General features: G+C 64.2%; 56 protein-coding genes and 2 riboswitches (1 of these 58 only partly in view). Of the genes, 32 read left to right on the forward strand and 24 right to left on the reverse strand.

Annotation, left to right across the window (positions count from 1 at the left end):
- Window positions 1-46: 46 nt before the first annotated feature.
- From VLA65_RS17910 to VLA65_RS17930, 5 genes are all read right to left on the reverse strand, one after another.
- The gene (locus VLA65_RS17910) at window positions 47-706 is read right to left on the reverse strand and encodes a nucleotide exchange factor GrpE (RefSeq protein WP_306963090.1); all 660 of its coding nucleotides are present in this window, start codon (window positions 704-706) and stop codon (window positions 47-49) included.
- 2 nt (window positions 707-708) lie between these two features.
- A complete protein-coding gene (gene dnaK, locus VLA65_RS17915; protein ID WP_306963091.1) occupies window positions 709-2,571 on the reverse strand; it encodes a molecular chaperone DnaK in 1,863 nt (620 codons plus the stop codon).
- Between the two features lie 141 nt (window positions 2,572-2,712).
- Entirely contained in the window at window positions 2,713-3,594 is an 882-nt protein-coding gene (locus tag VLA65_RS17920; RefSeq protein WP_332603286.1) for a DUF817 domain-containing protein, read from the reverse strand.
- 6 nt (window positions 3,595-3,600) lie between these two features.
- A complete protein-coding gene (locus tag VLA65_RS17925; protein WP_332603287.1) occupies window positions 3,601-4,392 on the reverse strand; it encodes an oxygenase MpaB family protein in 792 nt (263 codons plus the stop codon).
- A gap of 21 nt (window positions 4,393-4,413) precedes the next feature.
- Window positions 4,414-5,139, reverse strand: coding sequence for a TetR/AcrR family transcriptional regulator (locus tag VLA65_RS17930; RefSeq protein WP_332603288.1), 726 nt, complete (start codon window positions 5,137-5,139; stop codon window positions 4,414-4,416).
- 156 nt (window positions 5,140-5,295) lie between these two features.
- Between VLA65_RS17930 and VLA65_RS17935 the strand changes: the two genes are divergently transcribed.
- Window positions 5,296-6,231: an NAD-dependent epimerase/dehydratase family protein gene (locus VLA65_RS17935; protein ID WP_332603333.1), complete on the forward strand. Its 936-nt coding sequence runs from the start codon at window positions 5,296-5,298 to the stop codon at window positions 6,229-6,231.
- On the opposite strand, the gene VLA65_RS17940 is transcribed toward VLA65_RS17935, so the two are convergent.
- Window positions 6,207-8,435, reverse strand: coding sequence for an MMPL family transporter (locus VLA65_RS17940; protein ID WP_442880330.1), 2,229 nt, complete (start codon window positions 8,433-8,435; stop codon window positions 6,207-6,209). The two genes, VLA65_RS17935 and VLA65_RS17940, sit on opposite strands and share 25 nt — an antisense overlap.
- Before the next feature lie 102 nt (window positions 8,436-8,537).
- Between VLA65_RS17940 and VLA65_RS17945 the strand changes: the two genes are divergently transcribed.
- The 10 genes from VLA65_RS17945 to VLA65_RS17990 all read left to right on the forward strand — a co-directional run bounded on the left by VLA65_RS17945 (window position 8,538) and on the right by VLA65_RS17990 (window position 15,536).
- Window positions 8,538-9,017: a MarR family winged helix-turn-helix transcriptional regulator gene (locus tag VLA65_RS17945; protein ID WP_332603289.1), complete on the forward strand. Its 480-nt coding sequence runs from the start codon at window positions 8,538-8,540 to the stop codon at window positions 9,015-9,017.
- A gap of 105 nt (window positions 9,018-9,122) precedes the next feature.
- A complete protein-coding gene (locus VLA65_RS17950; protein WP_306963100.1) occupies window positions 9,123-9,785 on the forward strand; it encodes a hypothetical protein in 663 nt (220 codons plus the stop codon).
- A gap of 25 nt (window positions 9,786-9,810) precedes the next feature.
- Window positions 9,811-11,037, forward strand: a complete 1,227-nt coding sequence (locus VLA65_RS17955) for a pyridoxal phosphate-dependent aminotransferase (RefSeq protein WP_332603290.1) — start codon at window positions 9,811-9,813, stop codon at window positions 11,035-11,037.
- A gap of 51 nt (window positions 11,038-11,088) precedes the next feature.
- Window positions 11,089-11,904 carry a methyltransferase domain-containing protein gene (locus VLA65_RS17960; RefSeq protein ID WP_306963105.1) on the forward strand — a complete coding sequence of 272 codons (816 nt, stop codon included), beginning with the start codon at window positions 11,089-11,091 and terminating at the stop codon, window positions 11,902-11,904.
- 123 nt (window positions 11,905-12,027) lie between these two features.
- Window positions 12,028-12,387, forward strand: coding sequence for a YciI family protein (locus VLA65_RS17965; protein ID WP_078107398.1), 360 nt, complete (start codon window positions 12,028-12,030; stop codon window positions 12,385-12,387).
- A 3-nt stretch (window positions 12,388-12,390) separates the two neighbouring features.
- Entirely contained in the window at window positions 12,391-13,644 is a 1,254-nt protein-coding gene (locus VLA65_RS17970; RefSeq protein WP_332603291.1) for an RNA polymerase sigma factor, read from the forward strand.
- A 48-nt stretch (window positions 13,645-13,692) separates the two neighbouring features.
- Window positions 13,693-14,154, forward strand: coding sequence for a hypothetical protein (locus tag VLA65_RS17975; RefSeq protein WP_059389869.1), 462 nt, complete (start codon window positions 13,693-13,695; stop codon window positions 14,152-14,154).
- A gap of 82 nt (window positions 14,155-14,236) precedes the next feature.
- Window positions 14,237-14,488 (forward strand): type II toxin-antitoxin system Phd/YefM family antitoxin, encoded by a 252-nt coding sequence (locus VLA65_RS17980; RefSeq protein WP_059389870.1) that lies wholly within the window; start codon window positions 14,237-14,239, stop codon window positions 14,486-14,488.
- The gene (locus tag VLA65_RS17985) at window positions 14,449-14,847 is read left to right on the forward strand and encodes a type II toxin-antitoxin system VapC family toxin (RefSeq protein ID WP_059389868.1); all 399 of its coding nucleotides are present in this window, start codon (window positions 14,449-14,451) and stop codon (window positions 14,845-14,847) included. The genes VLA65_RS17980 and VLA65_RS17985 overlap by 40 nt, the downstream gene beginning before the upstream one ends.
- A 65-nt stretch (window positions 14,848-14,912) precedes the next feature.
- Complete coding sequence (locus VLA65_RS17990) at window positions 14,913-15,536, forward strand: LysE family transporter (RefSeq protein ID WP_332603292.1); 624 nt, start codon at window positions 14,913-14,915, stop codon at window positions 15,534-15,536.
- Window positions 15,537-16,230: 694 nt separating this feature from the next.
- Here the strand turns inward: VLA65_RS17990 and VLA65_RS17995 are convergent.
- On the reverse strand, window positions 16,231-17,241 hold the full coding sequence (locus VLA65_RS17995; protein WP_306963241.1) for a LacI family DNA-binding transcriptional regulator: 1,011 nt from the start codon (window positions 17,239-17,241) through the stop codon (window positions 16,231-16,233).
- 223 nt (window positions 17,242-17,464) lie between these two features.
- On the opposite strand from VLA65_RS17995, the gene uriH reads away from it, so the two are divergent.
- From uriH to pabB, 5 genes are all read left to right on the forward strand, one after another.
- Complete coding sequence (uriH, locus tag VLA65_RS18000; protein ID WP_332603293.1) at window positions 17,465-18,496, forward strand: uridine-preferring nucleoside hydrolase UriH; 1,032 nt, start codon at window positions 17,465-17,467, stop codon at window positions 18,494-18,496.
- Entirely contained in the window at window positions 18,497-19,924 is a 1,428-nt protein-coding gene (gene uriT / locus VLA65_RS18005; protein ID WP_059389865.1) for a uridine transporter UriT, read from the forward strand.
- Window positions 19,921-20,865 carry a ribokinase gene (locus tag VLA65_RS18010; protein WP_284991260.1) on the forward strand — a complete coding sequence of 315 codons (945 nt, stop codon included), beginning with the start codon at window positions 19,921-19,923 and terminating at the stop codon, window positions 20,863-20,865. Before uriT ends, VLA65_RS18010 begins: the two co-directional genes overlap by 4 nt.
- 93 nt (window positions 20,866-20,958) lie before the next feature.
- Complete coding sequence (locus VLA65_RS18015; RefSeq protein ID WP_059389864.1) at window positions 20,959-21,519, forward strand: low molecular weight protein-tyrosine-phosphatase; 561 nt, start codon at window positions 20,959-20,961, stop codon at window positions 21,517-21,519.
- On the forward strand, window positions 21,516-23,612 hold the full coding sequence (gene pabB, locus VLA65_RS18020) for an aminodeoxychorismate synthase component I (protein WP_332603294.1): 2,097 nt from the start codon (window positions 21,516-21,518) through the stop codon (window positions 23,610-23,612). Before VLA65_RS18015 ends, pabB begins: the two co-directional genes overlap by 4 nt.
- A gap of 3 nt (window positions 23,613-23,615) precedes the next feature.
- On the opposite strand, the gene VLA65_RS18025 is transcribed toward pabB, so the two are convergent.
- On the reverse strand, window positions 23,616-25,196 hold the full coding sequence (locus tag VLA65_RS18025; protein ID WP_332603295.1) for an NCS1 family nucleobase:cation symporter-1: 1,581 nt from the start codon (window positions 25,194-25,196) through the stop codon (window positions 23,616-23,618).
- Between the two features lie 137 nt (window positions 25,197-25,333).
- Here VLA65_RS18025 and VLA65_RS18030 point away from each other — a divergent pair, with 137 nt between their 5' ends.
- Both VLA65_RS18030 and VLA65_RS18035 read left to right on the forward strand, forming a co-directional pair.
- A complete protein-coding gene (locus VLA65_RS18030; RefSeq protein ID WP_332603296.1) occupies window positions 25,334-25,798 on the forward strand; it encodes a phage tail protein in 465 nt (154 codons plus the stop codon).
- Window positions 25,799-25,869: 71 nt separating this feature from the next.
- Window positions 25,870-26,583 carry a hypothetical protein gene (locus VLA65_RS18035; protein WP_284991256.1) on the forward strand — a complete coding sequence of 238 codons (714 nt, stop codon included), beginning with the start codon at window positions 25,870-25,872 and terminating at the stop codon, window positions 26,581-26,583.
- A gap of 21 nt (window positions 26,584-26,604) precedes the next feature.
- On the opposite strand, the gene VLA65_RS18040 is transcribed toward VLA65_RS18035, so the two are convergent.
- Entirely contained in the window at window positions 26,605-27,702 is a 1,098-nt protein-coding gene (locus tag VLA65_RS18040; RefSeq protein WP_307054900.1) for an FAD-dependent oxidoreductase, read from the reverse strand.
- A 112-nt stretch (window positions 27,703-27,814) separates the two neighbouring features.
- Here VLA65_RS18040 and VLA65_RS18045 point away from each other — a divergent pair, with 112 nt between their 5' ends.
- On the forward strand, window positions 27,815-28,261 hold the full coding sequence (locus tag VLA65_RS18045; protein WP_284991254.1) for a MarR family winged helix-turn-helix transcriptional regulator: 447 nt from the start codon (window positions 27,815-27,817) through the stop codon (window positions 28,259-28,261).
- A 4-nt stretch (window positions 28,262-28,265) separates the two neighbouring features.
- Here the strand turns inward: VLA65_RS18045 and cls are convergent, their stop codons facing one another.
- Window positions 28,266-29,738: a cardiolipin synthase gene (cls, locus tag VLA65_RS18050; protein ID WP_284991253.1), complete on the reverse strand. Its 1,473-nt coding sequence runs from the start codon at window positions 29,736-29,738 to the stop codon at window positions 28,266-28,268.
- Window positions 29,739-29,847: 109 nt separating this feature from the next.
- Between cls and VLA65_RS18055 the strand changes: the two genes are divergently transcribed.
- Complete coding sequence (locus tag VLA65_RS18055) at window positions 29,848-30,789, forward strand: aminodeoxychorismate lyase (RefSeq protein ID WP_284991252.1); 942 nt, start codon at window positions 29,848-29,850, stop codon at window positions 30,787-30,789.
- 83 nt (window positions 30,790-30,872) lie between these two features.
- Here VLA65_RS18055 and VLA65_RS18060 read toward each other — a convergent pair whose 3' ends face one another.
- Window positions 30,873-31,358: a DinB family protein gene (locus VLA65_RS18060; protein WP_306963127.1), complete on the reverse strand. Its 486-nt coding sequence runs from the start codon at window positions 31,356-31,358 to the stop codon at window positions 30,873-30,875.
- An 82-nt stretch (window positions 31,359-31,440) separates the two neighbouring features.
- Here VLA65_RS18060 and VLA65_RS18065 point away from each other — a divergent pair, with 82 nt between their 5' ends.
- The 5 genes from VLA65_RS18065 (at window position 31,441) to VLA65_RS18085 (ending at window position 36,195) form a co-directional block, all read left to right on the forward strand.
- Window positions 31,441-32,637 (forward strand): SLC13 family permease, encoded by a 1,197-nt coding sequence (locus VLA65_RS18065; RefSeq protein WP_332603297.1) that lies wholly within the window; start codon window positions 31,441-31,443, stop codon window positions 32,635-32,637.
- A 108-nt stretch (window positions 32,638-32,745) separates the two neighbouring features.
- Window positions 32,746-33,339 (forward strand): PRC-barrel domain-containing protein, encoded by a 594-nt coding sequence (locus VLA65_RS18070; RefSeq protein WP_332603298.1) that lies wholly within the window; start codon window positions 32,746-32,748, stop codon window positions 33,337-33,339.
- 185 nt (window positions 33,340-33,524) lie between these two features.
- Complete coding sequence (locus tag VLA65_RS18075; RefSeq protein WP_332603299.1) at window positions 33,525-35,273, forward strand: GMC oxidoreductase; 1,749 nt, start codon at window positions 33,525-33,527, stop codon at window positions 35,271-35,273.
- On the forward strand, window positions 35,270-35,671 hold the full coding sequence (locus tag VLA65_RS18080) for a PAS domain-containing protein (protein ID WP_284991157.1): 402 nt from the start codon (window positions 35,270-35,272) through the stop codon (window positions 35,669-35,671). The genes VLA65_RS18075 and VLA65_RS18080 overlap by 4 nt, the downstream gene beginning before the upstream one ends.
- Window positions 35,668-36,195 (forward strand): cupin domain-containing protein, encoded by a 528-nt coding sequence (locus VLA65_RS18085; protein ID WP_059389855.1) that lies wholly within the window; start codon window positions 35,668-35,670, stop codon window positions 36,193-36,195. The genes VLA65_RS18080 and VLA65_RS18085 overlap by 4 nt, the downstream gene beginning before the upstream one ends.
- A 275-nt stretch (window positions 36,196-36,470) precedes the next feature.
- Here VLA65_RS18085 and VLA65_RS18090 read toward each other — a convergent pair whose 3' ends face one another.
- A complete protein-coding gene (locus VLA65_RS18090; protein WP_332603300.1) occupies window positions 36,471-37,502 on the reverse strand; it encodes an ornithine cyclodeaminase in 1,032 nt (343 codons plus the stop codon).
- A gap of 159 nt (window positions 37,503-37,661) precedes the next feature.
- Complete coding sequence (locus tag VLA65_RS18095) at window positions 37,662-38,093, reverse strand: Lrp/AsnC family transcriptional regulator (protein WP_059389854.1); 432 nt, start codon at window positions 38,091-38,093, stop codon at window positions 37,662-37,664.
- Window positions 38,094-38,148: 55 nt separating this feature from the next.
- Here VLA65_RS18095 and VLA65_RS18100 point away from each other — a divergent pair, with 55 nt between their 5' ends.
- From VLA65_RS18100 to VLA65_RS18115, 4 genes are all read left to right on the forward strand, one after another.
- On the forward strand, window positions 38,149-38,508 hold the full coding sequence (locus VLA65_RS18100) for a hypothetical protein (protein WP_284991154.1): 360 nt from the start codon (window positions 38,149-38,151) through the stop codon (window positions 38,506-38,508).
- A 71-nt stretch (window positions 38,509-38,579) separates the two neighbouring features.
- Window positions 38,580-38,692: riboswitch (SAM riboswitch) on the forward strand.
- A 10-nt stretch (window positions 38,693-38,702) separates the two neighbouring features.
- Window positions 38,703-38,960 carry a DUF1737 domain-containing protein gene (locus tag VLA65_RS18105; protein WP_028267606.1) on the forward strand — a complete coding sequence of 86 codons (258 nt, stop codon included), beginning with the start codon at window positions 38,703-38,705 and terminating at the stop codon, window positions 38,958-38,960.
- Window positions 38,957-39,367 carry a rhodanese-like domain-containing protein gene (locus VLA65_RS18110; RefSeq protein WP_059389851.1) on the forward strand — a complete coding sequence of 137 codons (411 nt, stop codon included), beginning with the start codon at window positions 38,957-38,959 and terminating at the stop codon, window positions 39,365-39,367. Before VLA65_RS18105 ends, VLA65_RS18110 begins: the two co-directional genes overlap by 4 nt.
- The gene (locus tag VLA65_RS18115) at window positions 39,368-40,576 is read left to right on the forward strand and encodes an O-succinylhomoserine sulfhydrylase (protein WP_059389850.1); all 1,209 of its coding nucleotides are present in this window, start codon (window positions 39,368-39,370) and stop codon (window positions 40,574-40,576) included.
- Here VLA65_RS18115 and VLA65_RS18120 read toward each other — a convergent pair.
- Window positions 40,573-41,841 (reverse strand): glutamate--cysteine ligase 2, encoded by a 1,269-nt coding sequence (locus VLA65_RS18120; RefSeq protein WP_284991153.1) that lies wholly within the window; start codon window positions 41,839-41,841, stop codon window positions 40,573-40,575. The genes VLA65_RS18115 and VLA65_RS18120 overlap by 4 nt on opposite strands.
- A 223-nt stretch (window positions 41,842-42,064) precedes the next feature.
- Here VLA65_RS18120 and VLA65_RS18125 point away from each other — a divergent pair, with 223 nt between their 5' ends.
- Complete coding sequence (locus tag VLA65_RS18125; protein WP_332603301.1) at window positions 42,065-42,889, forward strand: endonuclease domain-containing protein; 825 nt, start codon at window positions 42,065-42,067, stop codon at window positions 42,887-42,889.
- Window positions 42,890-43,039: 150 nt separating this feature from the next.
- Here VLA65_RS18125 and VLA65_RS18130 read toward each other — a convergent pair whose 3' ends face one another.
- The 4 genes from VLA65_RS18130 to VLA65_RS18145 form a co-directional block, all read right to left on the reverse strand.
- Window positions 43,040-44,563 (reverse strand): UDP-N-acetylglucosamine 1-carboxyvinyltransferase, encoded by a 1,524-nt coding sequence (locus VLA65_RS18130; protein WP_059389848.1) that lies wholly within the window; start codon window positions 44,561-44,563, stop codon window positions 43,040-43,042.
- Between the two features lie 209 nt (window positions 44,564-44,772).
- Window positions 44,773-45,579: an energy-coupling factor transporter transmembrane component T family protein gene (locus VLA65_RS18135; RefSeq protein ID WP_332603302.1), complete on the reverse strand. Its 807-nt coding sequence runs from the start codon at window positions 45,577-45,579 to the stop codon at window positions 44,773-44,775.
- A complete protein-coding gene (locus VLA65_RS18140) occupies window positions 45,576-47,204 on the reverse strand; it encodes an ABC transporter ATP-binding protein (protein ID WP_332603303.1) in 1,629 nt (542 codons plus the stop codon). Before VLA65_RS18140 ends, VLA65_RS18135 begins: the two co-directional genes overlap by 4 nt.
- On the reverse strand, window positions 47,204-47,833 hold the full coding sequence (locus VLA65_RS18145) for an ECF transporter S component (protein WP_236813309.1): 630 nt from the start codon (window positions 47,831-47,833) through the stop codon (window positions 47,204-47,206). The genes VLA65_RS18140 and VLA65_RS18145 overlap by 1 nt, the downstream gene beginning before the upstream one ends.
- Before the next feature lie 74 nt (window positions 47,834-47,907).
- Window positions 47,908-48,044, reverse strand: a riboswitch (TPP riboswitch).
- Between the two features lie 216 nt (window positions 48,045-48,260).
- Between VLA65_RS18145 and VLA65_RS18150 the strand changes: the two genes are divergently transcribed.
- Together VLA65_RS18150 and VLA65_RS18155 are read left to right on the forward strand one after the other, a co-directional pair.
- Window positions 48,261-48,989, forward strand: a complete 729-nt coding sequence (locus VLA65_RS18150) for an NUDIX hydrolase (protein ID WP_284991148.1) — start codon at window positions 48,261-48,263, stop codon at window positions 48,987-48,989.
- Window positions 48,990-49,040: 51 nt separating this feature from the next.
- The gene (locus tag VLA65_RS18155) at window positions 49,041-49,301 is read left to right on the forward strand and encodes a DUF4235 domain-containing protein (protein ID WP_059389844.1); all 261 of its coding nucleotides are present in this window, start codon (window positions 49,041-49,043) and stop codon (window positions 49,299-49,301) included.
- Here the strand turns inward: VLA65_RS18155 and mnhG are convergent.
- The 6 genes in view from mnhG to VLA65_RS18185 are tightly spaced (each overlapping or abutting the next) and all read right to left on the reverse strand, a layout consistent with a single transcriptional unit that may run on beyond the window.
- Complete coding sequence (mnhG, locus tag VLA65_RS18160) at window positions 49,298-49,765, reverse strand: monovalent cation/H(+) antiporter subunit G (RefSeq protein WP_332603304.1); 468 nt, start codon at window positions 49,763-49,765, stop codon at window positions 49,298-49,300. The two genes, VLA65_RS18155 and mnhG, sit on opposite strands and share 4 nt — an antisense overlap.
- The gene (locus tag VLA65_RS18165) at window positions 49,755-50,033 is read right to left on the reverse strand and encodes a monovalent cation/H+ antiporter complex subunit F (protein ID WP_059389843.1); all 279 of its coding nucleotides are present in this window, start codon (window positions 50,031-50,033) and stop codon (window positions 49,755-49,757) included. Before VLA65_RS18165 ends, mnhG begins: the two co-directional genes overlap by 11 nt.
- Window positions 50,030-50,596: a Na+/H+ antiporter subunit E gene (locus VLA65_RS18170; RefSeq protein ID WP_332603305.1), complete on the reverse strand. Its 567-nt coding sequence runs from the start codon at window positions 50,594-50,596 to the stop codon at window positions 50,030-50,032. Before VLA65_RS18170 ends, VLA65_RS18165 begins: the two co-directional genes overlap by 4 nt.
- The gene (locus tag VLA65_RS18175) at window positions 50,593-52,182 is read right to left on the reverse strand and encodes a Na+/H+ antiporter subunit D (protein ID WP_307054880.1); all 1,590 of its coding nucleotides are present in this window, start codon (window positions 52,180-52,182) and stop codon (window positions 50,593-50,595) included. The genes VLA65_RS18170 and VLA65_RS18175 overlap by 4 nt, the downstream gene beginning before the upstream one ends.
- Window positions 52,179-52,634: a Na(+)/H(+) antiporter subunit C gene (locus VLA65_RS18180; protein ID WP_059389840.1), complete on the reverse strand. Its 456-nt coding sequence runs from the start codon at window positions 52,632-52,634 to the stop codon at window positions 52,179-52,181. Before VLA65_RS18180 ends, VLA65_RS18175 begins: the two co-directional genes overlap by 4 nt.
- Window positions 52,631-55,539: the 3' portion of a Na+/H+ antiporter subunit A gene (locus tag VLA65_RS18185; RefSeq protein ID WP_332603306.1), read on the reverse strand. Its footprint extends 208 nt past the window's final position; the window shows 2,909 of its 3,117 coding nt (coding positions 209-3,117); the start codon falls outside the window, past its right edge; it ends in the stop codon at window positions 52,631-52,633. The genes VLA65_RS18180 and VLA65_RS18185 overlap by 4 nt, the downstream gene beginning before the upstream one ends.

The raw sequence follows: 55,539 nt of genomic DNA on the forward strand, positions 1-55,539 counted from the left end.
GCGGGGCCCCCTCATCCGCGAAGGCGCGGTGAGGCGGTAACTCCGTCTAAGCCGGCACAGCCACGATCACTTGGGCCGCGCGCAGCACTCGGCCGCCGGAGCGGTAGCCGGAGCGCAGCACTTGGCTGACGGTGTCAACTTCGATGTCCTCGCCCGGCTGCTGGATGAGTGCTTCGTGGATCGTGGGGTCGAATTCGACTCCGGTTTCCGCGATGCGCTCCAGGCCGTACGTCTTCAGCGCGTTCTCCAGCTTGGCGGCGATCGCGGCGAACGGGCCGTCCACGAGGTCGCCGTGCTGGCGGGCGGCGTCGACGTCGTCGAGCACCGGCAGCAGGGCGTTCAGGACGCCGATGACGGCCATTTCCCCTGCGACGGCGCGGTCGCGTTCGACGCGCTTGCGGTAGTTGACGTACTCGGCCTGCAGGCGCAAGAGGTCGTTGCGGAGTTCCGCGGCCTCTGCTTCCGCAGCGGCGCCGGGGGCTACCGACTCTTCAGCCGGAACCTCCATGCCGTTGAGGATTTCCTCAGCCTGGGACAGGGCGTCGCCCTCGGCAGCGGCGTTGGATTCAGCTGCCGATCCTTGGGTGTGGCGGGCGGCCCCGGTCTCCGGGTCAACCTTGCGGTTGTCCCGAATGACCGGCTTGTGCTGCTCGTTGCCCTCGTTGTTGGAAGGTGAGTGCTCTGCGTCGTTGCCGTGGTGAGGCATGCTTACTTCTTTTCGTCTTCGTCGATGATCTCGGCGTCGACGATGTCCTCGTCTGCCTTGGCGCCGGCGTGGGCGCCTTCAGCACCTGCGGCGCTGCTTGCGCCATCCGGGGAACCGGCCTGCGAGTAGATCGCTTCGCCCAGCTTCGACTGCGAGTGCTGCAGCTTCTCGAAAGCAGTCTTCACTGCTGCGTCGTCGGTGCCTTCGAGGGCCTTCTTGAGGGCGTCGACGTCGGCCTTGACCTCGGTCTTGACCTCTTCCGGCAGCTTCTCGTCGTTTTCGGCGATGAGCTTGTCTACGGAGTAGGCGAGCTGCTCGGCAGTGTTGCGGGTGTCGGTAGCTTCGCGGCGGGCCTTGTCCTCGGCTGCGTGTTCCTCGGCTTCACGGACCATGCGGTCGATGTCTTCCTTGGAGAGCGCGGTACCGCCGGTGATGGTCATCGACTGCTCCTTGCCGGTGCCCTTGTCCTTGGCGGAGACGTGGACGATGCCGTTGGCGTCGATGTCGAAGGTGACCTCGACCTGGGGGACGCCGCGCGGTGCCGGAGCGATGCCGGTCAGTTCGAACGTGCCCAGCGGCTTGTTGTCGCGGGTGAATTCACGCTCGCCCTGGAAGACCTGGATGGCCACGGACGGCTGGTTGTCGTCCGCGGTGGTGAAGGTCTCGGAACGCTTGGTGGGGATGGCCGTGTTGCGCTCGATCAGGTGCGTCATGACGCCGCCCTTGGTTTCGATACCGAGGGAGAGCGGGGTGACGTCGATCAGGAGGACGTCCTTGCGCTCGCCCTTCAGCACACCGGCCTGGAGGGCTGCGCCAACGGCAACAACTTCGTCCGGGTTGACGCCCTTGTTGGGCTCCTTGCCACCGGCGAGTTCCTTGACGAGGTCGTAGACGGCAGGCATACGGGTGGAACCGCCCACGAGCACGATGTGGTCGATTTCGGAGAGCTTGATGCCGGTCTCGGCGATGACGTCGTGGAACGGCTTCTTGGTGCGCTCGAGCAGGTCCTTGGTGAGGTCCTGGAACTTGGCGCGGGTCAGCTGCTCGTCCAGGTGGACCGGGCCGTCGGGGGTGACGGACAGGTACTGGAGGGAGACGTTGGTGCTGGTGGAGGAAGAGAGTTCCTTCTTGGCCTGCTCCGAAGCCTCGCGCAGACGCTGGAGGGCGATCTTGTCCTTGGAAAGGTCGATGCCCTTGATCTTGAGCTGGTTCAGCAGGTAGTCAACAACGCGCTGGTCCCAGTCGTCGCCACCGAGGCGGTTGTCACCGGCCGTGGCGCGGACCTGGATGGTGGAGAAGCCGTCTTCGTCCTTGCCGACTTCCAGCAGGGAGACGTCGAACGTTCCGCCGCCGAGGTCGAAGACCAGGATGAGTTCGTCTTCCTTGCCCTTGTCCAGGCCGTAGGCAAGTGCAGCGGCGGTGGGCTCGTTGACAATGCGGAGGACGTTCATGCCGGCGATTTCGCCGGCTTCCTTGGTGGCCTGGCGCTCGGCGTCGTTGAAGTAGGCCGGGACGGTGATGACAGCGTCGGTGACCTTTTCGCCGAGGTAGCTCTCGGCGTCGTTCTTCAGCTTCATGAGGATACGCGCGGAGATTTCCTGCGGCGTGTACTTCTTGTCGTCGATGGCGACGGACCAATCGGTGCCCATGTGGCGCTTCACGGAAGCGATGGTGCGGTCGATGTTGTTGACGGCCTGGCGCTTGGCGATTTCGCCAACCAGGACTTCGCCGGACTTGGAGAATGCAACGACCGACGGCGTGGTGCGGCCACCTTCGGCGTTGGCGATGACGGTGGGCTCGCCACCTTCGAGAACAGAGACGACGGAGTTAGTGGTTCCGAGGTCGATACCTACAGCGCGTGACATATGTTGCTTCCTTTCAATGAAACCGGGTTGAGCGTTCTGCACTCAACTGTACTCAGGCCTCATTCAATGTCAATCCAAAGTTGAGTCGAGTACGCTCAACTCTGCTCACCGGAAGCCAAAAGACCGCGGAAACTCGGGGATTTACGCGCGATTTCGCCGTGGGAGAACGCGTGCAGCGTCAGGCGGCATCGGCTTGTACACCCACGCCACCAGCACCACGGAGATGATCATCAGGAGGAACCACGAGACAAGCTTGTCCGGGGACACCAAGTGCCAGCCGTCCAGTTGGCTCGGATACAACCAGGCGTGCGACCAGGTGGCGATGTTCTCGGCAATCCAGATAAAGAGCGCCACCAGCAGGAACGAGACGACCAGCGGCATCCGGAATCGACGCCGGAACACCCGAAAGTGCATGACGCACCGGCCATAGATCACGACGACGGCGGCCAGCAGGACCCAGCGCGCATCAACGATGAAGTGGTGCGAAAAGAAGTTCACATAGATGGCCGCAGCCAGGACCGCAGTGATCCAACGCCGCGGATACCGGGCGAAGCGCAGATCGAAAACCCGGTAAACGCGCACCATGTACGAGCCGACCGCCGCGTACATGAAGCCGCTGAAGAGCGGAACGGCGCCGACCCGGAGGACACCTTCGGCTTCATAAGACCACGAGCCGACGTCGGTCTTGAACAACTCCATGGCCGTTCCCACCAAGTGGAAGAGCACGATCACCCTGAGCTCGCGCAAGGTTTCCAGCCTCGTGGCCACCATGAGGATTTGGATCACGACGGCGGCGATCGTCAGGAAATCGTTCCGCGCGAGGCCGGTGTTGGCCGGATACCAGAGGTGAGCTGCGAAAATGACGGCAAGGAGCGAGGCGCCGAAGACGCACGCCCACGCCTGTTTGAGGCCGAAGACCGTGAACTCAGTGAGCCTGGATCGCAGCCCTTGGGCCGGGGCACTTCCCAGGAAGCGGCTCGCGCTCCCGTCGATAAGTTCCTCTACCGCGGTGAGCTCACGCATGGGCGCCTACTCGCCAGGGCCCGGCTCGCCCGGTACGAGCCGGCCAAGATAGTAGTTTTTCGGCCAATGCCTGATTTTTTCCGGCAGCCTTGGATAAGCCGCCGCCAAGAGCCAAATGGTGCCATCGAAGCTGCGTCGATGGCGGGCCTTCCACGGAAGTCCGAATCCCACGCGAAGATGCTCCGGCAGCAGGCCCGCGGTCAGCAGCCGGACCAACGGCATGCTCAAGCGCATCAAGAACGGCCCGCTCACGGGGTGCAGGAGTTCGTGTGCCACCCTCAAAGCGGCTGCATCCGGCTCGAGGTTCCGTATGGATTCGTCCCAATAGCGCGCGAAGGCCGGGCGGTCGGCAGGCCAGAGCTCGGCGGGCAGCTGCAACGCTGTCCCGATCCGCGCATACTCGCGGTAGATACGATCGGCCGTGTCGTCATCGAGGGCTCCATGGACCTTTTCGTAAACGGTGACGGCGGTGTCGTAGAGGGTCGCAACCACCCAGAGCTGGGATTGCGCGTCGAAGGCGTTGTACCCCGCGGTGGAATCGTCCGCGGCCCGGCGAACCGGAGCGTGGGCACGATTCACGGCCCGGCGCACGGCGGCCAGTTGCTCTTCCGTGCCATAGACCACGGCGTAGACGTACGTCATGGTGGCACGCAGCCGGTCCAGCGGCCGTTCGGCGAAATTGCTGTGCTCGGCGACGCCGTGACCGACCGCGGGATTGGCAATCTGCATCAGGATGGCGCGGCCTGCCCCGGCGAGCAAGACGCCCTCCGCACCGATGTCAGCAAGTCCACGGGCCATGCAGTTACTGTACCTTCGCGACTACAGCCCCACGACCCCCCGCAGCACCTCGAGCTGGTGCTCAAACAGCTCGTCGCGCGCGGCAAAGGTGTCGGCGCCGTATTGGCCGAACACCTCGAAGCTGACCGCCCCAAAGACCGACGTCCACACCAGCACGCCCCTCGCCAACGCAGGTTCTGGAACGGCCACGCCCAGTTCGGCCCGGATAGCCGCGAGGTCCGCGGCAAGGGCGGGAGGAACGACGACGGCGGGCGCCACTTCGGCGGCCAAGGCGCCTGCGCGGTAGGCGGCGTCGAAGATCCCCACCATCCGGTAGATCACCCGCGTTCCGGGTTCCGTGGTGCGCTCTGCGGGCGCTTGGTATCCGGGAACCGGACTGCCGAACAGGAGGGCATACCGTGCCGGCTCGCGCAGTGCCCACTGGCGAACGGCCCGCCCGAGCGCCAGGAACCTGCCGCGGTAGTCGTCCTCCGGGAGGGCGTCGACGGCGGTGTCCACTTCGTCGCCCAACTCGCCGTAAGCGTCAATCAGCAGGAGGGTCAGGAGTTCGTCGCGGCTCTCCACATAGCGGTACACGGCAGAGGACACCACGCCGAGATCGCGTGCGACCGCCCTCAGGGACAATCCCGCAGCGCCGTGCAAGGCAAGGTGCCGGCGACCCAGTCGGATGATGTCCGCCACGGTTTGGGCCCGGGCCCGCTCGCGGGGCGTCGAGTGCTTGGCCGCTGTGGCGGAAGGGAGGTCCATGCATCCAGCATGCCACAAAGGAGAGCGCTGACAACAAATGTGAGCAGTGCTCTTGACAGGCAATTCGAATGGGTCCATCCTGAATTCAGAGAGCACTGCTCTCGAAATAGAGCTTCACCCGAGAAATGGATCCCCAACCAGAGAGTGAGCAACACCATGTACGTCGTCACAGGAGCAGGCCCCGTCGGATGGACCATTGCCGAGCAACTCGCGGACCGCGGAGAACAGGTGCGCGTCCTGACCCGCTCAGGCAGCGGCCCGGACCACCCGCTGGTCGAAAAGCTCCGGGTGGACGTCTCGGATCCGGCCAAGTTGGCCGACGCCTTCGATGGCGCCACGGCCGTCCTCCACTGCATCCACGGTTCTGCCTACCGGGCCAAAGCCTGGGCGGCCGAGCTTCCTGGAGCAGAGCAAGTGGTGATGGACGCCGCGGGGGCAGCGGGCGCCGTCGTCGTCTTCCCTGAGAGCCTCTACTCCTACAGCGAGCCGGACAAGACCATCACCGAAAGCAGCCCGCGCGAGGCGACCGGCGGGAAGCGCGGGATCCGCTCTGCCCTGCTGAAGGCCCGCCAAGCCCACCCGGCGAATACCGTAAGCGTGGTGGCGGGCGATTTCTTCGGGCCGCGGGCCCGCATGGCGCATGCCGGCGAGCGCATGGTGCCCCTGGTCCTCAAGGGCAAGACGGTCCAGGTTCTCGGAAGCGCCGGGCAGCCGCACTCTTTCACCTACGTCCCGGATCTTGCCGCAGCCATGATCGCCGCAGCGCAAAAGCCCGAACTCTGGAACTCGGTACTGCACGCCCCCACGGGTCCGGCAATGACGATGCGGGAAATCGCCGCAAACTTCGCACGCTCGGCCGGCGTTCCCGAAGTGAAGCTGAGTGTGGTTCCGGGCTGGCTGCTCCGGACCCTGGGCCTGTTTTCCACCGACATGCGGGAGCTGGCCGAAATGCTGTACCAGTTCGAGCGGCCGTTCGTCATGGACTCCACAGCAAGCCAGGCCAAGCTCGGTCTGGAACCGACGCCGCTTGCGGACGCGATGGCGACGACCGTGGCCTGGTGGCGGGATCAGGAAGCCGTGGCCGCCCACTGACCCGCTTTCGACGCCGGATCGCGGGCCAAGCGGCCCGGCCACCAGATGCGCCGGCCAATGTCGTAAGCCAAGGCAGGGACCAACAGCGAGCGCACGATCGTGGTGTCGAGCAGCACCCCGAACGCCACGATAAAGGAGATCTGCGCAAGGAAGAGGATCGGAATAACCCCAAGCGCGGCAAAGGTTGCGGCAAGAACCACTCCGGCCGAGGTAATCACCCCGCCGGTGGCGCACAGCCCCTTCAAGATACCGGCCCGGGTTCCGTTGAGCGTCGACTCTTCCCGGACGCGGGTCATGAGGAAGATGTTGTAGTCAACGCCGAGGGCCACGAGGAAGACAAAACCGAAGAGCGGAACCGAGGCATCCGCTCCAGGGAATCCAAACACGTGGTTGAACACCCAGGCCGAGACGCCCAACGCGGCCGCATAGGACAGCACCACAGTCCCGATCAGCAATAGCGGCGCCAGGACGGAGCGCAGCAGTGCCATGAGCACCAACAGGATGACGGCCAAAACGATCGGGATGATGCGCCACAAATCAGATTGCGCGCTCGCGTTGGTGTCCGCGGCTGTGGCTGTGGTTCCTCCCACCAGGGTTCCTGGGGCCTTTTCATGGAGCTTCTGCCGGAGCGTGGCGATGGTCTGTTCGGCCTTCGCCGAGTCGGCTTCCGAAGACAAGGTGGCATTGATCAACACCCGGCCGTCCCGCACCAAGGGGGCTGGGTCCGTCGCAGCTTTCGCGAGCGGGCGGACGCCGGAATCCAGTTGGGCCGAAACCACGGATGCATCCGAGATGCCTTCCTGGGCCTTGACTTCCGCAAGTACCGCGACTGCCGCCTTTTCGTCGGCCACAACCACCACCGGGCTTCCTGCACCGGCGGGATAATGCCGGCCCAGTGCCGTTTGGCCATCCACCGCCTCGGATTTGCTCAGGATGAGTGCCGACTGCGGAACTCCGCTGGCTTGGAGCTGGAGCAGGCCCAGCGCGCAGACCACCAAAACGGCGGCTGCGCCCAGCCAAACGGCCCGGGGCCGCTTGGCTATGATGCTTGCCAGAAGCCTCCAGACCCGTGGAATGTCGGAGCCGGCCGGGCCGGCGACCCCGGCGACTCCGGCGCTCGGTCCGGCGCTCGCGGCCGGGTCCGTCCTCGGCGCACGCGGCCAAAATGCGGACTTGCCGAGCAAGCCGAGGGCCGCAGGAAGCAGCGTCAGGCTGGCCACCATTGAAAAGACGATTCCGATCGCGCCGATGGGCCCCAATCCGCGGTTTGAATTCAGTTCCGAGAAGAGCAGGCAAAGCAACGCCAATGCGACCGTTGTCCCGGATGCCAGGATGGCGCCGAAACTCCCCTTGTATGCGCGTCCCACGGCCGACCATTTGTTCGACGCCTGGCCCAGGGCCTCACGGTAACGGGCCACAAAGAGGAGGGCATAGTCGGTGGCTGAGCCGACTACCAGGATCGACAGGATCCCCTGGCTTTGTCCCGTCAATTGAATCGCGCCCGCCTTCGCCAAGGCAAAGACCACCAGGATGGAGCCGCAAAGCGCGAAGACGGCGGTAAGCAACACCACAAAGGGCAGCACCACGGATCGGTAGACGGCCAGCAGGATGACCAAAACGGCCCCCAGCGCAGCGAAGAGCAATATCCCGTCGATCCCGCCAAAGGCGTTGACCAAGTCGGCCAGGAAGCCCGCCGGTCCCGTCACGTAGGTGGTTGTTCCAGCGGGAAGCCCTGCCCCCACTGCATACCCCGCCGCCTTCGCGCGAAGCGCTTGGATGCTCCCCTTGACCCCGTTTCCTTCTTCCACCGGGACGATGAACTGCGCAGCTTTGCCGTCCGTGGACGGTATCGGCCCGACCGTCGACGTCGAATGGCTGACCCCGACGGCGGCGGACAGTTGGGTGCCGAGGGGCGCCAATCCGGCCAGTTGAGCGGGTGAAAGTTTCTCAGGAGACTCGATCAGCACCACTGCGGGAACGCTGCCGCTGGAAGTGAACTTGCTTTGCCATTCGCGGGCTTCGGTGGATTCGGCGCTCGCTGGCAGGAAGGATGCTTGGTCGTTGCTGGATACCTCGCTGAGCTTCCCAAAGGTCGGGCCGCCGATTCCGCCGATCGCCATCCACGCCACCAGCGATAGCACTGCCCCCGCCAACCACCACCGCGAACTGCTGCGTCGCCCGGTTCCAATCCGTTTGTCCATCATGCCCGCACCCTCCGTAATTACTTCCATGGCAAAATATATCTATCATGGAGATAATTGGTCAATGACATCTCGGTGGGATAATTTGAGGCTGAAGGAGGCCTCATGGATGACAATCAGCACGTCCGGTCCGCAGCCGTACTCCTTGGGCTACTCCAGCAGTTCACGCTCGAGACGGAGCGGTATGTGGAGGCCGTCAGCAACCGCCACCACCTCCATCGGACGGACCTGAATGCCTTGGCAGCCATGGTGGCTGCCGCACGGGAGGGCAAGACGATGACTCCCGGAGCGCTCAGGGCGGCACTCAACCTGAGTTCGCCGGCTACAACAGCCCTTGTGGACAGGCTCGACCGGGCAGGCCACTTGGCACGACGCCGCAGCGAGAAGGACCGTCGTCAGGTTCATCTGGAGATGACCGATTCCGCGCGTGCCACCGGCAGCGAATTGTTTTCTCCCCTGGCGAGCGCCATCGCCCCGGTCATCGACGCGCTTTCGCCGGAAGAACTCCACATAGTGATGGCTTTCATGCAAGGCGTCATCGAAGCCACCATGACTGCCCGGAACGATGTCACGCCAAACAGCTAGCCATCGAATGGAGTTATGCCTGAACCCCGGTGACTCGTGGACCGGTGCGGGAGTAACGTAGAGCACAACGGCTAGCTGGACCACTTTGTGGACTGGAGTGTCACCGTGGGTGTTGTGCGATCATCCCTGACCGAGCTCCTCGGGATACTTTCCGACGCCGTCTCGCCCGTGCGCGTGCGCTTCGATGACGGTTCCGAACCACCCATAGGCCAATCCCCCGATGCCCCCGTGACGGTGCACGCCGTCGCCATGAACAGGGTGGGCCGTTCCAGGCGTGAGGGGCCGCTGCTGGACCTTGAGCTCAAAGTGGCCGTGGAATGCCATGGTCCCATGCAACTGGACAACATGGAGAAGCTCCTCGTTGCCATCGAACAAAACACCCAATACTCAGTGGTCTCCAGCGGCGAGTTCCAGCCCGACGAATACGACGCCGGCATCCGCCAAGGCCTCGGCTTCCTGGTCCGCGTCCCCATTGGCATAAGCCTCGACGAGCCTTCCGAGCAGCCGGCCGCTGAACCCCGGCTTGCCGCCACCACGGTGGCCCGGCTCATCCACGGCAGGTTGGTCGACATCCACAACAAGGGCATCCCTGAGGCTTATATCCGCCCGCATTCCTCCGCAGCCGCCGTCGTGAGCGATCCCACCGGCCATTTCGAAGTCCTGGCCTCGGCGGACGATCTCCAGCACTTTGTCGTGGCGGTCCGCGGCACTGAACGCGAAGTCTCAGCCAACACGAGCAGCCTGCCGGTCATCATCCGATGGGAGTGAGTGCCCGGACGTGAAATGATCAACCATGCGTCCGATGCAGCACTCCAGCAAACTACAAAACGTCCGTTATGAACTCCGTGGGCCCATCCTCCAAGCGGCCAAGACCATGGAGGCCGAAGGGCACCGAATCCTCAAGATGAATCTTGGGGACACCGCGCCGTTTGGACTGGAAGCTCCGGAGTCCGTGGTGGTGGACATGATCCACCATCTCCGCGGAGCCCAGGGGTACAGCGACTCCAAGGGCATCTTCACGGCGCGGACTGCGATTTCGCAGTACTACCAGACCAAGAACCTGATGAATATCGGCGTCGAGGACATCTTCATCGGCAACGGCGTCAGCGAACTGATCTCCATGACGCTGCAGGCCTTCCTGGAAAACGGCGACGAAGTCCTCATCCCCGCGCCGGACTATCCGCTGTGGACGGCCACCGTGACCCTCACGGGCGGCACACCGGTGCACTATCTCTGCGACGAGGGCCAGAACTGGTGGCCGGACATGTCCGACGTCAAGGCCAAGATCACCAAGCGCACCAAGGCAATCGTCATCATCAACCCGAACAACCCGACAGGCGCGGTATACCCCCGCCACATCCTGGAACAGTTCACGGCGCTTGCACGCAAGCACGATCTTGTCCTCTTCTCGGACGAGATCTACGAGAAGATCCGCTACGAGGACGCGCAGCACATCCACATGGCATCCGTGGCGGACGACATCTGCGTCCTGACCTTCAGCGGCCTTTCCAAGGCTTATCGCATGCCCGGCTACCGGGCCGGTTGGGTCGCGGTGACCGGCCCGCATGCGGCAACCGCCGAATATCGTGAGGCGCTCGAGCTTCTGGCGTCCCTCCGATTGTGCTCCAACGTCCCGGCGCAGCACGCCATCCAGACCTGCCTGGGCGGTTACCAGAGCATCGAGGAGCTCATCAGGCCAGGTGGCCGGCTCCGCGAACAACGGGATCTGGCTTTGAAGCTCCTGACTGCGATCCCCGGAGTGACTTGCGTTCCGGCGGCCGGAGCAATGTACTTATTCCCGCGGCTAGACCCTGACGTCTATCCGATCGAGAGCGACGAGAAGTTCGTCCTCGACTTGCTGCAGGACCAGAAAATCCTTGTCTCCCACGGCTCGGCCTTCAACTGGCCAACCCCGGACCATTTCCGCTTCGTCATCCTGCCCTCTGTCCGGGAGATCGAGGAGGCCGTGCGCAGGATCGCCACGTTCCTGGCGGCGTATCGGAACCGACCCCAGGAGTAAGGCCACGCCGAGTTCCGCCCGCTTTCCACTCCATCGGGGTAGCGTTTCCCTATGAACGAGCAGAAGCCTGAAGACGTCTACACACACGGCCATCACGAGTCCGTCGTACGCGCCCATGCCTCCCGCACAGCCGAGAACTCTGCCGCGTTTGTCATCCCGCATCTCACCGCCGGGACATCAGTGCTCGACGTCGGATGCGGGCCTGGGAGCATCACCTGCGACTTCGCGGAACTGGTGGCTCCGGCGAAGGTCGTCGGGCTCGACCGTTCCGCCGAGATCGTGGCGCAGGCTGCCACGCTTGCGGACGAGCGTGGCGTGGAAAACGTGGAGTTCGTGACGGGCAACATCTACGATCTGGACTTCGAGGACGAGACCTTCGACCTCGTCCACGCCCACCAAGTCCTGCAGCACCTGACCGACCCCGTGGCCGCGCTGCGCGAGATGCGGCGTGTGGCCAAGCCCGGCGCGATCGTTGCGGTGCGCGACGCCGACTTCCACGGCATGAGCTGGTACCCGGAGGTCCGCGAGCTCGACGACTGGATGGAGCTCTACCAGAAGATCGCCCGACGGAACGGAGCGGAGCCCGACGCCGGGCGGCGGCTTGTGTCGTGGGCGCAGCAGGCGGGCTTCACCGACGTCGCGCCCTCCAGCAGCAACTGGCTGTACGCCACGGCGCAGCAGCGCCGTTGGCAGTCGCGGGTGTGGAGCGAGCGCGTCCTGCACTCCGCCTTTGCAGAGCAGGCCCTGGAATACGGGCTGGCCAACGAGGCTGACCTGGCCCGGATCGCCGCCGGATGGCACCGTTGGGGCTCCACGGATGATGGATTTTTCCTGATCCCGAACGGGGAAGTGATCGCACGGGCGTAACGGCCCGCGGACAGCCCGCCAAACATTTTCCGGGAATTTCCATCAACCATGTCGAAAACCGTCCGGTAGTTCCGACCCATGAACGAAAGCGCCCACACGGAGCGCCCTGATAAGGAGTTCGAGATGAAATACATGATCATGATGTTTGGTTCGGCCGAGGGCATGATGGAGACCGCGGATCCCGAATGGATCAGGGAAATGATCGGGTTCATGATCCAGATCGACAAAGATCTCACCGATTCCGGCGAGATGGTATTCAACGCCGGACTGGCCGACCCCGGCACCGCCAAGCTGGTCAAGCAGACAGATAACGGGGTCATCACCACCGATGGACCTTTCGCCGAGGCCAAGGAATCCCTCATCGGCTACTGGGTAGTGGATGTCGCCAGCGAGGAACGGGCCGTGGAAATCTGCTCCAGCATCGTGAAGTACGCGCCGGTTGTGGAGTTGCGCCGCGTCCAGGACGCGCCGCCGGAGGTCTAGCGCTTGGCCGAACCTTCCCGGGAATCCACGTTCGAGGACCTGCTGCGCACGCTGGCGCCGCAGGTCCTTGGCGTGCTCGTCCGCAGGCACGGCCAATTTGCCGAGTGCGAGGATGCCGTCCAGGAAGCCCTGCTCGAGGCAGCATTGCAATGGCCGGCCTCCGGTGTCCCGGACAACCCGAGATCGTGGCTGCTCACAGTCGCCACGCGGCGTTTGGTGGATTACTGGCGCAGCGAAAGTGCCCGGCAGGCTCGAGAACAACGCGCAGCGGCCATGGAACCGCCGCCTGGCGAGGACCCCTCCTCGAGCAGTGACTCGGAAGGGTTTGCGGAAGACACCCTCACCCTCCTGTTCCTGTGCTGCCACCCCGCCCTCTCGGCACCCTCGCAACTGGCACTGACCTTGCGGGCAGTCGGAGGGCTCACGACGGCGGAAATCGCCAGCGCGTTCTTCGTCCCGGAGGCCACTATGAGCCAGAGGATCAGCCGGGCCAAGCAGAGCATCAAGAAGGCCGGAGCCCATTTCGAGCTCCCGGAAACGGGCGAGCGACAGGCGCGGCTCGGCGTCGTACTCCACGTCCTGTACCTGATCTTCAACGAGGGCTACGCGGCCAGTTCAGGCCCGTCCATGCAGCGCGAAGACCTCACTGCCGAGGCCATCCGCCTTGCCCGGCTCCTTCGGGGGCTGCTTCCGAGCGAGCTCGAAGTGGGCGGATTGCTGGCCCTCATGCTGCTCACCGACGCACGACGACGGGCGAGGTCCCTCCCGGACGGGATGTTGGTGCCGCTCGCGGAACAGGATCGCCGGCTGTGGGACACGACCCAGATCGCCGAGGGCCTTGAACTCTTGTCAACAGTGCTCGGGGTCGGCCGTCCGGGCCCCTACCAGCTGCAGGCCGCCATCGCCGCAGTCCATGCCGAGGCATCCTCGGCCGACCAGACCGACTGGCCACAGATCCTGGCGTTGTACACGGTCCTTGAAGCCATGGCCCCAAGCCCGGTCGTGGCGCTCAACCGGGCAGTTGCCGTGGCCATGGTTGAAGGGCCGCGGGAGGCCCTTCAGCTGTTGGATGGGCTTGGGGCCGGACTGGGAGACTGGCACAGGCTCGACGCCGTTCGCGGGCACCTGCTCGAAATGGCCGGCGAGCTTGCGGGCGCCCGGGAGTGCTTTCTTGCCGCGGCGAAGAAGACGGGGAGCCTGCAGGAGCGGCAGTATCTCCTGGTGAAGGCGGCCAAACTGGGGCAGTTGTCCACATAGGCAAAGTGGTCTCTGTTTGTGGGCCGCGGCCGCGAATAGCCTCAACACATGATCATTCAAGCAGGCTTTGACCTCCAGATTCTTGCCCGTCCGCTCATAGTCCAAGATGAAAAACTCTACCCAAGACTCGTCGTGATTGGCCTCGACGCCGAGATGCAGCTGGAAAGCATCCGGGTTGTCACGGAGTCCTTTGAAGGCAGCTTGAATCCATTCCGGGACGCCATCCTGGAAGACCTGGATATCGAGGGCTCGACGTATTTTGCGATCGCGCACGCCGGAATTTGGGCCGAGGACGACTACTTCAATGAACAGCCAATCCTCGCGGAGGCGAAGCACTTGTCAGAGGCAGCGGCACGGCAAGGGCTTCACATGATCGGCCATTTTGGGCTCGACGAAAACGGGTACATGTCCAACGGCCCGCACTCCTACTTCGACCAATATGTACTTGGCGACGATCTCCCGGAAACGATGCTTCACTGGGTGCATTCGAGGTTTGGCAAGTGTGCCTGAGCGCCGTCGGCTGTGGCCCAGAAGCATCCACCGTGCCACTGAGCCTTACGTCGGATGGGTTGACCAACTAAACTTGGTCAACATGGCACAGTACAACGTTCAGGAGGCAAAGACCCGCCTTTCTGAGCTCCTCAACATGGTTGAACGGGGCGAGGAAGTGGTTATCGCCAAGGCCGGCAAGCCCGTCGCACGGCTCGTGAAGATTGAGCGGCCCACCAAGCGCCGCCTTGGATTCGTCAAGGGACAACTTCCCGACAATTTCCTAGAGCCCATGGATGAGGAGGAACTTACGCTGTGGGAAGCACCCCTTATCTCCTCGATACGCATGCCCTGATTTGGGCCCTGACGGAACCCAGGAAGCTCTCATCCAAGGCGAGACGCGCAATCCAGTCATTCGACAACCGCCTCGTGGCATCATCCGCCAGCGCTTACGAGATCGGCTACAAGCACAAGCTGGGTAAGCTCCCCGGCTTGGACGGACTGCTTCTAGGTTATGCGCGGCATGTCGCCGAGCTGTGCAACGAGGAGCTGTCCATTCGGAGTGTCCATGCGCTAGCGGCCGCGCACCTCGATTGGGAGCATCGGGACCCGTTCGACAGGCTGATCGCTGCGCAAGCCATCGTGGAATCGATGGTGGTTATCACGGCCGATCAGGAATTCCATAGCTTCCCGTTGGTGGAGACGCTCTGGTGACCGCTCGTCCGTGTAGGCTCACCAGCTCGTCCGTGTAGCGCGCCCCGCGGGCATAAGCTGGATTGGTGCAAATTTCGCTTTGGCTGGCCCTGGTAGGCGCCGGCACCCTGATCAGTTTCACTCCCGGCGCGGGCGCCATCTCCACCATGAGCAATTCGCTCAACTCCGGATTCCGCCGCTCCATCTGGGGAGTGCTGGGCCAACAGGCGGCACTGATCATGCACATCCTGATCGTTGCGCTCGGGGTAGGCGTTCTGGTCTCCAGCTCGCCTGTGGTCTTCAACGTGATCCGCTACACGGGGGCGGCATATCTCGTGTACATGGGCATCCGACAATTCCTGCACCGGCCGGACCTGGACAAGGAAAAAGTAGAGGCCCGGCGGAACGAGCCGGCCTGGTCCATGTTCCAGCGAGGCGTTTGGGTCAACCTGCTCAACCCCAAGGCGATCGTTTTCTTCCTGGCCTTCATGCCCCAATTCATCCGCCCCGAGCAGCCGCTGATCCCGCAGTATCTGATCCTCAGCACCACGATCGTTTTCATCGACATCTGCGTCATGTGGTTCTTCTTCGCCTTGGCGGCCCGTTCATTCCAACGGTTCACGCACAACGAGCACGGCCAAAAAGTCCTCAACCGCACGTTCGGAGTGCTTTTCATGTCCGTGGGTGTGCTGCTCGCCGTCATCCACTAGAAACTAATCGATTGCTCCCCACCGGCTCCCAGCCTTCGCAAGCTCAGGCCGGGGCCCTCGCCGGCGTGGGCCCAAACTGTCGTATTGAACCTTCAGAACGACAGTTACGGAGCAATCGATTTCAGGATCGGGCAGGCCGCCAGCCGGCCTGGACCAGCGCGCCTCGGACCTTGGCTATCGCAGCTTTCGCATCGTTCACCATGTGGCGCTTTGAGATCCGGACCTCCGTCCAACCCAGCGCCTCATACCGTTCCGAACGGCTGATGTCCCGCACCACTTGTGCTCGCTAGGCGGAGCAATGACTCCTGCGGCGAATCCGAGCCTATCCGGATCAGTTGGATGGCTAATTTTGCTTTGCGCAGCCCTCTCTTTCCCTTATGGCGATCGATCGCTCGCTGAAGATCCCCAAGAGTGCACAGCGGCGTGTCCCGCCCTTCGAATTCAACCCGCGGTATCCGCACACAGCTGTCCCCCATGACGTGCGGCCGGTTGAGGTGGGCAGCACCCTCGGGGCGGATCACATGGAACATTTGCGCTGGCTCCTTCTGGCGACGTCGCTGCAGGTCAAGGAGTTCCGCCGCTGTGAGGTGGGATGCGGCGCATCGCTCATTGACCTCGACGAAAGGGCGCACGCGGATGCACAAGGGGAGCTCCGCCGTCGGGCTTTCCGAACGAATCCCCCTGCCAAGTCTCTTCAGAGAGCCGTGCCGAAGACGCCCAGGGCTGACGCCCCCGTGGAGCCGCGCACCACCAGCGAGCTCTCGAGGGTCAGTTGCGGCTGGTCCAGTTCACGGCCTTCCATCAACCCCCGAAGTTGTTCGCCGGCCTTGAGTCCCAGTGGAGTGGCCGGCAAGTGCACACTGGTCAGGCTCGGGTTGCTCGTGGCCGAATACGGCAGGTCGTCGAAGCCGGCAACCGCCAGTTCCTCCGGAATCCGGACCCCGGCCACGCGGGCTTCCTGAAGCACGCCGTACGCGTGGGTGTCCGTTCCGCAGACGACGGCGGTGACCCCGGCTCGCTGCCAGTCCGGCCAGGCGGCAGCGAAGGCAGCCGCGGCAGCGCCGACGTCGATGGTGGTGCTGATGATGTGCGCGTCGGCAACGGAAATGCCGCAGGAATGTGCCTCATCCAAGAACGCCGCCCGGCGCACTTCGAACGTCGCGGTGCCGGTCACACTGTCCACGTAGGCAACTCGCTTGTGCCCGGAGGCCGCAAGGTGCGCGGCCAATTCACGGGCGCCGTGGGCAACATCGAGGTTCACGGATGGAGCGTAGGCCTCAAGGCCGGGCGCATCGAGAAGGACTAGCGGCCCGGCGACGGAAAGGTCTTCCAGGAAGGCCGCGTTGGGCGCATCCACCAGCAGCCCGGCAGGGCGAAGGGCCAGGAGCTTCCGGACGTCCTCCGCACGGGGGAATTCACCGGCGTCGGTCACGGAAAGCAGCAGCTGGTACTCGGAGCCGAGCGATTCCCGGACGCCGGCAATGACCTTGGCGAAAAAGGGGTTGGAAATGTCCGGCGCCACAAGGATCACAATCGAGCTCACGCCCTTGGCCAACGAACTGCCGATGCCATCCACCACGTAGCCTAGCTCGGCGATGGCCTGGCGGACCCGCGAAATGTTGTCCTCGGAGACCCTGCCCTGCGTTTTGCCGTTGGCAACCAGGGACACGGTGGCAGTCGAGACCCCTGCCAGGGAGGCCACCATCGCCGCGGTGACGCGCTGCGTACGGCCTAAGGCCCGATGCATTGGTTCCGCGGATTCCATACAACGATCGTAGCCGGGAATCGGCCCCTTCCCACACCGCAAGGCATCAAGCGCTTGACGCAATTCGCGTTAAGCGTTTGACGTAGCAGGTGGACCAGTGCCAGAATTCCCCTGAATGCTTTAGCGCCCTGCCTCGGCAGGCCCCAATGACGTGGAGATGAACATGGATCCCAACACCATGACCCGTGAACGCAAGAAGATCATCCTGGATTGCGATCCCGGGCATGACGACGCCGTTGCCCTGCTGCTGGCCCATGGCAACCCGGACATCGAACTGCTCGCCGTCACCACGGTGGTGGGCAACCAGACCCTCGAGAAGGTCACCCGCAACGCCCTGTCCGTGGGCACCATCGCAGGCATCACTGGCGTTCCCTTTGCCGCCGGCTGCGACCGTCCGCTGGTCCGCTCTATCGAAACCGCACCGGACATCCACGGCGAAACCGGCATGGACGGCCCGGAACAGCCCGAGTCCACCATCGAGCTGGACCCGCGCCACGCCGTCGACCTCATCATCGAGACGATCATGGCGCACGAGCCGGGCACCGTGACCCTGGTCCCCACGGCGGGACTCACCAACATCGCCATGGCCGCCCGCAAGGAGCCGCGCATCGTTGAACGCGTCAAGGAAGTCGTCCTCATGGGCGGCGGCTACCACGTAGGCAACTGGAGCGCCGTGGCGGAATTCAACATCATCATCGACCCCGAGGCCGCGCACATCGTCTTCAACGAAAAATGGCCCGTAGTGATGGTCGGTTTGGACCTCACGCACCAGGCCCTGGCCACCCCGGAAGTGGTCGAGAACATCGCCGCTGTGGGCACCAAACCCGCCAAGTTCGTCATGGAACTGATGGAGTTCTTCACCAAGACCTATAAGGACGCCCAGGGCTTTGACTATCCCCCGGTGCACGATCCTTGCGCCGTGGCCTACGTCATCGACCCCACCGTGATGACCACCCGCAAGGTACCCGTTGACATCGAACTGCAGGGCAAGCTCACCCTTGGCATGACCGTGGCCGATTTCCGCGCCCCCGCACCGGCCGACTGCAACACCTCCGTCGCGGTCGACCTCGACCACGAGAAGTTCTGGAACCTCGTCACCGACGCGATCGTCCGCATCGGCGATCCCACAACCGGCGCTGCCGCCACCACCGCCGCCACGCCCGCCGCCGCCGGGATCGCAGGAGAGGCCAAGTAAATGACCACCCTCATCAACGAAACCAAGACCAACCGCGGCAACGTCACCGCCCTCATGGTTGCCCTGCTGGCGGCCTGCGTGGCGTTCCAGCTCAACGCATCGATGCTCAGTCCGGCCCTGGTCACCATGGGCAACGAGCTCCACACGGACCAGGCAGTCATCGGCCTCTCCCAAACCTGGTTCTTCACGGCCGCAGCCCTGTTCTCGCTCTTCCTGCCGCGCCTGAGCGACATCGTCGGACGCAAGAAGATCCTCCTCGGCATGATGCTGCTCATGGCCGTCGGCTCGGTCATCGCGGCCATGGCGCCCGACGTTACCTGGCTCTTCGTGGGCCGCATCATCCAGGGCGTCAGCGGTCCCACCGTGCCGCTGTGCCTCATCATGCTGCGCTCCGCGGTCAACAACCCGCGCAAGTACGGAGCCCTCATGGGCCTCATCACAGCGGTCAATGGCGGCGTCGCCGGCGTCGACTCCTTCGTGGGCGGCTACTTCGCCGAGCACTTCGGATTCCGGAGCATCTTCTGGCTCATGGTTGGCCTTGCAATCGTGGCCACGGCCTTGATCGCCATCCTTGCAGGGGAAAGCAAGCCCGCCGCCGGTACCGGAATGGACTGGCTTGGCGTGTTCTTCATTGTCATCGCTGTGGGCGCACTCCTGACAGCACTGAACGAGGGATCCAAGCTGGTCGGCGCTTTCTCTTCCGGAACGCTCATGCTGGCCATCGGGCTGATCGTGGTCGCCGCAGCCGCGTTCGCCGCCTTCTGGACAGTCGAGAAGCGCTCCAAGAAGCCCATGGTGGAAACGATCCACCTTCGCCAGCGTTCCACCTGGGCACCACTGCTGACCACCACGCTCGCCATGACCGGTATCTTCGCAGTCATCAACGGCATCGTCCCTGCCTACGTCCAGGCTGCGGCCCCGGGATTCGGGGTTGGACCCACCGAGATGTCGCTCATGATCCTCACGCCGTACGCCCTCCTCGGCTGGGTGTTCGGACCCATCAGCGGCCGGCTCGCTCCCGTGCTCGGCTACACCAAAGTCCTGCGCATCGGCATGCTGGGAAGCATCGTGGCCCTTGCCATCATCGCGTTCCTCGGACTCAGCAGCCTGCCCCTCATGATCGTGGGAACGGCCTTGCTCGGCATCATGTACGCCGGTACGGTCAACATCATGCTCAACGGACTCGGAGTTGTCCTCTCCCCCGCCGGCAACCCCGGCTTCCTGCCCGGCATGAACGCCGGAGCCTTCAACCTCGGCGCCGGCCTGAGCTTCCTCGTGTTGCCGGCCGTCCTTGTGGCCACCTCGGCGCTCGGCGACGCCAAGGCCTCGTACTTGACGGTCGTCGTCGTCGGCCTGGCCATCACGGTTGCCGCCTTCGCGGCGTCGCTGCTCATCCCCAAGCCGCTCGAAGCCGAGGTTGAAAAGTGAACCGCAGGATCGTGGTCGTCGGGTCGTTGAACGCGGACCTGACCATCTATTGCGAGCGGCTCCCGCTCCCGGGCGAAACCGTCCACGGCAACGGTTTCGCGGTCAATCCCGGCGGTAAGAGCGCCAACCAGGCCGTCGCGGCGAGCAAGCTGGGCGGCACGGTGACCCTGATCGGCGCTGTTGGAAACGACTCCAACGGCGACATGCTGCTCACCTCCACGGAAGGGGCCGGCGTGGACGTTTCCCGCGTCCGCCGTTCCGCGGATGTGGCCACCGGCGTCGCGGTCATCGCGGTGGACACGAACGGTGAGAACAACATCATCATTTCGGCCGGCGCCAACGGAACGCTCGCCCCGGCGGACGTGCCGGCGGACGCCTTCGACGACGCCGCGGTGCTCTGCCTCTGCCTGGAAGTCAGCCTTGAGACCGTGGAGGCTGCCGCCAAAACAGCGCACGACGCCGGCGCAACAGTCCTGTTGAACCTCTCGCCGTTCGCCGAGATCCCGCAGAGCCTGGCCGCCTTGAGCGATGTCCTGCTGGTCAACGCCCATGAAGCCTCGATGTTCCTGGGCGACGCCGAGATGCCCCATCCGGGCGCACACGCGAGCGCCTGGGAGCCGGTCCGGAGCCAGTTCGCGGAGCGGGGGCTGGAGCGGGTGCTCGTTACCCTTGGCTCGCATGGCTCCGTGGTGTTGGATTCACTCGCCGCGTCCGGGGAACAGATCTCCCGCATCGCACCCACCAAGGTCAGTGCCGTGGATACGACCGGTGCGGGGGACGCCTTCACCGGCGCCGTGGCTGCCCGCCTCGCCGCAGGTGTTACCTTGGCGGAAGCCGCGGCGTTCGCATCGGTTGCCGCAGCGCTCGCCACTACCAAGAAGGGCACCCAGGCCGCCTACCCCGGCGCCGAGGAAGTCCTGGAGCACTTGCGGATTTCGTGACTCATTACGCCTCCACCAGCGACTTTACAAATCCTGTAATCTCACCCTTCTTTTGACTAGCCAAGACGGGGTGGCATCCCCCATGCTTGCTCCATGTACTCAGCGTCGAGCCCATACCGCATCATCACCGTCTGCACGGGAAACATCTGCCGCTCACCCATGGCGCAACTGATGTTGACTGAAGCGTTCGACGCCGGAGGGCTTGGTGGAGCGGTTGTTGTGGACTCCGCGGGGACTACATCCTATGAGGCCGGACATCCCATCGATCCACGCGCAGCCCGCGTCCTTTCGGCCCACCGCATCCGCTCCGAAGGCCACATTGCCAGGAGTTGGCGCCAGGAGTGGTTCCGGGAGCGGGACCTGATTTTGGCGCTCGACGTGGATCACTATGGCTGGCTGCACGAGGCCGCGCCGGATTCGGAAACCCTCGCCAAGATCCGGATGCTGCGCAGTTTCGACCCAGCCGTTGCCGGCCGGAGCACCCTGGACCTGGGCATCGAGGATCCTTGGTATGGGGGCCACCACGATTTCGACGTGACCTGGGACCTCATCCGCGCGGCCGTCCCCGGGATCGTCGCGCACACCCGGGACGCCCTCGCCGCCAGGCAGCACGGACAGCACCACGACCCGCAGCAGGTACGCTCTATTTCATGACCCCAGCACCCGTGATCATCGCCATCGATGGCCGGTCCGGCGCGGGAAAGACCACTCTCGCCGTCGAACTAGCCGCCCGCCTCCGCATGCATCACAAGGTGTCGTTGTTCCATCTCGAAGATATCTATCCGGGCTGGAACGGCCTCGCCGCGGGTATCGAGCGGTACGTCACCACGGTCTTGGCACCGTTGCGCCGCGGCGACGCCGCCGAGTGGGTCAGTTGGGACTGGGAGAAACATTACGACGGCCGCAGCCACGTCACCCTGCCTGCCGAAATCGTCATCGTCGAGGGCGTCGGTGCAGCCGCGAGTGCCGCCCGGCCCATGCTGGACGCCGTGGTCTGGGTGGACGCTCCCGACGACGACCGCCGGCACCGTGCCATGGCCCGGGACGGCAGCAGCTACGAACCGTTCTGGGACAGCTGGGCAGCGCAGGAGGACGAATGGCTGGAGACCGACCAGGTCCTCGACCACATTGACGTCAGGGTACTGAATCGGGCAGACGGCAATGCCCCGGACGATGCCCTGCAGGCGCTGAACTACCTCCCTGCGCTCTCCCCCGTGCTGGCTCCCGAGCTCTCGGCACGCCGCGGATTGCAGCTCAAGGCCGAACGGATCGACGCCACGCCGGACGCCGCAGCGCTGTTCCACGCGCTCTATGCCCACTCCGCCAACGCCGTCTGGCTCGATTCCTCCAATGCGGCCTCCAACAGGGGCACAGTCGACGACGCCGGTTCCTCCAACGCCGGGTCCCCCAACGCCGCGGCGGAGCGGAGCCGCTTCAGTATCCTCGCGGACGACGACGGCTCCTTCGGTCAGTCTGTGATGCACAGCTCCGGAACCACCCGCCTCAGCGCCGGATGCGCCACCGCGGTGACCACAGGTCCCTTCTTCCGGTGGCTGGACACCGTGTGGGGCCGCAAGGCCTTGAGGGCACCGGAAGGCTATGACTGCGAATTCACGCTCGGTTGGCTGGGGTATCTCGGCTATGAACTGAAGCGGGAGACCGGTGGCAGCGATGTCCAAGCCGGCACTCCGGATGCGGCGCTGCTCTTTGCCGGACGGGCTGTGGTGATCGACCACCGTGAGGCTGCGGTCTGGCTGCTCGCCATCGACGCTCCCGACGCCGGCGAATGGCTTGGGCTTGCCCGCGAGGCCGTGCTGTCCGCGGCGTCGGCACCCGAAAGTGCGCCGAGGCACTCGGCCGGGGATCCCGCCGTCGGGAGTTCCGCCATGGCGCTTGAGTTCTCCAGCCGCGACACCGAGGACGAGTACAAAAGCAAAATCACCGAGGCCCAGCACCAGATTGCCGAGGGCAACACGTACGAAGTCTGCCTGACCACCACGGTGACCGCCCCGGATCCCGGGCTGGACCCGTGGGAGAGCTACCTCGCGCTGCGCAAGCGCAACCCGGCGCCGTTCGCTAGTTACTTGCGGTTCGGTGATCTGACGGTCGCGAGTACTTCGCCGGAACGCTTCCTGCGGATAACTTCCGACGGCGGCATGCGGGCCGAGCCCATCAAGGGCACCAGGGCGCGGGCCAACGATCCGGTCATCGACGAGGCGCTGCGCCGTGGCCTTGAATCCTCGCTCAAGGACCGTGCCGAGAACATCATGATCGTGGACTTGCTCCGCAACGACCTCAGCCACTTCGCCGTGCCGGGGTCGGTGACCGTCAGCCGGTTGTGCGCGGTGGAAAGCTACGCGACGGTACACCAGATGGTGAGCACCATCGACGCCCGGCTGCGGCCTGGAGCACCGCGGGCCGAGGCCGTGGCGGCCGCGTTCCCTGCCGGCTCCATGACGGGCGCCCCGAAGATCAGCACCATGGACATCCTTGACGGCTTGGAGTCCGGACCGCGCGGGGTCTACTCCGGCGCGATCGGGTACTTTTCGCTCAATGCGGCGACCGATCTCGCCGTCGTGATCCGGACCCTGGTGATGGGTCCCGACGGCAACGGCGGACGCACGCTCAGTCTCGGCGTCGGGGGCGCCATCACAGCGGACTCGACACCCCAGGACGAATACGAGGAAATCCGGACCAAGGCGTTCGGCGTGCTCTCCGCCCTGGGCGCGGAGTTTCCCACTATCTGAGCGTCAGTCGTGTTCCTCCGTTCGGGCGCGGACCGTCCGGGGATCGTTGCGGGTGATCGTGTAGTAAATCAGGCTGGCCAGGATGGCCCCCACGAACCATGAATACGGGCCCAGGCCCGAGCCTCCCGGCAGGAATGTCTGCAGGGCCGGGACCAGGGCCAAAACACCTGCGACGACGGCGGCAGGGACCAGCGCCGCAATGGCCTTGAGGTTCCAGCCCTTGGTGTAGAAGTAGAGGCCTTTCTCGTCCTCGTGGTACAGGTCCGAGACCTTGCACCGCTGGTGCCGGATGCGGAAGAAGTCCGTGAAGATGACCCCGAACAGCGGACCGAGAAGCGCGCCCAGGCCGCCCAGGAAGTACACGATCACTACGGGACTGCTGAAGAGGTTCCAGGGCAGGATCACGATTGCCAACACCGCGCTGATGAGGCCGCCGCGGCGGAAGTCGATCCTGTGCGGGGCCACGTTGGCGAGGTCGTAGGAGGCCGAAACGAAGTTGGCCACCACATTGATGCCGATCGTGGCCACCACGAACGTCACGGCGGCGATGATGGTGATCCACGGATTCTTGATCGCCTGGACGATCGCCACGGGATCGGTGATGACCTTGAACATGTCCTGCCCGCGGTACTGGTCTGCGGAGAAGTAGGACGCCGCACCGGCTGTGACCACCACTGTGACCAGGGCGAACGCGATGAAGTTCACGGGCAGGCCCCAGAAGTTGCCGCGCAGGATGGTCTTCCGGTCTGGTGCGAACCGGGAGAAATCGCAAAAGTTCAGGAGAAGCGCGGCAAAGTAGGTGACTGTGAGGGCGATGGCAGAGAAGAACTGGGTCAGGGCTGCCGGGCCGTCCAAGGGCGCGACGCCGGGGATCGAGAGGCTGAACTTGTTGCCCGCTTGCGTCAGGATGTAGATTGCGAGCGCGAACATGGCCACCCAGATTGCAGGGCCCGCCCAATCCTGGAACTTCCGGACCGTCTCCATGCCGCGCCGGATGACCAGCAGCTGGACCGCCCAGAGGACCAGGAAAGCCGCCCAACCAAGCGGCGTCAGGCCAAGGAGGCGGGGCACGTCCGGACCGTCGAGCGACGTCAACTGGGGCCACACGGAAAACAGCAGTACCAGCACGGCTTCCGAAGCGAGCCAGGTCTGGATGCCGTACCAGGCGATGGCGATGAGTGCCCGGATCAGGGCAGCCAGGTTGGCGCCGAACAGGCCGAAGGACATCCGAGCCAAGACCGGATACGGTACGCCCGTTTTCTGCCCGGCCGTCCCGGCGAAGTTCATGAGGAAGTAGACCAGCGTAATGCCGAGGACCAGGGCCAGGAAGACTTGCCAGCCCACCAGTCCCGTGATGAAGAGGCCGGCCGCGAAAGTGTAACCGGCGATGCTGTGGACGTCGCACATCCACAGGGCGAAGAGGCTGCGGACCCTCCAGTTGCGTTGCCGGGCGGGTGCGAGGTCCGCGTTCCACAGCCTGTCGCTGACCAATCGGCCTTCGGCGAGGATCCGGACTTTCTCAGGGTATTCGTCTCCCGGCTCGGGCGGTGCCTGCACAGCCGGGGACTCGTTTTTCCGCGCCATGACGCCTCCGAAGAACGCTTCCAAACATGCTTGGAATTCCAGAATCGCCCCATTGCGGCGCGAAGGAAAGCCCCCTTGGTAGTGCCCGCACGCCGTCACGTTAGCATTGGTCCCACTACGTCTTACCAGGAGGGTGCATGCCGTACATCGTTGACTTCGAGAATGTCTCTACCGTCGGACTGGAATCGTCTCCCGTTGCCGAGGCGCTTGCCGGGTTGCGCGCCAACGAGGGCCGCTACTACCGGAACAAGTACGGCCACGTCTTCACAGTGAGCCCTGCCGGCGAGGTTCCGGAAGTCGTCGAGCGCGTGAGCCGCATCCTGAAGGAGGAGCGTGACATCGTCATCAGCTCCCGCCCGCTGGAAGCAACCGCCTTCGACGTCGACGGTTTGCGGATGGCCTACGTCTTCTACGAGTCCGGGTTGTCGGTCAACGTTATGTACAGCATCGAGGCCGACGGGAAGCGGGCTGTCGGATTCAAGCTCTCGGACGGCATGGAGATTCCGGAAGAACTGGCGTCACGCTTCAAATTCGCTCGCCAGAAGTCGAAGCTGGCAGGCGTCATCCGCGGCTCCTACTTCGTGATCAAGGGCGAGTACTGAACCACCACATGTGCGCGAAGCCGGCGCTACCACCGGGAAGGCCGTGCCGCCACAAAAATTGGGGTCTACACATGAAAAAAATGCTCGCACCGCTCGGGATTCTCTTTGCTGGCGTACTGGCGTTGACCGGCTGCGGAGGTCCCGCAAATCCGGGCAACGCCGCCGCTTCTTCCTCGACACCGACACCAACACCAACTCCTACACCGAAGGCGTACACCAACGAGGAACTTGCGTCGATCGTCGCGCAGTTGAAGGATGACCAGGGCAAGCCCTTGACCGTGGTGCCTGCCGCGCAGCTCGATCAAGGCATCATCGCGGCGAAGCAGATGCTCGCGTCCGCCGTCATCACACCCCCGGCGTGCGCAGCGTTGGCGAACACCAACGCGCAAGTCCCGGACGGTGCGACGTATGCGGCAGGGGAGAGCATTTCGGCGGCGGATAAGTCCGTCACAGTGATCACCGCCCTGGCGGTGAAGGACCCCGCCGTCCTGGCCGGCCAGACGAAGAAATCCGCTGATGCCCTGGCGCAGTGTTCCACCTTCACGATCGAGGTGGGCGGGCAGAAGGTCACTACCCAGACCCAGCCGTTGCCGCAGAAGACCAGCGGGGACCAGTCAACGGGAGCATTGAGCACCCAGGTCCTGCCGTCGGGCCAGAAGGTGACCACACTGACCGTGACCGGTGTGAAAGGCAATCTCGGAGCCACAGCGATCAAGACGGGCGCCACTGTCACCGCGGACTCCGCGGCGGAACTGGTCAAACTCGTCAACGCCGTCCTCGGCTAGCAGTCAGCGGAAGCGGACAGCTCAAGCGCCGAGGTTCAACATTTCGACATAGCGGTCGATCATCATGTGTTGGCCCTTGATCTGGGAAATCAGCTCCGGGCTGGCGATCTCGCCGTCGGGCAGTTGTCCCGAGCCGCCGGACGGTCCCAACGGAAGGATGATGACGGGCTTCGACGGCGTGTAAGCGGCCAGATCCGTGGAGCCTTCGATCTGGGCTTGGATGTTCTTGGCAACCACTGCGGCCTCGCGACCCGCGACGCCCGCTTTGTTCACGTCGATCGCCGAAATGTCGCCCAAAGCGTAGACGTTCTCGAAGCCCGCAACGCGGAGTTCGGGGGTGACGTCAAGGTATCCCTCGGCGTTCCGCGCGGCAAGGAGGCCTCCCGCCACATAGTCCGTCTGCGGGGCTATTCCATAGCAGCGGAACCAAATGTCCGCCTGGATGGCGGTACCGTCCGCGGTGTTGACGGTAAAGGTGGCAAATTCACCCGCAGGAACAGGAGGCAACTGCACCAACGGGCTTCCCAGAATCCGGCGTACGCCGAGTTCATCCAACTGCCGGTTGACCTCAATCCGCAGCCGTGGATCGTAGGGCCCGGGAAGGATGTCCGCCGCCACATCTACCATCACGATGTCCTTCTCCGGCCATGCCGCCGCGATCTCGCCTGCGAACTCAAGGCCTACCGCCCCGGCGCCCAGCAGCATCACCCTGTCTGCACGTTTGAGGTCGTCATGTGCGGCTTGGTAGCGGGCGATGGCGTCGCTGGTGACCATTCGATCGCTTTTGGCCGGGAAGGGGTAGCTGGAACCGCTGGCGAGGACAAGGTAGTCCGGCGCCAGGCTGGCACCCGAAGCCAGCTCGACCGTGTGCCCGTCCACCCGGACAGCGCGGTCCCGGAGTACCTCTCCATGCGCCAACAGGCGGTCATAGGGAAGGAACATCCGCGGCAGGAAATCGGTTTGGACCACAGATCGGAGGGCCGCAATGTTGTGTACGAAAGCGTCCTTGGGTTCCACCAAGGTAACCGTCGCGTGTTCGTCCAACGCCTTGGCTACGGAAATCCCGCCGTAGCCTCCGCCGATAACCACCACAGTGGGGTGCTGAGCCTGGTCATTCATGGCAACTCCCTCGGTAGAAAGCTCACGCTGCGCGGCTTGTGCCGCCCAGATCGTTTATGAATGACAACGATTGTTGGTTATCAATAATTTCCTCAGTGATAAGATTTTCCTGATGAGTTCTTCGGCAGCGGGAAAGCAACTGGGGTTCCTCCTTGCGCGTCACGGGCGCATCATGAATACGCGCCTCCGCCAAGCGCTGGACTCCTCCGGGCTCAGCCCGAGGCATGCCGTGCTGCTGTGCCGGCTTGACGAGTCCGGCCCGCTCAGTCAGCAGGGCCTGATCGATGCTCTCTCCATCGACGCGAGCGGACTAGTAGCGGTCCTGAACGACCTTGAGCGCCAAGGGCTGGCGGAACGACGCCGGGACCCCGCGGACCGCCGTCGTCATATCGTAGAAATCACCGCGGAAGGCAAACGCGCGGTGGCGTCCATTGAAGTTGCGGTGGCCGACGTCGAGCAGGAGGCCTTTGCGGGATTCTCCGCTGATGAGCTCCAGCAACTCCATGGATTGCTGTCGAGGATCCACGGCGAACCTGCGGACGAGGCCTGCGAGGACTGAGTCCCTACTGTAGGGTCGCCGTAAGCCGCGCTACATTGTCCACGTATTTGGCAAGCATCGGCCGGTGCAACCAGCCCTCCAGGGTCAGCTCGCGGCACATTTCCCTGTAGCTCGACTCCACGGAGCGCATACTGTCCACGGCTTCGGCGCCCAGGAGCATCACGGACACCTCCATGTTGAGCGAGAAGGAACGCATGTCCATGTTGCTGGAACCGAGGACGGCCACTTCTTCGTCAATGGTGAAGTGCTTGGCGTGCAGGACGTACGGCGCGCGGTACAGGTAGATCCGTACCCCGGCTTCCAGCAGCGCCTCGTAGTAGGACCGCTGCGCATGGTGGACCAGGAACTGGTCGCCCTTCTCGGAGACGAAAAGTTCCACGTCGACGCCACGCTGGGCCGCCGTCGTGATGGCGTACAGCAGGGAATCGTCGGGCACGAAGTACGGGCTGCAGATCGAGATGCGGTGCTGGGCCGAGTAGATCAGCGTATTGAACAGGCGGAGGTTGTTTTCCGTGACGAACCCCGGGCCGCTCGGAACCACCTGTGCGGTCATCCTGCCGGGTGTTGCCTGGACCGCGACTTGCAGTTGATGTTCGAGGGATTCGTCGGTTTCGCTCAGCCAGTCGGTGGCGAAGACGACGTTGAGGGTCGCAACGATCGGCCCCTCCATCCGCGCCATAAGCTCCACCCATTTGCGCCCGGCGCGTCGGTGCTTGGGGTTGTTGTAGGAGGGCTCAATCAGGTTCTGGGAACCCGTGAAGGCAATTTCGCCGTCGATCACCAGGATTTTCCGGTGGTTCCGCAAATCCGGACGGCGCCACTGGCCGTGGATTGGCAACAACGGCAACATGCGGCGCCACTGGATCTGGCCGCGCTTGAGCCTGCGGACCAGCTTTCGGTAGCCGGGAATCCGCAGCGTGCCGATGTGGTCGAACAGAAGGCGGACGTTGACGCCGCGCGCGGCTGCCTGTTCCAACTCGGTGAGCAGTTCGTCCGTGACTGAGTCGCTGCTCATGATGTAGAACTCCGCGTTGACGAACTTCTTGGCCCCCTTGACCGCTTCCGCCATGGCTTTGATGGACTCTTCGTAGCCGGGGAAGAGCTCCACGGAGTTGCCGTCCACCATCGGCAAGGATCCCAGCCGCCGGTTCAGTTCACCGGCCGACGTCACCCATTCGGGTCCCGAGTACGTGCTGACGACGTCGGCGAGCGCCGACGTGCCTGCACGCACCCGATCGTTGACTTCCTCCTGCTGTTCACGACGACGGCGGGACAAGCGGAAATTGCCGAACAACAGGAACAGGACGAAGCCGACGGAGGGAACGAGGAAGACGGCCAGGAGCCACGCCATGGCCGTGGTGGGGCGGCGGTTACCGGGGATGACGCCCAGCAGCACGACCCTCAGGATAATCTCGACGACGGCCCACGCGCTGAGGAGCCAGGTCCACTCAACCCCGAACTGAAAAGGAAACAGCACCCCACACCCCCACGATCGAATAGTTAGTCAAAGAACCAACAGTCAGCCCAGCCTATCTGGCGCACCGCTCGCGACTGTTCGTCCTGTGGGCCAGCACTAAGCTGGAAGCATGACTTTACCTGCCTCGACGGTCCTCGTTTTCCTGGATCCAGCGTTCGAAAACGGCCGCGTCGCCGATTCCAGCCAGCCTCAACTCATGGCAACCGACCTGGGCGCCACCCGGGGCGACGGCGTCTTCGAGTCGCTGCTCGCCGTCGAGGGCCGTGCGCGCAAGGTGCAAGCGCACCTGAACAGGCTAGAGAGCTCAGCCCGCGCACTGGACCTCAACATTCCCGAACAGGACGTCTGGCGCCGGGCGATCGACACCGCGATCACCGAATTCCGGGACGCCTTCCCCGCGCCGAGCCCGGCCGAAGACGAGGTAGTGGTCAAGCTGCTGGTGACGCGCGGGGTGGAAGGGGCCTCGACTCCCACGTGCTGGATCCAGGCTTCGCCGTCCCCCGCGGGCAGTCGCCGGCAGCGCGAGACGGGCATCGACGTCGTACTCCTTGACCGTGGCTTTGACACGGAGGCGGGCGACCGCGCCCCCTGGCTGCTGCTCGGCGCCAAGACGCTCTCCTACGCGGTGAACATGGCCGCGCTGCGCTACGCGCACAAGCAAGGTGCGGACGACGCAATCTTCACGTCAACGGACGGCCGCGTCCTGGAGGGCCCGACCTCCACGGTGTTGCTGGCCCACGTCGAAACGGTCGACGACGGCGCCGGCTCGGCGCGCACGGTCAAGCGCCTCATCACTCCGCAGCTGGACAGCGGCATCCTGCCCGGCACGTCCCAAGACGCGCTTTTCGCCAAAGCGAAGGCAGCGGGCTGGGAGCTCGGCTACGGCCCGCTGGTCCCGGAAGACCTGTTCGACGCGGACGCGGTGTGGCTGATCTCGAGCATCCGGCTCATCGCGCCCGTCAACCACGTGGATGGCAGGGAGATTGGCACGCCGGCAATGCGCAAACAGCTGACGGCCGAGCTGAACGAGCTGTTCGCGGGGATCGAGTAGGGTTTTCGCGCCAACTGGCTCCCCTGCCCAACTAACTAGCAGTAGATGTCGTTTAGAGCGCCCTAAACGACATCTGTTGCGAGTCACTTGGGTGCGGTGATTTGTTCCCGCAGGATGTCCGCGTGACCGCAGTGTTGCGCAAGCTCGCGCAGCATGTGGAGGTACACCCAGCGCAGCGGGAGCGGGCCGCGTCGGTTGCCGTTGAGCATGTCGTCGAGCCCCAAGGACGATGACGCCCGGCGCGATGCTTCGCATGCCTCGCGGTGTGCCTGCTGGATTGAAGCGATGGTGTCGCCGTCGTCGAGGATAAAAGATTCATCCGGCGTCGCAGGGATGCCGATCTCCGCGCGCGAACGGCACGTGATGGCTTCGTCGAACCAGACCTTCTCCACGAAGGTCGCATGTTTTACGAGGCCCAGCAGGGTGGTCCGGGACGGCACCAATGACCGCCGGACCTGTTCCTCCGTCAACCCGTTCAAGCATTCATTGAGCGCGCGCCGGTGCTCATCGATGAATGCCTCGAATTGGATGCGAATTGGCTGGTTGAGGTTGTCTTCGGCAAGCGTCACGGTTGCACCTCTGTTTTCCGTCAAGCAGGGATTCAGTCAGTATCGACGTGATCCGAGCTTAGCCGGGGAATAGACTCCGTTCATGCGTCTGGCGATCATTGGAGCGGTCCTCCTTGTGGCCGGAGCCGTGGCGATCGCCACCGGCGCCCTGCCTTTCACCGATCTAGTGGCACTTGTGGATCGGGTGGCGCCGATTCTGCTGTTTGTCGTCGCGATGACGGTTGTTACTGAGCTGTGCAGTGAGGCCGGAGTGTTCCTTTGGACGGCCCGCCGGCTCCGCTATTGGGGCCGCGGATACAGCATTCTTTTGTGGCTGTTACTGGCGGCATTCGCGACGCTGAGTACCGTCTTCCTCTCTTTGGACACGACGGCGGTGCTGCTGACCCCCGTGGTGGTCAGCGTGACGCGGCAAGCCGGACTGCCGGCCCTGCCCTTCGCGCTGACGACGGTGTGGCTGGCCAACACGGCAAGCCTGCTGCTGCCCATTTCCAACCTGACCAACCTTCTGGCCCAGCACAGCCTTGGCGGTATTACTCCGGGCGGGTTTGCCGGCCTGATGTGGGCTCCTTCGCTTGCCGCCGTCGTCGTACCCCTGCTGTTCATCGCCGTCGTCTTCCGGCGGGATCTGCGCAACCGCTATTCACGGATCCCGGTCGGACGGATCAGGCCGGATCAGCCGGCCGGGGCTGATTCCAGGCCTACGGCGGACCGGGTCCTGCTCGCGTGCAGCGCCGTGGTGCTGGCGCTGCTGTTACCCGCGCTGGTGTCCGGGGTCCCGGTCTGGATCCCGGCCCTGGCCGGTGCAGTGGTTCTTGGTGTGGTGTTCGCGTTACGGCGCCCGCGGGTTCTCAAGGTGTCGCTGATTCCATGGTCCTTGTTGCTGTTCGCTTCCGGCCTCTTTCTGGTGATGGAAGCAGCCAGGCATCTGGGGGCTCCCGTGTTGCTGAGTCAGCTGGCCGGACAAGGCCAGGGCTTTATGGATCTGGTTCGGCTTGCCGCGACGGGCGCCGCCGGTTCCAATGTCCTCAACAATTTGCCTGCGTACCTGCTGGCAGAACCGCTGGCCGGGTCGCCTGTGCGGATGGCGGCCTTGCTGATCGGAGTCAATGCGGGCCCGATCATCACACCGTGGGCCTCCTTGGCCACCCTTTTGTGGCACGATCGGCTCATGCGCATGAATGTGCTGATTACGTGGAAGGGCTATGCGATCTTCGGCCTGATTGTTGCGCCTCTGACGGTGTTCGCAGCGGTGGCAGTGCTGGCAATCGCTGGCCAGTGAGTGCGTTCGGCAGAGACGGACCCTGTCGCCGGGCGCGAAGATTCAGGACAGAATGTAGAACAGCTTGGCCGGTACCGCCGGAACCCCGATTCGAGAAGGATCTGCATCATGCTCAGCCTGCAGGACATCGACAACATCGTCCTCAACGGAGGGATTGTGGTAGACGCCGCCGGGGAGAAAATCGGTTCAGTGGAACAGGTCTTCACAAGCGGTGATTCCGGGGATCCTGTGTTCGTCACCGTGCGGACCGGCTTGTTCGGCATGTCCGAGTCTTTCGCCCCGCTTTCCGGAGCCAGCATTGAGAATTCAGTGATCAGGGTGGCCTTTGCCAAGGACAAAGTGAAGAACGGCCCGCGCATCGAGAGCGACCGCGGCGTGATCACGGAGACGCAGGAACAGGAACTCTACAGCTATTACGGGCTCGCGGCGGAGGAATCCAACGATGCCGCCACGGGAACCGATCCCGAGGAAGCCGGGACGGTGCCTGAAGCCTCGGCTGGGGAGACCGAGCCCGACGGCGGTCCGCCTCACCCAGCCCCGCACGGTGCCCCGCATCCGCCGCACGGTGGCCCGCCACACCCAGCCCCGCATCCGCCGCACCTGCACAAACATGTACCCCGACCGCCGCATCCCGGCCCGCCCCCGCCGCATCGGACACCCGGGCCACTTGGGCCCCCACCGGAACCGGAAGACCTTCAATAGCCGCGGCTTGCCGGCGGATTTCAGCCGCCGACCGTGATCCTCACCGAACTCTATTGTGCCGCCATGGCGGCAGTAGTTAACTAGTCCCGTGAACTCTGCTGGGGAAGGGTGATCTGCCTCTAGGCCCAGTGGGCACCTGGTTTCACGGTGCCGTGGAATCAGCAAAGTTGATGGAGGGCATCGTTATGAGTGCAGTTTCTTCGTCCCAGAATTTCAATCACGGGTTTCCCACGCCCGGACCCCAGGATCCCTCGCCCCAGAAAGTCATGGATCACGTTTTCTTCCTCTCCGAGGGGGAATGGAAAAAAGTCCGCGAAGAGGAACAATTCGACCACATCGTCATCGGCAGTGGGTTCTGCGCCTACGCCTTCGCCGAGCGGACACTGACAGTCAACCCGCACGCACGGATCCTGATCATTGAACGGGGTCCGTTTTTCTTGCCGCAGCACTTCCAGAACCTGCCGCTGCCCTACAAGGAGACCCTGGGAGGCCTCTCGGAGACCTTCCCGTGGACCTTGGCAGCTGCCACCGCCACCCAGCCGCCGGGCAAGATTTCGTGGCAGCACGGCATGGTCCCTTTCTACGGCGGACGAAGCATCATGTGGAGCGCATGGTGCCCCCGCCCCGAGGAAGATGAAATGCGGGGCTGGCCGCGGGCAGTGATGGACGCCGCCAAGTCGCACTTCACGTCCGCGGAAGACCTCCTGAACGTGGTTTCGGCGGACCAGATCGACGCCGGCCGGTCGGCCGACGTCGTCGATCTCATCAACGACACCCGGCCGGTCTACGGAATCATGCAGAAAGCCCTCCAGGAACGGCTTGAGGCAGGCCTGCACAAGATCGATTCCGCCACCCGCAGCATGCCCGCACCGCTCGCTGCGGCGACCGGCGCGACGTCGGGCGTGGACTTCGCGAAGTTCTCGACGCCGGCAGTCCTCCTTGAACTGACGGACAAGCAAGCAGGACTTGAGGCCCAAGGCAAGGGCGCGGCTCTTCGCATGGTCACGGACTGCACCGTGTTGAGCGTGTTCCAGCAGGACGGACGGGCCACCGCGTTGAACACCAACCGCGGCGTAGTGAACGTCGGCAACGCCAACCTGGTCCTGGCCATGGGCACGCTTCCGCCGGCAACGCTGGTCCTCAATTCCTTCCCGCAGGTGCAGGGGGCCGGCGGGCATTTCAGCGCCCACTTCATCACCTCGGTGGTGGCCAGGGTTCCCCGCGAGGATTTTGATTTCAGCGGACAACTCGGCGAGCTGGAACTGGCGGCCATCTATTTGGCGGGCAAGAGCCCGGCCGGCATGCAGTACCACGTCCAGCTTTCGGTCCTCTCGGACCGTTGCCCGGACAAGAACGCCCAGAAGTCCGAACGCTACGCCCCCGACGTCGTCGCCACGGCTTCGCTCGCGCAGCTGCGGTCCTCGGAGGACTACCTGGTGTTCATCTGCGCCGTCCTCGGCGAACTGGACGAAAGCAACCCGGAGAACCACTTGCGGCTTTCCGGCGGAGCGGACCCCACTTGCAACGTCACCTTGCAGGTGTTGGCCAACGCCACCGACGACGACACCTGGGACACCATGGACGAGGGAACCTTCCAGATGCTGGAGCGGGTCCTCTCCCCGGCAGGCGCGGAGCGGGTCGAATACTGGCACGGAGATCCCGACGAAGGAACCTGGGGTGCCGAGCGTCCCGCCATCCCGGAGCGCCGCGTTCCGGGATTGGTCCACGAAAGCTCGAGCCTGCCGATCGGCGAAGAGGAGGACGCCGTCGTCGGAATCGACTACCGACTCAACGGCGTGCAGAACGTCTTTGTCACGGGCGGCAGCCTCTGGCCCACCGGCGGTTCGTGGAACCCGACCATGACAATGGTCGCCTTGGCGCAAGACCTCGCCGAAAGACTCGAGGCCGACGGCGGAGCGGCGGCAGCGCCATGACTGTCGCCCCGGCGCTGGACCCGGCGCTCCTTCCCACGGTTCCGCCTATGAGTGCCGCCGATGTGCTGGACAGGCAGGACGGCGTGTACTGGGTGGTGAAGGACGCGAATTCGGTCTTCCTGTGGGTCAACCAGAACTTCGCGGACCTGGTGGGCATGGATAAGTCGGAGCTGATCGGGCACCAGGACTCGCGCGCGGAACACGTTGCGCACGACAAGGAAGTAATGGCGAGCGGAAAGCCGTTGCTCAACTTCCACGAGACCATCGCCGTCCCCAGCAAGGAGGGCGGCATGGTGAATGTGGACATCGTGACCCAAAAGGGGTTGCTGCGGACCCCGGGCAGCAAGGACATCATCGGCATCACCGTCTGCTTCTCACTGAAGGACCCGGTCACATGAGTGGATTCGCAGAGGACTGGATCAAACGGCTGGACATGTCCCCCGCTAGCGTGGGCGGCTGGTTCGCGCCCGCGCTCGTGAGCAACGAGGACATCGCCGGATCGGCGCTGCCTCCGCGTTTCGGCGTCGACCATCCGCTCTACAGTTCCAACTGGTACCTGCTGGAGGCGGGTGAGGTCCTCCAGTTGCACGCCCTCAAGCAGGACGAATTGTGGTTCTTCCACGTGGGGACACCGATCAGGCTGCACGTCTTCTCCCGGGAGCTCGGACTTCAGGACTTTGGCTATACCGAAGCCTTGTTGGGGCCGGATCCGGAAGCAGGCGAGATGTTGCAAGGAGTTGCCCCGAACTCCACCTGGTTCGGTGCCGAGTTGGCCGGGCCGGGGTTCGCCTTGGTGAGCTGCAGCCTCGCACCGGGATACGAGAGATCGGACTCCGCGAAACCAACGGCACGGGACATCGAGTCGCTCGTCATGAGGTTCCCCGGGCATGCCGAGCTGATCCTGCGCCTGGCGGTGGTGTAGCCGGGGCCGGCGGGATGGGCTGGGCAGGCGGGATGCCCGGATAAAACGTCTGGTGCGCCGGTTCTGGGGCCGGCGCACCAGGCTTCTCCCACCCAACTGACTAGCAGTAGTTGTCGTTTAGAGGCTCCAAAACGACAACAAATGCGTGGGCCCACGCCGCCCGGGTTCCCTGGCCGTGGGGCCCCGCCGGCGAGGGTCCCTGTCTGAGCTTGCGAAGGCTGGGAGCCGACGGGGACTTGCGAGGCGAGGGTGGCGGTGGGGACCAGTTGGGCATCTCAGGAGCCGATCGGCGACAGTTCCCGCACCAGGCCGAAGAGGTCCTTGGGGTCATCGGGGTTAGCGACGAGGTCAATCTCCTCGAAGAATTCCGAACCCTCGACGGCGTCGCGGAGATACCTCAAGGCGGAAAAGTCCTCGATCGCGAAGCCCACGGAATCGAATATCGTGATCTGGTCCTTGGAGGTCCGGCCCGGCGCGTGCCCGCCCAGGACCTGCCAGAATTCGGTGACGGGAAAATCGGCGGACATTTGCTGGATCTCGCCTTCAATCCTCGTCTGGGGATCGTATTCCACAAAGACGTCACCGAGTTCCAGGATGGCAGCGTCGAGTTCGGTCTTCCCTGGGCAATCGCCTCCGATCGCGTTGATGTGGACTCCGGGCGAAACCTGGTCTGCTGTCAGGATCGTGGCATTGGCCTTGTCCGCCGTGCATGTGGTGACGACGTCGGCGCCCTCCACTGCATGGGCCGCCGAGTCTGCGATGGTGATGTCGAAGCCGAGGGGAGCCATGTTCCGGACGAACTTCTCCATCGCTGCCGGGTCCGTGTCCCAGATCCTCACACTGTTTATACCCAGGGCCGCCCGGAAGGCCAGCGCCTGAAACTCCGATTGGGTTCCGGTTCCGATCATCGCCATGATCCGGGCATCGGGGCGCGCGAGCTTCTTAGCGACCATGCCGGACGTGGCCGCCGTCCGCAACGCTGTCAGCACTGTCATCTCCGCAAGGAACGTCGGGTAGCCGTTGTGGACGTCGGACAGGACACCGAAAGCTGTCACGGTCTGGAAGCCGCGCGCGGGATTCGAGGGGTGTCCGTTTACATACTTGAAGCCGTAGGTTTCCTGGTCGCTGGTGGGCATCAGCTCGATGACGCCAAATGGCGTGTGACTTGCCACCCGCGGAGTCTTGTCAAAAGATTCCCACCGCCGGAAGTCGTCTTCCAGGTACTGCATCATCTCCGAGATGATGGTCTCCGGGCCCCGTCCGGCCGTCCAACGAACCATATTGCGGACATCGACAAAGCGCGTCATGTGCGCTCCTTTCCCTCATAAGCACTGTTGCTACGAGGCTACGGAGCGGCGATATGCATCCACAATTGCCAAAGTACGTACTTTTCATTGAAAACATGCACAAAATGATGACTGCTTATGCACACAATGATCAACGGCAGGCGTCCGTCATAAAAGCGACTATCGCAGGACGGAACTGAGCAGCAGGCTCGTCTCGCTATTGACGATCCCCTCGATCCCGCGGATCCTGCCCAACACCTGGTCAAAGTCGCTGAGGCTTTCCGTGCGCAACTCGGCCACGAGATCCCAACCGCCGTTCGTGGTGTGTAGCGCCCAAATCTCGGGAAGTCCGCGGAGTTGGCGAATGACCTTGTCCGCCGACCTTCCCTCCACGGCAATGAGCGCAATGGCCCGGATCGCAAGTGGATCCACCTCGTCGCGCACCCTCGCGGTGAAGCCAACGATGGTCCCCGAGGAGACAAGACGCTCAAGCCGGCTATTCACGGTGGCCCTGGCGACGCCCAGCTTGCGCGCAAGGCTCGCCACGGAGGCCCTGCCGTCCTCCCGGAGAGCGGAGAGGAGCTGGCGGTCAAGGTCGGTGAGTGCTGCCATAAAGATAAACGTATCGCCCATTCCCCAAGCGGGCCTGAGTCCGTAGGGTATCGACATGAGCATCTACATCAGCCCCGACTCTGCTGCATGGTCCCTGACGGCCATGGCGACTGGTGCGTCAGCGGGATCAATCGATGATGCAAATGGCATGTCCAACCTGGTGAAGGAAATCTACGAGACAGAAGGTTTCGAAGCCTTGTCGGGTGTGGTTTTTGCCTTGGCTCATCACAACAGCCTCTCGCTGCATGCACTCGCCACAGCCACCGGGATATCCGTCCACGAACTGCTGGAAATCCGGAAGCATCAAGGTTCCACTTTTCATCACTCCCCTACGGCAGTAGCGTCGCGGTTCGACGCCATTCCACCCCGGATCCAGGCGAGCCTGGAACCGCTGCCCAATGAAACCGAGTCCTAGGACCCCCGGTTACGGAACATGACGTCGGCCGGTGATGCAGGCCGCCGTCGTGGATGTTATTTTTCTTCTTGAGTAATGAGCACCAGCGCGAAGCCCTGACTTGCTGGTCGGCAACCCTCTCTCCGGCGGGGTGCCTCAGGTGACTACTCGGCGTATCGACACTTTCGAACTGCAAGCGTGACTGAGGAGCACCAATGCCTGAACCCACCGAAGAAAAACTCTCGTACCGTCTCATCACGGGCCCTGACACCAAGGAATTCTGCGAGCGGATCTCCACCGCCCTCGCGGAGGGATACGTGTTGCACGGCAGCCCGGCCGCGACCTTCAACGGCACGGACGTAATCGTGGCACAGGCCATCGTCCTGCCCGCGGCAATCGCGAGCGCGGATGCCGCCGTTGCCAATGCGGTGGATCAGCTTGATGAAGAGTTCGACGGCGAGGGCCACGCATGAGCTACGCAGGCGACCTCAGCCCGCACGACGCCTGGGCCAAGCTCGAGCAGGGCGCCATCCTGGTGGACGTCCGCACCGAAGGCGAGTGGGCACACATCGGGATCCCGGACACCAAAGCCACCGAGAACGATCCCCTGTTCATCCAGTGGAACCTGGCCGGAGGCATCCCCAACACCCGTTTCATCGAAGAGTTGACGCAGCAGGCCCCGGAGGCGGACGGCACCGAACTGGTTTTCCTCTGCCGCTCCGGACAGCGCTCCATCGCCGCCGCGATTGCCGCCACCCAGGCCGGCTACACCTCCTACAACGTCCTCGAGGGCTTTGAGGGCGAGCCGGACCGCTACGGCGAGCGAACCGTGAACGGCTGGAAAAACCGTGGACTTCCGACGAACCTGGGGAACATCTAAGTGACTTTCAACCCTGACGCCGCCAGCTGGAGCCCTGACACCCAGGCCGTCCGCGGCGGTCTTGACCGTACCAACTTCCAGGAAACGTCCGAGGCCGTCTTCCTGAACTCCGGCTTCGTCTACGAGTCCGCCGCAGCCGCCGAGCGAGCATTTACGGGCGAGGACGAACGCTTCGTCTACTCCCGTTACGGCAACCCCTCCGTAGCTACCTTCCAGGAGCGCCTCCGCCTGCTCGAAGGCACCGAAGCGTGCTTCGCGACGGCGTCGGGCATGTCCGCTGTCTTCACCGCCCTCGGTGCGTTGCTTGCTGCCGGTGACCGCGTAGTTGCCGCCCGCTCGCTCTTCGGCTCCTGTTTCGTCATCCTCAATGAGATCCTGCCGCGCTGGGGCGTCGAGACCGTCTTCGTCGACGGGCCTGACTTGGACCAGTGGCGTGCCGCTCTGTCCGAGCCGACAACGGCAGTGTTCTTCGAGTCGCCGTCGAACCCCATGCAGGAAATCGTGGACATCGCCGCGGTGAGCGAGCTGGCCCACGCAGCCGGCGCCACCGTCGTTGTCGACAACGTCTTCGCCACTCCCCTCCTGCAGCGCTGCGGCGATCTCGGAGCAGACGTGATTGTCTACTCGGGCACCAAGCACATCGACGGCCAGGGCCGGGTCCTCGGCGGAGCGATCCTGGGCACCAAGGAGTTCATCGACGGTCCCGTCAAGCAGCTCATGCGGCACACCGGTCCGTCGCTTTCCGCGTTCAACGCCTGGGTCCTGACCAAGGGCCTGGAGACGATGGCGCTGCGTGTCAACCACTCCTCGGCGTCTGCGTTGCGGATCGCCGAATGGCTCGAGGAACAGCCGGCCATCAGCTGGGTCAAGTACCCGCTGCTGAAGTCGCACCCGCAGTTCGAGCTCGCCGCAAAGCAAATGAAGGCCGGCGGAACTGTGCTCACCTTCGAGCTGCTCCCCTCCGCGGGGCGATCGGCGAAGGAGGCCGCTTTCGCGCTGCTGGACGGGCTCGCCGTCATCGACATCTCGAACAACCTCGGCGACTCCAAGTCCCTCATCACCCATCCCGCTACCACCACGCACCGTGCCATGGGTCCGGAAGGCCGCGCGGCAATTGGCCTGAGCGACGGCGTCGTGCGGCTTTCGGTGGGGCTGGAGGATGTGGACGATCTCATCGGGGACCTCGAGCGGGCCCTCAAGCAGGTCTAGCCGGGCGCTTCGCGCCAGTCCTGGCGCACCCAGGTGAGGACGGGTTGCGGCTTGGTGTCACTCTCGTCTCTCTCTGAGCGCATCGTGATCTGGACGGCGTGCTCGACGACGGCGGCCAGCCCGGCGGCGTCGGGCGCGCTCCCGTTGCTCTCGCTCCAGCGCCCGGCAACACCACGCTGTTCGATGGCGCCGTTGCCACGGCTCAAGATGGCTGCCACGCCGGTTTGGACCAAGTCGAATTCACCCTGTTCGGCGAGCACGGGTTCCAAGTATTCCACCAACGACCAGACGACGTCGGCGGCGGGCTCCGGGCGAAAGGTTCCGAAGTCCAGCAGTTCGGTACGCAGTCCGAAGTTGCTTGCTTGCCAGGACGCCATCCGCAAAAGCGCAGTGGGCACGGCAGCGGGCTCTATTCCGGCATGGTATTCACGAACAGAAGTCTCAACGAGTGCCCTGACGAGCACCGCGATGAGCGCCGCATCCTCGGCCCGGAGGCAGACATCGGCCACCCGGACCTCCACCGTGGGAACGTGCCGGGACAGCCTGGCGTCGAAGTAGACCATCCCCTCGTCCAGCAGCACTCCCGTTTCGATGAGCCTCCGGACAACCCGTCGGTAAGCAGCCAGGGACCCGAAGATGGCTGACGGCCCCGACGAAGGCCAGCGGTTCCACGCCTGCGTCCGGTAGCTCTCAAAACCCGTGGCCAGGCCACGCCAGTAGGGAGAATTGGCGCTCATCGCCGTGAAGACCGCGAGCTTGTCCCGGATGCGGTCCAAGACCATCACGCCTTCCTCGGGGGACTCGATCGATGTGTGCACGTGGAATCCGCACGTGAGCTGTTCGTGCGCCGTGATACCGAACCGTTCGAGCATGATGGCGTACCGGGGATCCGGAGTGGTGTGCAACGCGGCATCCACGGGCGATGTGGCCAACGCGGCGATCCGAGCGCCGTGGCGCCGAGCGGCATGGCTGGCGAGGCCGCGCCCCCTGCGGATCTGGTGCAGGAGCTCGGCGTAGCTGCGGCATGGGCGGGTCTGGGTTTCGATCTGCTCAAGTTTGAGCTCGTGGCTTAGGCCGGTATCGGGACCGTCGATCTCCTCGAGGGTGGGTCCGGGTTCGGTGCCATCCTGGGCGGCGTGGGCAGCGTCATCGTGGGCGGCGCCGTCGTGGGCGGGGGCCGAGAGGAGCGCGTCGGCAAGCGCGAGCGGCTCGCCGGTCACGGGATCGACGATCAGCAACTCCTCTTCCACACCAAAAGTGCGCACGGATCAATTGTGCGCCATGGCAGCCTTGCGGAGACAGACCGGGATTTTACGGGCCGCCCGAGGGATTCTGCTGGATCACTCCGACAGGACCGGGGGACAGCCTCTATTTTCCGGGCATTAGCGATAAGCCACCCCCGGGTGATCCAGCAGAATGTCCGCCAACTCATCCACATACGGCACATTCCCTGGGGCGTCAGCCGCAATTCCATGGATAGCTGGATCCATGGATGCTTTGGAATTCCTTGCCACGGTGGGTGGGGTCGCGCGCGTGGGCCTACTGCGCGCCAGCGGCTATACGCCCTCAGCCATCCGCAAGTTGGCTTCCGCCGGGGCACACCAACCACGAAAAGGCGTGTGGGCCCTCCCGTCAGCGGATCAGGAATACCTCACGGCGATCCTCAATAACGGGCATGTCACCTGCGCGAGCGCAGCTTTACGCTACGGCCTGTGGATCAAGGACAAGCCCATGCGCGTGCACCTGGCTACGCGGCACTGCCGGGGCCGGGGCTTCGTCCGGCATGGCGGCCTACGCCTATCTCGGGAGAATGCCGTCCCCTTGGCATCCGTCGAGGACACTGTGATTCACGCATTGGTCTGCTTGCCAGAGGTCGATGCCATTTCGATTGCGCAGTCTGCCATACAGCAGTTCGGCATCCCGCGGGGCCTGCTCGAAAGCGAGATCTCCGCCAACTACTACGGAAACGCCAGGAGGCTTCTCGCCAAGGCAGACGGCCTGTCCGAATCCGTACCGGAGATCAGCGCCCGCCTGCTGTTCGAATCAGAAGGCCTGACATTCCGTCGCCAAGTCAAAATCCGCGGCGTGGGACGTGTGGACTTTCTCATTGGACGGTGGCTCATCGTTGAAGTCAACGGCTACGCCTTCCACAGCTCGCGGGAGGCTTGGAGGAAAGATATGGCACGCCTGAACGCTGCACAGGCACGTGGCTTTGACCTCCTGAGCTTCGCCCCCGAGCAGATTTGGAACAACCCGGAGCAGGTGATGGACGAAATCCGTGCCGTCCTCGCCCTGCACGACGAACAGAGGTGATCGCAACGACGGATTTTGCCGGATCATCGCCAGGGCGCAGAAGGCAAACCCATTGTTTTCGGGGGTGAGCGAACGCTGACTCCGGATGATCCAGCAGAATGTCCTGCTGGTCAGTCCGAATCGTGGAGATTCCGACGTTCTCCGCCCCCATCAGTCCTGGAAGTACTCGATCTTGGCGCCGATGGTGTTGAGCCGCTCGGCCAGGTCCTCGTATCCGCGCTCAATCACGTAGATGTTGCGCAACTCGGACGTGCCGCGGGCCGCCAGCATGGCCAACAACAGGCAAGCTGCGGGTCGGAGTGCCGGGGGGCATCCGACTTCCGCGCCGCGCCACTTGGTGGGGCCATTGACATAGATGCGGTGCGGATCGAGCAGTTGAACCTGGGCGCCGAGCTTGTTGAGTTCGGTCAGGTAGATGGCCCGGTTTTCGTAGACCCAGTCGTGGATCATGGTCTGGCCTTCGGCGTTGCCGGCGATGACCGCGAAGAACGGCAAGTTGTCGATGTTTAGACCCGGGAACGGCATCGGATGGATCTTGTCCTCCGGAGCGCGCAACCGTGATGGCTTGGTGGTGACATCCACCAAGCGCGTCCGTCCGTTGCGCGCAAAGTACTCGCCGGAGATGTCGAGCTGTTGGCCCATCTGCTCGAGCGTGGCAAGTTCGATCTCCATGAACTCGATGGGGACCCTGCAGATGGTGACCTCCGAGTTGGTCACGATGCCCGCGGTGATCAGGCTCATGGCCTCGATCGGGTCTTCGGACGGGAAGTACTCAATGTCGACGTCGATCGCCGGGCGCCCAGTGATCTTCAGGGTGGTTGTCCCGATGCCGTCGATGACCACGCCGAGCCCCTGCAGGTAGAAGCAAAGGTCCTGCACCATGTAATTGGGGCTGGCATTGCGGATCACCGTGGTACCGCTGCGGTGTGCGGCGGCCATGATGGCGTTCTCCGTTACGGTGTCACCGCGCTCCGTGAGCACGAAGGTGCGGTGCTCGCCGTCGGCCGGCGGGGCCTGCACTGAATAGAAGCCTGATTTGGCTTCCACGGAGAGTCCGAACTGCCGCAATGCCTGCATGTGCGGTTCCACGGTCCGGGTCCCGAGATCGCAACCGCCGGCGTAGGGCAGTTGGTACGAGGCAGCCTCATCGAGGAGCGGGCCGAGCAGCATGATGACGCTGCGGGTGCGGCGTGCGGCTTCCACGTCCATGGAGGCGAGGTCCAGCGTTTCCGGGCGGCGGATGCGCAGATCGTTACCGTTCAGCCAGGTGCATTCGACGCCGATGGAGGTCAATACCTCGACGATCCGGTTGACTTCTTCGATCCGGGCGAGCCGCCGCAAGGTGGTGGTGCCGCGGTTGATGAGGCTCGCGCAAAGCAGTGCGACGCCGGCATTCTTGCTGCTGTTGACGTCCACCGAGCCGGAGAGCGTACGTCCGCCCTCCACGCGCAGGTGGGTCATCTGCCGTTTGCCGACCTTGACGATGGTTCGTCCGAAGATCGACTCGAGGCGCTCGATCATGCGCAGGCTGAGGTTTTGCTTGCCTTGTTCCATGCGGGCAATGGCGCTTTGGCTGGTGCCCAGTTCCGAGGCGAGCTGTCCTTGTGTCCAGCCCTTTTCGCCGCGGGCGTCGCGAAGGAGGAGACCTACATGTTCGGCAGTCGGTTGCGTCATGATCAATAAATATCACAGATGGTCTAAGAATTGGAGATTCTGCGACGCAACCCGCTGATTCAGCCCGAGAATAGTCGTCTCGTGCGATAAGTAAGTCGCAACGGCCGCCGTCGCGTGCCCGGGGCTGCCGGATGGCGGTCCGCCCGCAAATACCCAACTGAGTCGCAGTTGTTGTCGTTTTGGGGCGTCTAAACGACAACAACTGCGAGTCAGTTGGGCTGCTTCAGCCAGACGAAGTGCCAGGTCCCTGCCCATTGGGCCGCGAGTACGGCCGCGGCAGCGATGACCAGCCCGCCGCCCAGAACCCAGACGTCCAGGCGGCTGTAGGTGGATTCGCGCGCCCAGGTCCGCCGTCCGCCGCCGAAGCCGCGCGCCTCCATGGTCATCGCCAAGCGGGACGCCCGTCGGATCGCTTGGACCAGCAGACCAAAGCTTTGGCCAAGCATGGCCTTGAACCGTTGCGGCGGACTTCCGTGCGAGCCGACACCCCGCGCGCGCCGTGCCATGCCGATGGTCTGCCACTCCTCCGCCATGAGTCCCACGAGCCGCAGGGCCGCCAGGGTACCCAAGACAAAACGGTGCGGCAGTTTCGCCTTTTGCGCCAGGGCATCGGCGAGATCGGTGGGATCGGTGCAACTCATCAGGAGAATGGCAGGCAGCGCTATGGCAAGACCCCGCAGCATGAAGCCGAGTCCAAGCTGAAGCGAGCCTTCGCTAATGGACCAGATCCCGACGTCGAGCAGTATCCTTCCGCTGTCCGCCGACAGGATCGCGGTGCTCCAACCTCCGAGCGCGGCCGCGATAATCAAGGGCCAGCCGCGCTGCCAGAGCAAGCGCACGGTGAGCCCCGCGAGGGGGAACAACGCCAATTCGCCGAGGAGCGCGGTCGAGGCTGACACCAAGTCGATGGACAACGCCAACACCAGGGTGATCAGGAAGACCGACACGAACTTGGCCAGCGGATTGGCGCGTGTCAGGAGGGCGTTGTTGCCGCGCAGGGTCAGGGCGTCCCTCATGCCGCACCTGCTTCCTGCCGGGCGCCGCCTTGGAATGCAGGCTCGAGCCGCATCTCGGCGCCGCCCAGGACGGAGCTGAATTCCTGGTCGTGGGTCACGGAAACCACGGAGGTGCCGGCGTCGAGCAGTTCGGACAGGAACGACGCAAGCTCAGCCCACGTGTTCGCGTCCTGGCCGAAAGTGGGTTCGTCCAGCACCAGGACGCGGGGGTGCGCGGCGAGCACCGTCGCCACGGATAGCCGCCGTTTTTCGCCCCCGGAGAGCGTGTACGGATTGGCGTCCACGAGATGCCCCAAGCGCAGCCGTTCCAGCAACTCGTCCACCCGTTCCTCGCCATGGCCAAGATGCTTGGGGCCGAACATGAGCTCATCGAGGACGCGGCCGGTGACGAACTGGTGCTCGGGCTCTTGGAACACAGTCCCGATGCGGGAGATCAGCTGCTGGGCCTTCCACTTGAACGGGTCGGGGCCCGCGCCGTCGCTGAGCCCGACGGCGGCAGTCACCGCCCCGGATATCGGCGCCAACAGCCCCGCGAGGGTCAAAGCGAAGGTCGATTTTCCGGCGCCATTGGGACCGGTGATTGTCAGTGCCCGTCCGGCAAACACTTCGGCGTCGAGTCCGGACTGCACAGGACGCGGGGCGATCGTTTTGAACCCCCGGCGCCGTGTCCGTTCGCGGGACACCGCAAGCTCCTGGGTGGCGAGCAGCAACTCGCCCCCCTTCCGGGAGCTCCCCGCTCCGGAGTCGGCCGCCGGTCCGGCGCCTGTTCCCGAACGTGGGCGGGTGGCCGGCACGTAACCAGGCACCCAGACGCCCGCAGCAGTGAGCATGTCCCTTGCTTGCGCCAGAACCGTGTTCGGGTCACCGTCCAGAAGCACCGCCGGCGTCGAACCTCCCGAGGAGGAACTGCCCGGCTGAAGCACCACAATCCGGTCCACGAGGTCTTTCCAGACCGATACCCGGTGTTCCACCACCACCAAGGTGGCGCCGGTCTTGTCCAGGCAGCGGCCCACGGCATCGCGCACTTCCAAGACGCCGGCCGGGTCAAGGTTGGCGGTCGGCTCGTCCAGGAGGATCAAGCCGGGCCGCATTGCCAGTATGCCGGCGAGCGCAAGGCGCTGTTTCTGCCCGCCCGAGAGGGCCGACGTCGGGTGGTCGAGCGAAAAGTTGCCGCTGGCACTGCCACCGGCACTCCGCAGCAGCCCGACGTCGTCGAGCGCTTCATGGACCCGCTTCCAAATCTCGTCCCGCGGCACGCAAAGGTTCTCGGCGCCGAATGCAACGTCGTCGCCCAGGCGGGAAAGCACCACCTGGGTTTCGGGGTCCTGTTGCATGAGTCCGGCACGGCCCCGCTGGGCCTTCGGGGAAACGCCGTCCACCAGCAACGAGCCGGTCTCGTCGGCGTCGTCGCCTTCCTCGCCCAGCACGCCCGCCAGGGCATGGAGGAACGTCGACTTGCCTGCGCCCGAGGGGCCAAGCAGCAGGACGCGCTCGCCCGGACGGATGTCCAGGTCCAGGGCGTGGATGGCCTGCGTGGTGCGGCCGGCGTGCCGCCAGCCCCAGCCCTGCGCGGAAATGGCGGCGGGTCGCACCACGGCAGAGGTGCCGGAATCAGGACTGGGCATCAGGAAAAGACGGGCTCCGAGGCGGCCTTGCGTGACGCGAACGCGCTCAGGACACCGGTCCTGGCCAGGCCGCGGGTAGCGATCCAGGACAGGGCACCGGCAATGACGGCCCCGGAGATCGTGCAGAACACGATGTACGCGAGCTTGTCGACCGGTTCGTAGGCGATGTTCCAGCCCCACGGCAGGAAGGAGTCGTTCAGGCCGCAGAACAGGCCCGCACCGGCACCGGCCAGCAGGGACACCGGCAGGTTGAACTTCTTGTACATGAAGGCCAGGAAAATGAGTTCCGCCCCCAAGCCCTGGAGCAGGCCCGAGATCAGCACCGTGGTGCCGTACTGGGAACCCATGATGAGCTCGCTCGTGGCGGCCACTGTTTCGCAGAAAATTGCCGCACCGGGCTTGCGGACGATGAGCATGCCCAGCACGGCCGGAATCATCCAGCCGCCGGCGATCAGGCCGCTCAGGGGCGGGTAGCCGGCGGACATAGGCGTGGCAACCAAAGCCATCTGGTCCCATGCCCAGAAGATCACGCCACCGGCGATCGAGATGAGTGCCGCCACGACGATGTCCACGACGCGCCAGTTGTAACCAGGCTTGGTGAGGCCCGGCCTTGCAGAAATACCAGTCATTTTGTCCTCCTGAGGAACAGGAGGGGAAAGTGTTCGCGGTTGCCTGCGAGCGGCTTCCGCCGCGCCGGTCCGGACACTATGAGAACTCGACTCCCTTGCGCCGGTACTAGCCGGATCAGGTTCGAGGGTCTGCGGCTGTCCGCACTCTCAGCGCCCGTCCTCCGTGCCGCATTGCTGCGTGCCCGACGGCGGCGCTCCCCTGTCGTTATCAATCCACCCTTTTGGGCGTGGTTCAGTTTACACCTTGGCGGGGTTGCGGGCGCTGTGTTGGCGTCCGCGGAACGGTCACAAACACGCGGGGACGACGGATTCTGCTGGATCACTCGCCGGGTGAGCGCAGGCCGGCCCGGAATGGCGCGGGCGGCCGCAGAAACTGGGACAATGATCCAGCAGAATGTGACGCGGCAGAGCGGGCAAAGGAGCGGTCTTGGCAGGCAATGGCGAAGCGAACAGCACCACGGTGGCGGAACCGAGGCTCGCCGCAAGCGTGATCCTGGTCCGGGATGCCGCGGTTCCCGGGGGCTCTGAAGGTGCGGCGCAGGCTTTGGAGGTGTTCGTCCAGCACCGGGTTTCCACGATGGATTTCGCCGCGGGCATGGTGGTCTTCCCCGGGGGCCGGGTGGACCAGGTGGACAGCTCCGGCTGGGACTTCGCGGACGACGTCGTCGAGCAGCACGCCGCTGCATGGCACCGGAGCAGCATCGCCGTCGAGCCTGCCTCCGCCAGGTTCAACGCCGGCCGGGTGCTGGCGGCCGCGCAGCGTGAGGTGTTCGAAGAGGCCGGGCTGAAGCTTGACGCCGCCACCCTCCGCCCGTGGGCCAACTGGGTCACTCCGCAGGACCAGCCCAAGCGCTTCGACACGTACTTCTACCTTGCCTGCCCGGTTTCCGGTGCCGAGCCAAGGCACCAGACCACGGAAGCGTCGTCGTCCTTGTGGATGCCCGTCCGCGGAATCCTGGACGCCGAAGTCGCCGGAACACTCAAGCTCATGCCGCCCACGCTGGCGCTGCTGGATGAGCTCCTCGCCCTCGGCACAGTGGAAGCGATACTGGGCGAGGACCGTGACATCGTGCCTGTCCGTCCAAAGCCCGGGGCCTTGGAGGAGTTCTTCCGGCAGAGGCGCCAAGCTCCATCCGTTGCTCCGGAACTGCCCTGAAGTGGGGTTAGGCTGGGGACGGTCCTGTTTCCACCCGCAAGGAGTCCCGGAATGAACCTCCTCATCAAACTGCTCGGCACCGGCGTGAGCATCGGCGCTGGCTTTGTCGGCACCAAGCTCGTCAATGCGCTGTGGGAAAAGTCCACCGGCAAGAAACCTCCCAAGGGTCACGATGACATGGAGGCAAGCCTGCGCTCTGCACTGACCTTCGCCCTGATTTCGGCGACTGTCAGCGCCGTCATCCAGGTTTTCGCAAGCCGCAGTACCCAGCGCGCCATCTCGCGTTTCTCGAAGACACAGGACATCGTCTAGGCTGACGGCCGGCCGTTGGCGCCGTGAGGGCCTGGGCTCCCGCCGTTCCCGGTGTGGGGAGTTGTCGGGTCGGCTTGGGCTTTCTCCGCTGCCCGTTGGCCGGCGGCCCGCAGCACCACGGCCTCGAGTTCGTCGATGCTCAGCAACTCGGGGTGCAGGTGCTTGGTCCGGTAGCCTGCGCGGCCCACCATGTGTGCGGACACCGGCACCGTCAGCAATTGGAAGATCCAAGCGACGGCCAGGATCGGCCACACCCACCATTCGCGCATCTGCAGCCCGATGGCTGCCAAGACGAGGAACAGCCCGAGCACTTGCGGCTTGGTAGCTGCGTGCATGCGGCTCATCAGGTCCGGGAAGCGCAACAGGCCGATCGCCGCGCCCAATGACATCACCGCACCGACAATCAGCAGCACCGCGGTGACGGCATCGATGACGGCGTCCGCTCCGGTGGCGTCAGGAGTCATTGACCTGTCCTCTCCGGTCGGCCACGAAGCGCGCCACCGTCACCGATCCGATGAAACCGATCAGCGTCAGCGCGACGAGCAGCACGAGGTTGTTGAGGTGCCTGTTGACGGCCATGTCGATGGCCAGCGCAGCACCCAGTATGGCGAGCAGCACGTCCGAGGCGAGCACCCGGTCCAGCAGGGACGGCCCGACGGCGATCCTGTAGATCGCGCCGGCGGCGGCGAGGCTAAGGATCACCGCCGTGACGATCAGCACGATGTCTTTCACGAGCGAGCTCCCCTCGTTGCAGGCCAGCCTTCGGCCTGGAGTGCGTCCATTTCCGCCTGGGTACCCATGATCCGGATCAGCGAGGCCTCCGTGTCTTGGACTTCCTTGCGCAGCTTGGCGCTGTCCACATCGTTGCGGACATTGAGCCCATGGATATAGAGCGTGGACGTCGAGCGGTCCACCTCCACCACCAAGGAACCCGGAATCAGCGAAATCACGTGCCCTGTTGCGGTCACCATGAGGTCGGAATGGCTACGGAGGGGAACAGCGACGACGGCGTTGGTTACCAAGGGCCCGCGGAAGACCGCGAGGTACATGACCTGGAAGCTCGCGGCCACCACTTTGCCAAGGAACACGACGGCGAAAGGAATGGCGCGCAGCACGTTGAATCGTCCGCTGAGCTCCACTGGAGGCAAGTAGAAGACCCTGGCTACCACCACGGCGATCAGCGCACCGAATACCAGGTTGCCGGGGCTGAAGTCCCGCCAGAGCGCACCCCACACGACCACCAGCCAGACCAGCAGGGGCAACTCGGTGCGGAACGAAATCCGCTTGCGGCTCACTTGCCAACCCCCTGCAGTGGGGTCGACGCACCCGGCGCAGCGATGCCCGGGACTTTGGCATTCTCGCCGAGCACGGAATGGATATACGCCGTACGGTCCAGCATCTGTTCCGCGGAGTTGCCGGCCAATTGGAACAGCGGACCGGCGAAGACTGTCAGCGCCACGCCAAAGACCACCAGCGCGGCGGTTGGCCCCACCATGGTCCTCGGAAGCAGGCCGACGGCGGCAGTGTCCTTGAGGACGGCGGCCGGGTAGTCAGCGTCCTCGGGCTTCCGCCAGAATGCGCGGTTCCAGACGCGGGCAATGGCCAGCAAGGTCAAGAGGCTCGTGACCACCCCGCCCACCACCAAGGTAATGGCCAGTGGTGTCCCGAGGGCGATCCCTGCCTGCAGGAGTCCGAGCTTCCCCAGGAACCCGGAGAAGGGCGGGATTCCCGCGAGGTTCATGGCCGGAATGAAGAACAAGAGCGCGAGGAGTGGAGACAGCTTTGCGAGCCCACCCAGCCTATCCACCGACGAGCTCCCACCGCGGCGCTCGATCAAGCCGGTCACCAGGAACAGGCTCGTTTGGACAGTGATGTGGTGGGCCACATAGAAGACGGCGGCAGCAAGCCCGGCTACGGAAGACATGGCAAGCCCGAACACCATGTAGCCGATGTGGCTGACCAAGGTGAAGGAGAGTAATCGTTTGATGTCGCTCTGGGCTATGGCACCGAGAATGCCCACGAGCATGGTGAGGAGCGCAACCACCATCAACGGGGTGTTCAAGGTATCGCCCGGGAAGAGCAGGGTCTCCGTGCGGACCATGGCGTAGACGCCCACCTTGGTGAGCAAACCGGCGAACACGGCAGTGACCGGTGCCGGTGCGGTCGGGTACGAGTCAGGCAGCCAGAAGGACAGCGGGAACACGGCGGCCTTGATGCCGAAGGCCACGAGCAGCATGACGTGGAGCAGGTTCCTGGTGCCCGGATCCAATTCGGCCAGCTTTATAGCGAGATCTGCCATGGTGATGGTTCCGGTGGCTCCGTAGATCATCGCAATGGCGATCAGGAACAACACCGAAGACACGACGGAAACCACCACGTAGGTGACCCCGGCGCGGATGCGCGGACCGGTACCGCCCAGTGTCATGAGCACGTAGCTCGCCGTCAGCAGGATCTCGAAGCCGACGTACAGGTTGAAGAGATCACCGGTGAGGAAGGCGTTCGAGACACCGGCCACCAGGATCAGGTAGGTCGGGTGGAAGATCGACACCGGTGCCTCACGGTCGCCGTCGGCCATGCCCTGGCCGGTGGCGTAGATCAGCACCGCGAGGCTGATGACGGAGGAGACCACCAACATGAGCGAGGAGAACTGGTCCACCACCATCACCACGCCAAACGGCGGCTGCCAGCCGCCCAGGGTGACGGATGCAGTGCCTGTGGTCCATACCGAGGCAAGGAGCCAGCATTCCAGGAGCAACGTGAGGGACAACAAAGCGATGCTGACCGCGCGTTGGGCCAGCGGGTTCCTGTTCAGGGCGAACGTCAGTGCGGCACCGAGGATGGGAAGCACGACGGCGAGCGGCGCCAGGCTGGCGATGTTCACAGGGGGCCTCCTTCCTTGGCTGCTTCGGTGACTGCCGTAACCGGGAATTCGGATGTTTCCTCGGGAACCACCGAGTCGTCTTCGGCGTCAAAGCTGGGTGTCTTCGCGACGCGCCTGTCTTCGGCGTCGTCCTGGATGTCGTCCTGCCGTGCCAATGCCCAGGTCCGGTAGATGATGCCGAGCATGAATGCCGTCACCGCGAAGGAAATCACGATCGACGTCAGGATCAACGCTTGCGGCAAAGGATCGTTGTAGTCGCGCGGATCCGTCGATTTGTTGAACAGCGGGGCAAGTCCGGCATATCCACCCGTCGCCAGGATCAGCAGGTTGGTGGCGTTTGCCAGGAGCATGAGCCCCAGGAGAACGCGGGTCAAGCTGCGTTCCAGGATCAAATAGATCCCACAGGCGTAGAGCACTCCCATGACGATCAACAAGGTCAAGTTGACGCTCATGGGGTCCCCTTCCCGAGCGAGGTTGTTGCCGACTGCGCCGTGGTTGCGGCCGTTGGTGCGGAGGTGGGAACTTCCAATCGGGCATCCCCTGAATCCCGGACGTCTCCGCTGGCGGTCTCTTCGAAGTGTTCGTCGATCTCGGCTCCCAGGCTCCGCAGCACGTCCAGGGCCAGGCCTACGACCACGAGGTACACGCCGATGTCGAAGATCGTGGAGGTCACGAACTTGATGTCCCCGAACAACGGTAGCCAGAACTCGATGATGGCGCTTTGGAACACCTGGCCGCCCAGAAGCAACGGTACGAAGCCCGCTGCGGCCGCCGTCGCAAGGCCGGTTCCCAGCAGCATGCCGGCGCTGATCGGTGCGGCTTCCCGCAACTCGAACCGTCCGCCGGCCAAGTAACGGATGGTCAGGGCAAGCCCGGCCGTGAGTCCGCCGGCGAAGCCGCCACCCGGAAGATTGTGTCCCGCCAACAGCAGGTACACGGAGAAAACGATCATCGAGTGGAAAATCAGCCGCGTGACCACTTCGAAGATGATGGAACGCCGTTCCGGTGCAAGGGTTCGGCCGGCCACGAGCCAGGGGTCCGTCAGGGAGCCCGCGAACTTGCGGACGAGTGCCAGCGAGGCGTCGTCGCGCGAACTGCCCCCGGCGGCGGCGCGCCTCCCCACCGTGCCCTCGGGAATGGTGGCGGCCTTGTTGAGGCGCTCGCCCCTGCTGCGGACAAAAATCAAGCTCGCGACGCCGGTGGCAGCGACCGCCAGCACCGAGATCTCGCCGAAGGTGTCCCACGCCCGGATGTCCACCAGCGTCACGTTGACCACGTTGAGTCCGCCGCCGCCTTCATAGGCCAGCCGGGGGAACGAAAGCGACACAGGCTCGGCGATGCGGGCGCCCATCGCGTAGATCGCCACGAAGATCATGGTGACCGCGAACGCCACGCCAATGATGACGCGAACCACCCGGTACTTGCCGCCGGTGCGGTCACGGAGCTCCGGAGGGAGGCTGCGCATCGCCAGCACGAAGGCCACCAGGATGATGGTCTCCACCAGCATTTGCGTCAATGCGAGGTCCGGGGCTCCCTGCAACGCGAACATGAGTGCGATGCCGTAGCCGGTGACCGACACCATCAGCACGGCGAGGAAGCGCTTGTTGGCTCGGACCGCCGCGAGAGCGCCAACAACGATTCCTGCCGCGGCGATGAGCTGGAGCGGGGAATTCGGGTCGATCACATAGAGCCCGCCCGGGAGCGGCTTGTTGGCCACGATGAGTGCCGTCAAGGGGACAGCGAAAGCCACCGTGAGGATGACTGCAAGGTAGAAGTACAGGGAACCGCGCTGCGTGCGCCCCGTGACCCACACGGCGACGTCGTCCAAGGCGCCGATGGTGCGCTGGTACGCGCGGTCGCCGTCCACCCAGTCCGGGATACGGCCCTGCGCCCGCGACACGACGTTCCGGCCGTAGAACATCGCGACGCCGGCCGCGAACGTCACGGCGGTCAGTCCCAAGGCGGGCGTCAGCCCGTGCCACAGCGCGAGGTGGCTGGCGCTGGCTGCGTTTGTTCCGGCAGCGTTTGTTCCGACTGCGTTGGTTCCGGCAGCGGGTTCCACAAAAAGCGCCGCATACGGCTGGATCCAGCCGTCAACGGGATCCGGCCACAGGCCGTACACGATGGTGAGGAAGCTCAAGATGGCCGGGGCCGCCAGGAACGATGGCTGGATGGCCTTGAAGGGCGTCCGTTCCACGCCCGGCTTGGTGGCGAACGCACCCCACATGAAGCGGGCACTGTAAGCGAATGTGAGGATTGACCCCAGCACCAAGCCGACTAGCAGGACCAGCCCCCACGGTTGGGAAGCAGGGGCAGTACCGGATTGACTAGCGCCATAGTGGACGAACGCTTCGAACACGGATTCCTTGGCCACGAAACCCGCCAGCGGAGGTATGCCGGCCATGGACGCGGCGGCGATGCCCGCCACGATGGCGAGCGCCCTTGAGGACTTGTACACGCCCGAGAGCTTGCGGATATCGCGCGTGCCGGATTGGTGGTCGATGATGCCCACCACCAGGAACAACGCGGCCTTGAAGAGTCCGTGCGCCAGCAACAGCGCGAGGCCGGCCAGTGCGGCGTCGGGCCGGCCGAGACCCACCACCATGGTGAGGAAGCCGAGCTGGCTGACGGTTCCATAGGCAAGGATGAGCTTGATGTCGGTCTGCCGGAGCGCCCGGTAGCCGCCTACCAGCATCGTCGCCAAGCCGAGCCCAAGCACCAGCGGCAACCAGTAGGGGCTTTCGCTGAACCCCGGCGCCAGGCGGGCGACGATGTAGATGCCGGCCTTCACCATGGCCGCTGCGTGCAAGTAAGCGCTCACCGGGGTGGGCGCGGCCATGGCGCCGGGGAGCCAGAAGTGAAAGGGGACCAGCGCCGATTTGGTAATCGCACCTACCAGGATGAGTACGACGGCGGCGGCAACCGCACCTTGCGCAGGTCCTGTGACGAGGGTGGCCGCTTGGGTCATGATCGCCGAAATCCGGTATGTTCCGGAGGCCTGGCCCAGAATGATGAGGCCCACGAGCATGGCCAGGCCCCCGGCGGTGGTGACCATGAGCGCCTGCAAAGCCGAGCGCCGCGCGGATAGTCGGGTCCGCGCATAACCGATCAGCAGGTAGGACAGGACGGTGGTGAGTTCCCAGAAGATGAACATCATCAGGAGGTCGTCCGCCGTCACCAGGCCGAACATCGCGCCGGCGAAGGCAAGCAACTGGGCCCCGAATCCGCCGAGGTCGGCATCCTTGTTCTTGAAGTACCGGGCGCAATAGACCAGGACCAACGCGCCGACCCCCAGGACCAGCAAGGACATCACCCACGCCAGGACGTCCATGCGGAAGGCGAATTCAAGCTTGAGGT

The sequence above is a fragment of the Arthrobacter sp. S2(2024) genome (assembly GCF_036662515.1).
GTDB lineage: Bacteria > Actinomycetota > Actinomycetes > Actinomycetales > Micrococcaceae > Arthrobacter.

Bases quoted from the DNA above. Each gene is read 5' to 3' on its own strand.
- VLA65_RS17910 (WP_306963090.1), bottom strand. From the start codon at position 706: ATGCCTCACCACGGCAACGACGCAGAGCACTCACCTTCCAACAACGAG.
- uriT (WP_059389865.1), top strand. From the start codon at position 18,497: ATGACCACCCTCATCAACGAAACCAAGACCAACCGCGGCAACGTCACC.
- VLA65_RS18140 (WP_332603303.1), bottom strand. From the start codon at position 47,204: ATGCCCAGTCCTGATTCCGGCACCTCTGCCGTGGTGCGACCCGCCGCC.
- VLA65_RS18040 (WP_307054900.1), bottom strand. From the start codon at position 27,702: ATGAATGACCAGGCTCAGCACCCCACTGTGGTGGTTATCGGCGGAGGC.
- VLA65_RS17920 (WP_332603286.1), bottom strand. From the start codon at position 3,594: ATGCGTGAGCTCACCGCGGTAGAGGAACTTATCGACGGGAGCGCGAGC.
- VLA65_RS18145 (WP_236813309.1), bottom strand. From the start codon at position 47,833: ATGACTGGTATTTCTGCAAGGCCGGGCCTCACCAAGCCTGGTTACAAC.
- VLA65_RS17995 (WP_306963241.1), bottom strand. From the start codon at position 17,241: ATGGTGGCCTCCCTGGCAGGGGTCTCGACTGCCACCGTGTCCCTGGTT.
- VLA65_RS18030 (WP_332603296.1), top strand. From the start codon at position 25,334: ATGCCGTACATCGTTGACTTCGAGAATGTCTCTACCGTCGGACTGGAA.
- VLA65_RS17940 (WP_442880330.1), bottom strand. From the start codon at position 8,435: ATGATGGACAAACGGATTGGAACCGGGCGACGCAGCAGTTCGCGGTGG.
- VLA65_RS17925 (WP_332603287.1), bottom strand. From the start codon at position 4,392: ATGGCCCGTGGACTTGCTGACATCGGTGCGGAGGGCGTCTTGCTCGCC.
- VLA65_RS18155 (WP_059389844.1), top strand. From the start codon at position 49,041: ATGAACCTCCTCATCAAACTGCTCGGCACCGGCGTGAGCATCGGCGCT.
- VLA65_RS18035 (WP_284991256.1), top strand. From the start codon at position 25,870: ATGAAAAAAATGCTCGCACCGCTCGGGATTCTCTTTGCTGGCGTACTG.
- dnaK (WP_306963091.1), bottom strand. From the start codon at position 2,571: ATGTCACGCGCTGTAGGTATCGACCTCGGAACCACTAACTCCGTCGTC.
- VLA65_RS18110 (WP_059389851.1), top strand. From the start codon at position 38,957: ATGAGCTACGCAGGCGACCTCAGCCCGCACGACGCCTGGGCCAAGCTC.
- pabB (WP_332603294.1), top strand. From the start codon at position 21,516: ATGACCCCAGCACCCGTGATCATCGCCATCGATGGCCGGTCCGGCGCG.
- VLA65_RS18105 (WP_028267606.1), top strand. From the start codon at position 38,703: ATGCCTGAACCCACCGAAGAAAAACTCTCGTACCGTCTCATCACGGGC.
- VLA65_RS18075 (WP_332603299.1), top strand. From the start codon at position 33,525: ATGAGTGCAGTTTCTTCGTCCCAGAATTTCAATCACGGGTTTCCCACG.
- VLA65_RS18065 (WP_332603297.1), top strand. From the start codon at position 31,441: ATGCGTCTGGCGATCATTGGAGCGGTCCTCCTTGTGGCCGGAGCCGTG.
- VLA65_RS18095 (WP_059389854.1), bottom strand. From the start codon at position 38,093: ATGGCAGCACTCACCGACCTTGACCGCCAGCTCCTCTCCGCTCTCCGG.
- VLA65_RS18015 (WP_059389864.1), top strand. From the start codon at position 20,959: ATGTACTCAGCGTCGAGCCCATACCGCATCATCACCGTCTGCACGGGA.
- VLA65_RS17930 (WP_332603288.1), bottom strand. From the start codon at position 5,139: ATGGACCTCCCTTCCGCCACAGCGGCCAAGCACTCGACGCCCCGCGAG.
- VLA65_RS18135 (WP_332603302.1), bottom strand. From the start codon at position 45,579: ATGAGGGACGCCCTGACCCTGCGCGGCAACAACGCCCTCCTGACACGC.
- VLA65_RS18080 (WP_284991157.1), top strand. From the start codon at position 35,270: ATGACTGTCGCCCCGGCGCTGGACCCGGCGCTCCTTCCCACGGTTCCG.
- uriH (WP_332603293.1), top strand. From the start codon at position 17,465: ATGGATCCCAACACCATGACCCGTGAACGCAAGAAGATCATCCTGGAT.
- VLA65_RS17935 (WP_332603333.1), top strand. From the start codon at position 5,296: ATGTACGTCGTCACAGGAGCAGGCCCCGTCGGATGGACCATTGCCGAG.
- mnhG (WP_332603304.1), bottom strand. From the start codon at position 49,765: ATGACTCCTGACGCCACCGGAGCGGACGCCGTCATCGATGCCGTCACC.
- VLA65_RS18130 (WP_059389848.1), bottom strand. From the start codon at position 44,563: ATGACGCAACCGACTGCCGAACATGTAGGTCTCCTCCTTCGCGACGCC.
- VLA65_RS18180 (WP_059389840.1), bottom strand. From the start codon at position 52,634: ATGAGCGTCAACTTGACCTTGTTGATCGTCATGGGAGTGCTCTACGCC.
- VLA65_RS18070 (WP_332603298.1), top strand. From the start codon at position 32,746: ATGCTCAGCCTGCAGGACATCGACAACATCGTCCTCAACGGAGGGATT.
- VLA65_RS18100 (WP_284991154.1), top strand. From the start codon at position 38,149: ATGAGCATCTACATCAGCCCCGACTCTGCTGCATGGTCCCTGACGGCC.
- VLA65_RS18045 (WP_284991254.1), top strand. From the start codon at position 27,815: ATGAGTTCTTCGGCAGCGGGAAAGCAACTGGGGTTCCTCCTTGCGCGT.
- VLA65_RS18085 (WP_059389855.1), top strand. From the start codon at position 35,668: ATGAGTGGATTCGCAGAGGACTGGATCAAACGGCTGGACATGTCCCCC.
- VLA65_RS17980 (WP_059389870.1), top strand. From the start codon at position 14,237: ATGGCACAGTACAACGTTCAGGAGGCAAAGACCCGCCTTTCTGAGCTC.
- VLA65_RS17945 (WP_332603289.1), top strand. From the start codon at position 8,538: ATGGATGACAATCAGCACGTCCGGTCCGCAGCCGTACTCCTTGGGCTA.
- VLA65_RS18055 (WP_284991252.1), top strand. From the start codon at position 29,848: ATGACTTTACCTGCCTCGACGGTCCTCGTTTTCCTGGATCCAGCGTTC.
- VLA65_RS18025 (WP_332603295.1), bottom strand. From the start codon at position 25,196: ATGGCGCGGAAAAACGAGTCCCCGGCTGTGCAGGCACCGCCCGAGCCG.
- VLA65_RS17955 (WP_332603290.1), top strand. From the start codon at position 9,811: ATGCGTCCGATGCAGCACTCCAGCAAACTACAAAACGTCCGTTATGAA.
- VLA65_RS17975 (WP_059389869.1), top strand. From the start codon at position 13,693: ATGATCATTCAAGCAGGCTTTGACCTCCAGATTCTTGCCCGTCCGCTC.
- VLA65_RS18090 (WP_332603300.1), bottom strand. From the start codon at position 37,502: ATGACGCGCTTTGTCGATGTCCGCAATATGGTTCGTTGGACGGCCGGA.
- VLA65_RS17960 (WP_306963105.1), top strand. From the start codon at position 11,089: ATGAACGAGCAGAAGCCTGAAGACGTCTACACACACGGCCATCACGAG.
- VLA65_RS18125 (WP_332603301.1), top strand. From the start codon at position 42,065: ATGGATGCTTTGGAATTCCTTGCCACGGTGGGTGGGGTCGCGCGCGTG.
- VLA65_RS17965 (WP_078107398.1), top strand. From the start codon at position 12,028: ATGAAATACATGATCATGATGTTTGGTTCGGCCGAGGGCATGATGGAG.